This window comes from Trichococcus collinsii (assembly GCF_900107505.1).
GTDB lineage: Bacteria > Bacillota > Bacilli > Lactobacillales > Aerococcaceae > Trichococcus > Trichococcus collinsii.
The window spans coordinates 57672-102021 of sequence record NZ_FNQH01000006.1; the positions used below are offsets into that span (position 1 = coordinate 57672).

The 44350-nt window shown below is 44.6% G+C and carries 45 protein-coding genes, 3 pseudogenes and 2 other annotated features (1 of these 50 running past the window's edge); of the genes and pseudogenes, 6 read left to right on the forward strand and 42 right to left on the reverse strand.

Annotated features, from left to right (window positions below):
• A protein-coding gene (locus BLV66_RS12525) for a 3-deoxy-7-phosphoheptulonate synthase (protein WP_086986426.1) crosses the window boundary here: on the reverse strand, positions 1 to 388 show its start. 641 nt of this gene lie to the left of the window's left edge; only the first 388 of its 1029 coding nucleotides appear in the window; it begins with the start codon at positions 386 to 388; its stop codon lies beyond the left edge, outside the window.
• Between the two features lie 58 nt (positions 389 to 446).
• Positions 447 to 689: a binding site (T-box leader), on the reverse strand.
• Between the two features lie 86 nt (positions 690 to 775).
• Complete coding sequence (locus BLV66_RS12530) at positions 776 to 2152, reverse strand: 6-phospho-beta-glucosidase (RefSeq protein ID WP_086986425.1); 1377 nt, start codon at positions 2150 to 2152, stop codon at positions 776 to 778.
• A gap of 266 nt (positions 2153 to 2418) precedes the next feature.
• On the opposite strand from BLV66_RS12530, the gene BLV66_RS12535 reads away from it, so the two are divergent.
• A complete protein-coding gene (locus tag BLV66_RS12535) occupies positions 2419 to 3309 on the forward strand; it encodes a MurR/RpiR family transcriptional regulator (RefSeq protein ID WP_086986424.1) in 891 nt (296 codons plus the stop codon).
• Between the two features lie 81 nt (positions 3310 to 3390).
• Here BLV66_RS12535 and nadA read toward each other — a convergent pair whose 3' ends face one another.
• From nadA to BLV66_RS12625, 19 genes are all read right to left on the reverse strand, one after another.
• The gene (gene nadA / locus BLV66_RS12540) at positions 3391 to 4341 is read right to left on the reverse strand and encodes a quinolinate synthase NadA (RefSeq protein ID WP_245826692.1); all 951 of its coding nucleotides are present in this window, start codon (positions 4339 to 4341) and stop codon (positions 3391 to 3393) included.
• Between the two features lie 320 nt (positions 4342 to 4661).
• Complete coding sequence (locus tag BLV66_RS15615; protein ID WP_176974263.1) at positions 4662 to 4829, reverse strand: hypothetical protein; 168 nt, start codon at positions 4827 to 4829, stop codon at positions 4662 to 4664.
• A gap of 291 nt (positions 4830 to 5120) precedes the next feature.
• Positions 5121 to 5786, reverse strand: a complete 666-nt coding sequence (locus BLV66_RS12545) for an NAD(P)H-dependent oxidoreductase (protein ID WP_086986423.1) — start codon at positions 5784 to 5786, stop codon at positions 5121 to 5123.
• A gap of 295 nt (positions 5787 to 6081) precedes the next feature.
• A complete protein-coding gene (locus tag BLV66_RS12550; RefSeq protein ID WP_086986422.1) occupies positions 6082 to 6915 on the reverse strand; it encodes a dihydrodipicolinate synthase family protein in 834 nt (277 codons plus the stop codon).
• 152 nt (positions 6916 to 7067) lie between these two features.
• Positions 7068 to 7808, reverse strand: a complete 741-nt coding sequence (locus tag BLV66_RS12555) for a YcjF family protein (RefSeq protein ID WP_086986421.1) — start codon at positions 7806 to 7808, stop codon at positions 7068 to 7070.
• A 356-nt stretch (positions 7809 to 8164) separates the two neighbouring features.
• A complete protein-coding gene (locus tag BLV66_RS12560; protein ID WP_086986420.1) occupies positions 8165 to 9316 on the reverse strand; it encodes an RNA-guided endonuclease InsQ/TnpB family protein in 1152 nt (383 codons plus the stop codon).
• Positions 9306 to 9752, reverse strand: coding sequence for an IS200/IS605 family transposase (gene tnpA, locus BLV66_RS12565; RefSeq protein WP_086986419.1), 447 nt, complete (start codon positions 9750 to 9752; stop codon positions 9306 to 9308). Before tnpA ends, BLV66_RS12560 begins: the two co-directional genes overlap by 11 nt.
• Positions 9753 to 9866: 114 nt before the next feature.
• Positions 9867 to 10832 (reverse strand): aldo/keto reductase, encoded by a 966-nt coding sequence (locus tag BLV66_RS12570; RefSeq protein WP_086986418.1) that lies wholly within the window; start codon positions 10830 to 10832, stop codon positions 9867 to 9869.
• Between the two features lie 93 nt (positions 10833 to 10925).
• Positions 10926 to 11825, reverse strand: coding sequence for a LysR family transcriptional regulator (locus tag BLV66_RS12575; RefSeq protein WP_093114570.1), 900 nt, complete (start codon positions 11823 to 11825; stop codon positions 10926 to 10928).
• A 173-nt stretch (positions 11826 to 11998) separates the two neighbouring features.
• Positions 11999 to 12934, reverse strand: coding sequence for a nitronate monooxygenase (locus BLV66_RS12580; protein ID WP_086986416.1), 936 nt, complete (start codon positions 12932 to 12934; stop codon positions 11999 to 12001).
• A gap of 104 nt (positions 12935 to 13038) precedes the next feature.
• Complete coding sequence (locus BLV66_RS12585) at positions 13039 to 13818, reverse strand: SDR family NAD(P)-dependent oxidoreductase (RefSeq protein WP_176974264.1); 780 nt, start codon at positions 13816 to 13818, stop codon at positions 13039 to 13041.
• Entirely contained in the window at positions 13808 to 14110 is a 303-nt protein-coding gene (locus tag BLV66_RS12590) for a hotdog family protein (protein WP_086986414.1), read from the reverse strand. The genes BLV66_RS12585 and BLV66_RS12590 overlap by 11 nt, the downstream gene beginning before the upstream one ends.
• Positions 14107 to 14454, reverse strand: a complete 348-nt coding sequence (locus tag BLV66_RS12595) for a hypothetical protein (protein WP_086986413.1) — start codon at positions 14452 to 14454, stop codon at positions 14107 to 14109. The genes BLV66_RS12590 and BLV66_RS12595 overlap by 4 nt, the downstream gene beginning before the upstream one ends.
• On the reverse strand, positions 14441 to 15625 hold the full coding sequence (locus BLV66_RS12600) for a thiolase family protein (RefSeq protein WP_218131852.1): 1185 nt from the start codon (positions 15623 to 15625) through the stop codon (positions 14441 to 14443). Before BLV66_RS12600 ends, BLV66_RS12595 begins: the two co-directional genes overlap by 14 nt.
• On the reverse strand, positions 15615 to 17012 hold the full coding sequence (locus BLV66_RS12605) for a class I adenylate-forming enzyme family protein (RefSeq protein WP_086986412.1): 1398 nt from the start codon (positions 17010 to 17012) through the stop codon (positions 15615 to 15617). Before BLV66_RS12605 ends, BLV66_RS12600 begins: the two co-directional genes overlap by 11 nt.
• Before the next feature lie 22 nt (positions 17013 to 17034).
• Positions 17035 to 17580 carry a biotin transporter BioY gene (locus tag BLV66_RS12610; protein ID WP_176974265.1) on the reverse strand — a complete coding sequence of 182 codons (546 nt, stop codon included), beginning with the start codon at positions 17578 to 17580 and terminating at the stop codon, positions 17035 to 17037.
• Between the two features lie 278 nt (positions 17581 to 17858).
• Positions 17859 to 18185 carry a nucleoside triphosphate pyrophosphohydrolase family protein gene (locus tag BLV66_RS12615; protein WP_086986410.1) on the reverse strand — a complete coding sequence of 109 codons (327 nt, stop codon included), beginning with the start codon at positions 18183 to 18185 and terminating at the stop codon, positions 17859 to 17861.
• Between the two features lie 30 nt (positions 18186 to 18215).
• Positions 18216 to 18545 carry a nucleotide pyrophosphohydrolase gene (locus tag BLV66_RS12620; protein ID WP_086986936.1) on the reverse strand — a complete coding sequence of 110 codons (330 nt, stop codon included), beginning with the start codon at positions 18543 to 18545 and terminating at the stop codon, positions 18216 to 18218.
• Between the two features lie 5 nt (positions 18546 to 18550).
• Entirely contained in the window at positions 18551 to 20317 is a 1767-nt protein-coding gene (locus tag BLV66_RS12625; RefSeq protein ID WP_086986409.1) for a DUF2075 domain-containing protein, read from the reverse strand.
• A 509-nt stretch (positions 20318 to 20826) separates the two neighbouring features.
• Between BLV66_RS12625 and BLV66_RS12630 the strand changes: the two genes are divergently transcribed.
• On the forward strand, positions 20827 to 21384 hold the full coding sequence (locus BLV66_RS12630) for a cysteine hydrolase family protein (protein WP_086986408.1): 558 nt from the start codon (positions 20827 to 20829) through the stop codon (positions 21382 to 21384).
• 127 nt (positions 21385 to 21511) lie between these two features.
• Here BLV66_RS12630 and BLV66_RS12635 read toward each other — a convergent pair whose 3' ends face one another.
• From BLV66_RS12635 to BLV66_RS12650, 4 genes are all read right to left on the reverse strand, one after another.
• Positions 21512 to 22324: a Cof-type HAD-IIB family hydrolase gene (locus BLV66_RS12635; protein ID WP_086986407.1), complete on the reverse strand. Its 813-nt coding sequence runs from the start codon at positions 22322 to 22324 to the stop codon at positions 21512 to 21514.
• Positions 22321 to 23082, reverse strand: coding sequence for a DeoR/GlpR family DNA-binding transcription regulator (locus BLV66_RS12640; protein ID WP_086986406.1), 762 nt, complete (start codon positions 23080 to 23082; stop codon positions 22321 to 22323). Before BLV66_RS12640 ends, BLV66_RS12635 begins: the two co-directional genes overlap by 4 nt.
• A gap of 123 nt (positions 23083 to 23205) precedes the next feature.
• Entirely contained in the window at positions 23206 to 23706 is a 501-nt protein-coding gene (locus tag BLV66_RS12645) for a hypothetical protein (protein WP_086986405.1), read from the reverse strand.
• Between the two features lie 116 nt (positions 23707 to 23822).
• A complete protein-coding gene (locus BLV66_RS12650; RefSeq protein ID WP_176974266.1) occupies positions 23823 to 24392 on the reverse strand; it encodes a TetR family transcriptional regulator in 570 nt (189 codons plus the stop codon).
• A 269-nt stretch (positions 24393 to 24661) separates the two neighbouring features.
• On the opposite strand from BLV66_RS12650, the gene BLV66_RS12655 reads away from it, so the two are divergent.
• Positions 24662 to 25465, forward strand: coding sequence for a DsbA family oxidoreductase (locus BLV66_RS12655; RefSeq protein ID WP_218131853.1), 804 nt, complete (start codon positions 24662 to 24664; stop codon positions 25463 to 25465).
• Between the two features lie 379 nt (positions 25466 to 25844).
• On the opposite strand, the gene BLV66_RS12660 is transcribed toward BLV66_RS12655, so the two are convergent.
• Both BLV66_RS12660 and BLV66_RS12665 read right to left on the reverse strand, forming a co-directional pair.
• Positions 25845 to 27167, reverse strand: a complete 1323-nt coding sequence (locus BLV66_RS12660) for a PTS sugar transporter subunit IIC (protein ID WP_086986404.1) — start codon at positions 27165 to 27167, stop codon at positions 25845 to 25847.
• A 144-nt stretch (positions 27168 to 27311) separates the two neighbouring features.
• Entirely contained in the window at positions 27312 to 28025 is a 714-nt protein-coding gene (locus BLV66_RS12665; protein ID WP_086986403.1) for a GntR family transcriptional regulator, read from the reverse strand.
• A gap of 176 nt (positions 28026 to 28201) precedes the next feature.
• On the opposite strand from BLV66_RS12665, the gene BLV66_RS12670 reads away from it, so the two are divergent.
• Together BLV66_RS12670 and BLV66_RS15925 are read left to right on the forward strand one after the other, a co-directional pair.
• The gene (locus BLV66_RS12670) at positions 28202 to 29620 is read left to right on the forward strand and encodes a glycoside hydrolase family 1 protein (protein WP_086986402.1); all 1419 of its coding nucleotides are present in this window, start codon (positions 28202 to 28204) and stop codon (positions 29618 to 29620) included.
• Positions 29621 to 29711: 91 nt separating this feature from the next.
• Positions 29712 to 29906, forward strand: a pseudogene (locus tag BLV66_RS15925) (type II toxin-antitoxin system CcdA family antitoxin); the annotation flags it as partial.
• A gap of 241 nt (positions 29907 to 30147) precedes the next feature.
• Here the strand turns inward: BLV66_RS15925 and mmuM are convergent.
• The 9 genes from mmuM to BLV66_RS12720 all read right to left on the reverse strand — a co-directional run bounded on the left by mmuM (position 30148) and on the right by BLV66_RS12720 (position 40281).
• Positions 30148 to 31068: a homocysteine S-methyltransferase gene (gene mmuM / locus BLV66_RS12680; protein WP_086986400.1), complete on the reverse strand. Its 921-nt coding sequence runs from the start codon at positions 31066 to 31068 to the stop codon at positions 30148 to 30150.
• The gene (locus tag BLV66_RS12685; RefSeq protein ID WP_086986399.1) at positions 31058 to 32467 is read right to left on the reverse strand and encodes an amino acid permease; all 1410 of its coding nucleotides are present in this window, start codon (positions 32465 to 32467) and stop codon (positions 31058 to 31060) included. The genes mmuM and BLV66_RS12685 overlap by 11 nt, the downstream gene beginning before the upstream one ends.
• 56 nt (positions 32468 to 32523) lie before the next feature.
• Positions 32524 to 32751 (reverse strand) — a binding site (T-box leader).
• A 360-nt stretch (positions 32752 to 33111) separates the two neighbouring features.
• Positions 33112 to 33858: an SDR family oxidoreductase gene (locus BLV66_RS12690; protein ID WP_086986398.1), complete on the reverse strand. Its 747-nt coding sequence runs from the start codon at positions 33856 to 33858 to the stop codon at positions 33112 to 33114.
• Between the two features lie 488 nt (positions 33859 to 34346).
• Positions 34347 to 35192 (reverse strand): alpha/beta fold hydrolase, encoded by an 846-nt coding sequence (locus BLV66_RS12695; RefSeq protein WP_086986397.1) that lies wholly within the window; start codon positions 35190 to 35192, stop codon positions 34347 to 34349.
• A gap of 27 nt (positions 35193 to 35219) precedes the next feature.
• Positions 35220 to 36227, reverse strand: coding sequence for an NADP-dependent oxidoreductase (locus BLV66_RS12700; protein ID WP_086986396.1), 1008 nt, complete (start codon positions 36225 to 36227; stop codon positions 35220 to 35222).
• A gap of 91 nt (positions 36228 to 36318) precedes the next feature.
• Complete coding sequence (locus tag BLV66_RS12705) at positions 36319 to 37071, reverse strand: SDR family NAD(P)-dependent oxidoreductase (protein WP_086986395.1); 753 nt, start codon at positions 37069 to 37071, stop codon at positions 36319 to 36321.
• A 28-nt stretch (positions 37072 to 37099) separates the two neighbouring features.
• Positions 37100 to 37690 carry a TetR/AcrR family transcriptional regulator gene (locus tag BLV66_RS12710; RefSeq protein ID WP_086986394.1) on the reverse strand — a complete coding sequence of 197 codons (591 nt, stop codon included), beginning with the start codon at positions 37688 to 37690 and terminating at the stop codon, positions 37100 to 37102.
• Between the two features lie 344 nt (positions 37691 to 38034).
• Positions 38035 to 39540 carry a glucose-6-phosphate dehydrogenase gene (zwf, locus tag BLV66_RS12715; RefSeq protein ID WP_256327911.1) on the reverse strand — a complete coding sequence of 502 codons (1506 nt, stop codon included), beginning with the start codon at positions 39538 to 39540 and terminating at the stop codon, positions 38035 to 38037.
• Positions 39541 to 39642: 102 nt separating this feature from the next.
• Complete coding sequence (locus BLV66_RS12720) at positions 39643 to 40281, reverse strand: NAD(P)H-binding protein (protein ID WP_086986392.1); 639 nt, start codon at positions 40279 to 40281, stop codon at positions 39643 to 39645.
• Positions 40282 to 40540: 259 nt separating this feature from the next.
• Here BLV66_RS12720 and BLV66_RS15970 point away from each other — a divergent pair, with 259 nt between their 5' ends.
• Entirely contained in the window at positions 40541 to 40705 is a 165-nt protein-coding gene (locus BLV66_RS15970) for a hypothetical protein (protein WP_425445310.1), read from the forward strand.
• Positions 40706 to 40770: 65 nt separating this feature from the next.
• On the opposite strand, the gene BLV66_RS15975 is transcribed toward BLV66_RS15970, so the two are convergent.
• From BLV66_RS15975 to BLV66_RS12750, 6 genes and pseudogenes are all read right to left on the reverse strand, one after another.
• The gene (locus BLV66_RS15975; RefSeq protein WP_425445309.1) at positions 40771 to 41025 is read right to left on the reverse strand and encodes a TMEM175 family protein; all 255 of its coding nucleotides are present in this window, start codon (positions 41023 to 41025) and stop codon (positions 40771 to 40773) included.
• Between the two features lie 53 nt (positions 41026 to 41078).
• Positions 41079 to 41420, reverse strand: coding sequence for a nuclear transport factor 2 family protein (locus BLV66_RS12730; RefSeq protein ID WP_342746290.1), 342 nt, complete (start codon positions 41418 to 41420; stop codon positions 41079 to 41081).
• A 135-nt stretch (positions 41421 to 41555) separates the two neighbouring features.
• Positions 41556 to 42080: pseudogene (gene fic, locus BLV66_RS12735) on the reverse strand (protein adenylyltransferase Fic); the annotation flags it as partial.
• Between the two features lie 326 nt (positions 42081 to 42406).
• Positions 42407 to 43210 (reverse strand): gluconate 5-dehydrogenase, encoded by an 804-nt coding sequence (locus BLV66_RS12740; protein WP_086986390.1) that lies wholly within the window; start codon positions 43208 to 43210, stop codon positions 42407 to 42409.
• Positions 43211 to 43234: 24 nt separating this feature from the next.
• Positions 43235 to 44074 (reverse strand): 5-dehydro-4-deoxy-D-glucuronate isomerase, encoded by an 840-nt coding sequence (gene kduI, locus BLV66_RS12745; protein WP_176974267.1) that lies wholly within the window; start codon positions 44072 to 44074, stop codon positions 43235 to 43237.
• Between the two features lie 72 nt (positions 44075 to 44146).
• A pseudogene (locus tag BLV66_RS12750) lies at positions 44147 to 44350 on the reverse strand (bifunctional 2-keto-4-hydroxyglutarate aldolase/2-keto-3-deoxy-6-phosphogluconate aldolase); the annotation flags it as partial.

Here is a 44350-nt window from a genome sequence, read left to right on the forward strand (position 1 = left end):
CCGTGATGACGCGATTGTGCAGGCTACGCACAGCAGCGATACCTTGAATCAGGTTGCTCTTGCCGGTTGGATCTTGTTTATGCAACAAGCCTTTGTAGCCGTCACCGGTCGTACGCGGTTTGTTTGTGTAGATACGGGGAACCATGAATACTTTGTCTTTGACTTGTTCCTGCAATTTCGCCAAACGACGCACGTATTCCATTACCGCTTCTTCATCATGGGCGGAACAAGGTCCGATGACCAAAAGGATGCGATCGTCTTTGCCTTCGATGATGTCGTGCAATTCTTGGTCGCGGGCTGCCTTCATCGCTGTTTGCTCAGGCGTCAGCTTGGATAATTCTTTGACCAATTCGAAATCGATTTTTTCACTCAATGCTTTGAAACTCATATTAATCCCTCCATTTTCTCTTCAACAAAAAAAAGCCTCGTCCATTCCAATTTTCATTGGAAAGGACGAAGCCTGTATAGACTCGTGTTACCACCTTTGTTCATAGACTACTCGCGCAAGTCTACCTCGATAGGTACATTATAATACCCTAGCGAAATAACGAACGCTATCACCCGTCGCAGCCTACTTGATTCAGTGCGAAGTTCAAAGATGAATTCGGCTATCTCGCATGTGTGCCTTGCATCGACCGGCACCTTTCTGGTCAGCTCAATAACTTACTACTTCTTATCATCACTTTTTATGTTGTTTCTCAGAATATACTCATTTTCCAAGCAAATGTCAAATGGTTTTTTGAAAAAAAGTGAATGACAGGGTTTTCTTGTTGAATTAGTCTAAGTCTTTTGCGATTTCGTCTTGAACAGTCACGCCTTCAGCTTCCAAGCGTGCGATTGTTTCAGCGAATTGCGGCAAGTGTTTTTTGTGTGCGATGAACAATTCGTTCATGATTTTGATAGCAGTGTCGCCTGAACGGATCAATGGGTTGATTGTGAAGGCTTGCAATGCCGTACCGTAGTCGCCTGTTACAGCAGCTTCGATAGTCAACAATTCCATAGCTTTCATCACTTGCAACCAGCCTCTTTCAGCAGTCGGCAATTCACCGAAAGCCACGTTACGAGCGCCTTGTGCGCCGACGTAAGCTGTAACTTCGACCACGCAGTCAGCTGGCAGGTCAGGAACAGCGCCATTGTTTTTAGTCGATACAACGATTTGCGTGTCTTTGTTGCCATAGATGGCAGCGATTGTTTCGCAAGCAGCGTCTGAGTAATAAGCTCCCCCACGTTTTTGCAATTGCTCCGGTTTGTGATCCAAGTTAGGATCTTTGTATAATTCAAACAATTCAGCTTCTGTCTCTTTAACTTGTTGTGCACGCGTGCCTATGCCATTGTACTCTTCCAGGCCGTGTGTCAGCATTTCTTCTTCACGGTAGTAGTAACGGTGGTAGCCGCATGGAATCATGCCCATTTGTTCCAGTTGGTCTCTGTAGAACGGAATGTCATGGATATTTTTCGGTAAGCCAGCATCTTTGTCGAACATAGCGTCAATCACTTTATGAGTGATGTCGTTGCCTTTGTCGTCAGCGACTTTATGCCAGTGGAAGTGATTCAAGCCAGCAAATTTGTAGATCAAGTCTTCTTTTTCAACGCCTAATGCTTTTGGTTCAGTCATGGTTGCCATAACCGGTACATTACATAAGCCCATTACTCTGTCCCATTTACCATAGCGGACAACTGCTTCTGTTACCATGCCGCTTGGATTCGTGAAGTTGACCAACCATGCATTCGGGCACAATTCTTTCATGTCTTCAACGATTTGCAAAATGATAGGAATCGTACGGAATGCTTTGAACATACCACCAGCACCGTTAGTTTCTTGGCCCAGCATGCCATAAGAGAAAGGAATACGCTCATCTTTGACGCGGGCATTCAGTAAACCTACACGGAATTGTGTCGTTACGAAGTCTGCATCTTTCAACGCTTCTCTACGGTCCAGAGTCATATGGATTTTCACGTCGTATGGGGATGCATCCCACATACGTTGTGCCATTGTGCCCACGATTTCTAATTTTTCTCTCCCTGCTTCGATATCCACTAACCAGATTTCGCGGATAGGCAATTCATCATAACGCTTGATGAAACCTTCCATTAATTCAGGTGTATAGCTGCTTCCTCCGCCGATTGTTACAATTTTAACGCCTTTTGTCATTTGTATATTCCTCCTCGTTTCGTTTACAAGGTTATTATCTATCATGTAAATATCGATAACAAGGGTTCTTGGTTCACTTAAAATCCTTTTTACAAAATTCGTGCAAAATCCGCCTGATAATTCAAATTCTTTTCGCTTTTTAGCCTTTTTTGAGCATAATATCGTTTACATACCATTTACATTAAATTATAATTCTTGTAAATAGAAGAAACGCGATTCGAGCCTGATATGGATCGCTGGACTTGAGAAAAGGAGATGCGCCACATATGTTGATACGCGAAAAAATGGAAACCATCAAGTTTTCTCCGGCTGAAAAAGAAGTCGTGGATTACCTGTTGCACTATCCGGAAGTGCTGGATGAAAAGACAATGCAGGATATCGCAGCCGAAACCTATACACAGCCTTCTACTCTGATCCGCATCGCCAAAAAATTGGGCTTCGACGGATGGGTGGAATGCAAAAAAGCCTACCAAGAAGAACACGACTATCTGACACGCAACTTCGTAAACATCGATGCCAATCTGCCGTTCGAAGCAAACGACTCAATCATGACAATCAGCAATAAGATGGCCTCGCTCGGACAATCTACAATTGAGGATACGCTCTCCCTCATCCACCACGACTCGCTGCAACAAGCGAAACAGATGCTACTGAGGGCTAAACATATCCAAATCTTCGCCACCAACGCCAATATGCTCATCCCGCAGGACTTTGCCTTGAAGATGAACCGGATCAAGCATCACACCGCTGTCTCCACCATTAAAGGCGAAGACGTCTACACAGCCTATACCTGTCCCGAAGGCACCTGCGCCATCTTGATTTCCTATACCGGCGAAAGCAACCCGATGAAGCAAATCGCGAATATATTGAAAGCTGAAGGCATCCCCACGATCGGAATCACGAGCATCGGTGACAACTATCTTTCACGTGCGGTGGACTGCTACCTGCCGATCACAACGCGCGAGAAACTATATTCAAAGATCGGCAACTTCACGGTCAACCTTTCCATCATCTACCTGCTGGACGTCTTGTATTCGATCGTATTTGCCGAAAAATACGAGGAAAACCTGGCCCATATAATCCGCATCGGCAAAATAGCCGACAAGCGGAAGACAAGTTCGGATATCATGCAGGAGGATACCGATGGAAAGAACTAAATCTAAAGGGAAACTATCGAAAAACAGCCGGATACACGTCAAATGACGTCTCCGGCTGTTTTCATTTCAGTATTCATTTTCTCATCTAACTAAGTTCAATGAAAGTTCCATCATCTTTTCCAATGGGCGGAGCGCCTGCTGCATCAATTCTTCATCCATCTTGACTTCCGGTGTCATCGTGTCCATCGCATCATACAATTTCTGTAATGTATTGCGTTTCATGCTGCGGCATGTCTGGGTACGTGTCGGCACTAGGAACTCTTTACCCGGAGCCGCCTTCTGCATCTGATGCAAGATGCCCACTTCGGTACAAACGATGTATCCAGGCGCATCATTCTTCTTCACCTCATCCAACAACACCTTTGTGCTGCCGACTACATCACCGAGCGCAACAACTTCCGCCTGCGCCTCTGGATGCACCAGTACCTTGTAATCCGGATTGGCTTCGATCATCTCCTGGACAGCCGGGACGCGGATTTTGTGGTGCACGCAGCAAAACCCGTCGTGCAGAATGACGTTTTTCTCCGGCACCTGGCTCTTAATGTACGATCCAAGATTGATATCCGGAATAAAATAGATGTTTTTCTGCGGCAGGCTGCGCACGATCTCCAGGCAATTGGACGACGTCACACAAACATCGCTGTGTGCCTTGGTTTCCGCTGTCGTATTCACATACGCGACAACCGCCAAATCATCGTACTGGGCCTTGACACGCTCAATTTCATCGGTCGTGATCATATCAGCCATCGGACAACCGGCTTTGATATCCGGCATGATGACCCGCTTGCCCGGACTCAAAATCTTCGCGCTCTCCCCCATGAAGTTTACCCCGCAGAAACAGATTGTCTGCTGCGGCGTAGTCTTCGCTAATTTCGCCAACTGGTAGCTATCGCCAATGTAGTCTGCCACATCCTGAATTTCGTCCTGAACGTAGAAATGTGCCAGAACAACGATATCCTTCTCCTGCTTCAACCTCTGTATCCCCGCGACTAATTCCGCGTCGCCCATTTTCGCGTTCATCTTCTCCCTCAATACCATAACCTCCACGGCCTCACGCCCTTATTGTCTTGACACCTGTAAACACATTAAAGATTATCATGCTGAACAAAACCTGTCAATGTTCCCTTTCCATCAACCGAGGCCAACCCTTATGCCAAGCTGCACCAAAAAACAGCCAGAAAACGTCGATGACGTCTCCAGCTGTTTTCAATTAAGTATTTTAAATACGTGAGTGCTCCTCTACAGGAAATCACTCAATTTTTTCTGCATCTCATCAGTGCCAATTGGTCGCTTGGGCTAGTCGCGAGTCGGCAATTGTTTGATCAGCTGCAGAACGCTTCGCTGACCAGTAACTATTGGTTCGATTCAGAGCCACAGATAGTATCCATTTTTTCGGTCATTTCGTCCGTCAGCACATTGCTGACAAATGCTCCGTAATAGTTTTTCTTCATTTCCATTTCAACTTTGAAATGTTCGCATTCTTGTAAAGTCATATCGTTCATATTAAAGTATTTTTTCATATAGGTTCCTCCTTGTTAACAAAACTTATGTAATGGGCCGATAGCCGCTGGGCAACCACAAGGCAGTTGACTGATGAGATGTACTTACTTTATACCGTGATTTGTACTCTGAGTCAAGAATACTGCTCAGCCAATATTGTTCCAAATGTAGCTTTTCAGTCTATATACTGCAAAAAAGCAGGAAGACAGCCTATACCTTATAGGATTGTCTTCCTGCTGTATTCGTTGTTTTTCTTGTGCACTTTGAGGCGATTCACCGTTCATTCAGGAACCGTTATCCCCTTGAAATATTCAGTCGATTACTTCAAGAATCTCATCCAAGGACTGTCTTTTCTTCGGCGTGATTGGTTCATTACGGTAACCCAGACCCAACATATAGGACACGCCGAACGCATCCAGGTCGACCAGCCCTTTTTCCGACAGGTATTTCTCAACATTGGCTTTGTTGAAGCCTTCAATCGGGCAGCTGTCGATCCCCAGTAATGCGGCGGTAGTCATCATATTGGCCATTGCGATGTAGGTCTGCTTGGAGGCCCAATCGTACAAAGTGCGTTCGTCCGTCAATTGCTGGTTGTTCTTTTGGAAATTGTCGAAATACTGGCTGCGCGGTGAGTCAATCGCAAAGTCCGCGCCGAGCACATCCTCGACGATATGCCGGACATGATCGCTTTCGATCGTCACATTTTTTCGGGCCAACGCGATGACGAAATGGCTGGCACCGTTGAGACTGTTTACCGCTCCCGCAGCGATCCCCTTCAAGTCATCCTTGATTGCCTGATTGTTTATCAACAAGAACTTCCATGGTTCATATCCGAAGGAACTCGGCGATAAACGGGCCGATTCAATAATCGTTTTCCAATCTTCCTCGGCAATTTTTTTCGTTGGATCGAAGGATTTGGTCGCATAACGGTTTTGGAAGGCTTCGATGATTTGTGCTCTTAATTCAGGTGTAGACATAAACGGATCTCCTCACTTCACATGATAATTTTCGCAATAAAATCTATATATACAATATACTACTTTTTTATGGCAGAACCGGCAAGGGAGTTGCCTTTTTAGGAATCCAACAATCGGAAGACTGTCCATTCTTCGCCATCTCCGGTGAAGGGCTGCTTGACGGAGATGGCGCCCTTATGTCGTTACTATACTCCTGCGAAAGGTCTCTCATCGGAGATACCGGAATTTGAATGCCTATTCCCTCCGGCGAAGCGCCCCTGACCGGAGTTCATCTCTTTTACCTGTAGCTGAACTGTTACTGGTTACCCAGCGGCGAACGTGCAATGCCCATATCGATCTGAGTTTGCTTTGTGATTTCATTTTTGAGATAAATGATTGGGTTCTGCGCAAAAATGCTGTGAATTGTCTCTTCGATTCCAGCTTTTTTTTCTTCGTCCAAGCGTCCGTGCAACAAATCCGTAAAATACGCTTCGACCTCGGTAGGATAAAGATTGCCCGCCATCGAGGACAAGCGTGTTGCGCCCAACGCTACTTTTTTGTCCAAATCGATTTCCCCGCCGGCGTAGACGTAAATCTTTTTGTCCGCAGCGGAAATCAATTTGGGGATACGCCCACTGTCCCCTGCCTCCTTGATGCCAATGATGTTCGGCAGCTTGATTAATTCAGCAAAAGTATCCAGTTCCAGGTTGAATCCAGTCCGCCGCGGATTGTTGTAGAGGATGATGGGCTTATCGATGACTTTGGCGATGGCTTCCACATATAGCCTCGCTTCCTTTTGGGAAGGCAAGATATAGGGCGGAAAACCCAACAGCACTCCGGTGATTTTCGGGCTCGCGTTGACTTTTACAGCAAGTTGCAGTGCTTCCTTTTGCCTGATGCTGGCGACTCCAAAGAGGATTTCCAAGTCATCCGGCAGGAAACTGGCCTCATCAATGCTTTCCAGCAGTTGCAGTTTCTCTGGCAACGACAGACTGTGCTGCTCCCCGGTTGAGCCGCATACCAGGACGGATTTCACACCCTGCTCGTACAGATGCATGACATGCTGCAGCGACGCCTCCGTATTCAAATCCTCGTTTTCGTGAAATGCGGTCGGGACCGCAATATGGAAATCATTTACTAAATCATACATGTGCAACTCCCCTTCAATAGTGATATGAAAGTTATTATATCACTGTCTTCCCAAATGCTTCATCAATTAATGGCAACTCAATAATACAGTGAATTAAAAAAGAGACAAAGCAACTGCAACTTTGTCCCTAGAGAATTTATCTGTCATCAAATTCATTTTTTATTTGAGGGTTTGCTGGAGTTCTGAAGTGTTTTGAACAACGTATTGAACTGGCCCTTGAAGGACATGGCTTGATCGAAAATATCTTCGCCGTCATTCAACATTTTGACTGTCACCCAACCTAGAGATTCTGTGATGGTGCTGGCAACGACACCGTTGATAGCGGCACCTGCAACAGTGCCTACCGCAGGAACCAATTTCAGGATATTGCCGACTGCGCCTCTGCCTAAACCAACAACGATCAATTCCCTGGATAGGCTTTTTCCAAGGCTTTCGGACCATGATTGACCAAATAGCTTGTGCAGACGAGACATCATTGTTAATTGGACCGGAACCAGCAAGAAAGCATCTGAAAAAGGGATTGGCGAACAGCCGATTATGGCTGCTGTCAAAGACGCGGCATGAACAGTCTTATGACATTTTTTGCGTTGTTCTTCATCAACACCTTCCAAAAACTCGTCGAAGATACCGTCAAATTGATTTTTGCTTTTGTCGAGAATTTTTTCAGCCTGCTCTTTTGACTTGTCATAAGCGTTTAGGACTCGGGTTGATGTCTTTTGCGGTAATTTTTTTAACACTTCAGAGAAGAAGGATTCAAATTCTTTTTCTTCTTGCTTCAGATCACTGGCTGGAAGTTCTGTTTCAACTTGTACTTCCGGTACTTTCGGTAACTCCTCTTTTTCCAGATTTCCTGTTTCGCCGGTAAACGTCTTTTTCCTGAACAATTTTTTCATGATAATCCCACCTTTTTAGTTACTCATCATAGGGCAAGCAAATCTTGCGGATAGATGCGTACTTTCTCTCTATCCTAATCATACACCAGAGGGCAAGAATCCCCAAGGAAAGGAAAACCCCACCCGAAACTGGCACGCGCATTGTTTAGCGGCTCGTTTTTGGGTGGGGTTTTAAATGTAGGCTTCATTTCTTGAAGTACAATCTATCATAATCCGGAAATACGGTAGACTTTAATCGGGGACTGCTCGGCACTCAAGTGCCTGAGCTTCTGGGAACGGAACGGACTTAACCGATTGGAAGCCAACCGGCCAGAGGTTATTCCTATGGACCAAAGCGTGTCCCACACTCTTGCCGTTTAACGTTCGGCCAACGCTTTGTTGAGGAGGTTAATGGCCGCATTCACGTCCCGATCGATGTTTTTGGTGTGACAATGCGGGCAAGCGAACGTGCGGATCCGCAACGGCTTTTTGCCGGTGTTCTCGCCGCAATGCGAACAGACCTGGCTCGTATAGGCAGGGTTGACCAGCACCAATTCCTTGCCGTACCAGTCGCATTTGTACGCCAGCATGGACTTGATTTTCGCCCAGGCTGCGTCCGCGATGGAACGGGAAAGATGGTGGTTTTGCAGAAGATTTTTGGTCTTCAGATCCTCCAGGACGATCAGGTCAAAGTGCCGCACCAAATCGGTCGTGCACTTCTGCAGGTAGTATTCGCGTTGATTAGCAATTTTGCGATTGAGTTTGGCCACCATCTGTTTGGCTTTTTGGACGTTTTTGAATTCCGAAAGATCCAGTTCGACGCCGGCCGCCTCGGCTTCCTTGATTTTGACCAAAGCCTTCGTGCGCCGGCGCGCCAACTTACGTTCCCAGCTGCTGCGTTTTTTAGCCAGGGAACGTTCAAAGTTCTTGTTTTCCAGCTTGAATCCGTCGGACTGGATCGCCAAATGGGTGATGCCTAGGTCGATGCCGACTTGTTTGTTGGTTTTCGGCAACAGAACGGGTTCGTGTTCCACTTGGATCGTCGCGGAATAGGCGCCGGTCGGCTCCTTGCGGATAACAGCGTTCTTGATTTGACCGCGGATCCGTTCAAGGCCGTAGGCCCTGACCAAACCGAGTTTCGGCAGCTTGATGTAATGGTTATCCTCGACTTGGATGTTTTGGTTGATGCACTTGGATTTGTAACTGTTGTGCGGACGTTTACGGCTTTCGAAGTTCGGATGTTTGTTTTGGCCAGTGAAGAAGCGCTGATACGCCTGATCCAAATCGGCGCAGGCATATTCCAGACACGTGCTTTCGGCCTGTTTCAGGAACGGAAATTCGAGTTTCAACACTTTGACGAGGTAGTTCATGCCGAATTTGTTGACGTATTGACCGCCGTTTTTGTAGCGTGCTTGTTGCATATCCAGCATCTTATTTTTGATGAACCGACGAAGTTGGATATTGATGTCGATCTGGTCCTTTTGGGCCTGATTCGGCAGCAACTTCACTTTGATGCCTTTAAGTTTCATTGTCTTTCGCCTCCTTTATCCGCTGGTCGTCAATATACTTGGCTATTGCCTGTTCGTTGCTTGTGCCGATACTTTCAACAAAATAACTCGGCGCCCAAAGATGCCGATTGCCTTCGGCCAGCCAGTAAGAATTTTTCAGTTCTGGGTGCAACTGGAACAGTTTTCTTGCGCTGATCCCTTTCAGCCAACGGACGATGTTTGTAACGGACAATTTCGGCGGCGCAGACACCAGCAAGTTAACATGGTCATCGAGACCAATTTCCATGTGTTTGATTTCAAATCCATATTCGCTCGCTATTTCCGACAGAATCTGTTTGAGGTCAGAATCGACTTTTCCGAACAGGACCGGATTGCGGTATTTGGTTCGCCAAATGATATGGTAGTCCAAACGAAAGACAGAAGTCCGACCATGCGTGAAACGATTTTTGTCAGTCATGTTATCACCTCTGACTACATTATACCTCCACCATATGTAAGCACCAAAAAAAAATATGAACCAAAAAAAGGCTTTCATCTCGGCATTAAAATGCCGGGTTTTTCGCCCAATTAATCAGAAATGTGTTTCATCAACATCCAGGGCATCCAAGGCTGTATTGATATCCCTCAATTCCTCTGGGCTCAACTCGATAGCTGTCCCACCTAAATTTTCTTCCAAACGGTGCATTTTCGTTGTACCAGGAATCGGGACAATCCATGGTTTCTGGGCCAGCTCCCAAGCCAAAACGATTTGAGCGCTCGTTGCGTTCTTGTTGTCAGCGATTTCTTTTAACAAATCCAACAACGATTGATTTTTTTGCATCACTTCAGGGCTGAATCTGCCCATTTTGTTGCGGAAGTCCCCTTCCGGATACACCGTATTCGCATCGTATTTTCCGCTCAAGAAGCCATTACCGAGTGGTGAATACGCGACAAAGCCGATACCCAGTTCTTCGCATACTTTAAAGATTTCATCTTCGGGTTCTCTGAACACCATGGAATATTGATTTTCGATACAGGTTACCGGGCAGACAGAGTGCGCTCTTCTCAGATAATCCAAAGGCGCATTTGATAAGCCCCAATGTTTGATCTTCCCTTCAGCCATTAATTCCTTCATCACCCCGGCAACCACTTCCGGTTCAACCTCCGGGTCCACGCGGTGCTGGTAATACAGATCAATGTAATCAACACCCAATCGGTTCAAAGATCCTTCCAATTGTTCCCTGATGGAATCCGGCTTGCTGTTCAGTTGATTCTCAGGTTTGCCATCAACCATTTTCTGCCCGTAGATGCCGAACTTCGTGGCGATGATAACGTCTTCGCGGTTGTAGATTTCTAAAGCTTTGCCTAACAGCACTTCATTCGCTTCACCGTAGACAACCGCGGTATCAAAGAAATTGCAGCCTAATTCTACTGCGCGTCTGATCAGCTTGATCATTTCTTCCCTGTCGGCCGGCGCACCGTAGGCATGGTCCATCCCCATGCAGCCAAGCCCGATTGACGATACTTCCAAACCTTGTCCCAATACCCTTGTTTTCATTTCCGTTTCCCCCTTCGTTCTATTACAACTTAAGTATAGTAAAAAAGAGACTCTTTAGAAGTCTCTCTTGGCTCACGAGTTGTAACCCAAAACTTAGGACTGGACCGCGTATATCTGACTGATGATTTTCAGGAATTCTTTCACATCATCGGATGGCGTGTTCGAATGCAGGATCCCCATCTGAATTGTATGCTTCCAGGTGATCGGAATGATTTTCAGCAAAGGATGGACATTTCCCCATTCCTTCACTCCGATCAGAACCGCATTGTCATTTTCACATGTATTGAAGACATTCACATCAAAAAATGAAAAATCTTCAATCTGAATCCTCGGATAATTTTCCGTTAGATCCTTCCTGACTTCATCAAATGCACTCATGTAGCCGCGTTTGATGAGCATGACCTTTTCATCGAACAGGTCCTCGATCGCTATTTCATCATTTGATGCCAAGCGATGATGGAGCGGGACCGCCGCACATAGGGGTGTATCATACAATTTCAATGCCGAACAACGCCGCTCGCTCAATAGGTTATCGCTGTATATGCCGGCGACCACATCGATGTTCCTGCCGAAATGATTCATGATTTCCCGCGCATTCTCCGGGGTGTTTTCGAATGAGACCAGTTCAAATTTCAGATTCGGATTGTGTTGGCGGATCTGGGGCCGCAGACTGACCAAAAATTGGACAGGCGTTGTCAATGATGTCCCGATCCTCAGTACGTGTTTGGGTTCAGCCAGCATTTTTTCAGCCCTGGAGATTGAATCTTTTGCATACTGGATGAGATATTTTGCATCACGGTACAAGGATTCGCCTGCCGGGGTCAATTGGACGCCCCGATGCGTTCTGATAAACAAATCAAATCCCAGACTGTTTTCCAGAAGATTGATTTGTTTCATGACAGCATTCGGCGATACATACAGCTCTTCTGATGCTTTATTGAAGCTGCCTGAATCGGCAACTTTAATGAATGTGTCCAATTGATGATTGTACATATGATTTAGCCTCCAAAACATTTCCACTCAGCATAACAGGTGAGAGAAGTCTTCTGGTTATTATCTTACCAAAAAATCATACAAATCAGGAATTTTATTGTTCCAAATGAAATAGAGCTGAAAACCTCTGATGGGAGGCTTTCAGCTCTAATTTTCGTTATCGTCTTCTTATTTCAATATTTGATTCTCAGTTTTGCCAAAACAGCCTCAGCCTCCGCGAACAGCTCTTCGATGATTTGTTTGGCGGGACGGATGTTTTCGATCATCCCCGCGATTTCGCCAGCCATGCAGGAACCCGTTTCGATATCCCCATCATAGACTGCGCGCGCCAATGACCCGACCGTCAGTTTCTGCAACTCTTCATGGGGTGCGTTGGCTTCTTCCAAGGCAGCATATTTCTCCAGCATCGGATTGCGGAGTGAACGCACCGGTTCTTTGGCTTTGCGGCCGGTCACGATGGTCGCTGTGTCATTTGCGTCAAGCAGAAATTGTTTATAACTGTCCGAAATCGGGCATTCTTCCGCGGACAGGAATAAGGTCCCGACTTGTATGCCTTGCGCACCTAAGGCATACATCGCAACTACCGATCGGCCATCCCCGACTCCGCCCGCCCCCAAAACGGGAATGGCGACGGCATCGACAACCTGGGGCAACAGGGATAGAGATGCAGTCTGCCCGATATGCCCGCCGGCTTCCTGTCCTTCGGCAATGACTGCATCTGCCCCTGCCGCTTCCATTTTTATGGCATGTTTGACCGAGGCGATGACGGGGATCACCTTAATGCCCGCTTCTTTGAAAAACGGCATGTATTTCTTTGGGGAACCGGCTCCCGTCGTTACAACCGCGACCCCTTCTTCGATGATGACTTGCACAAGTTCATCACAGTTTGGCATCTGCAGCATCAGATTTACTCCGAACGGTTTGTTTGTGAATGCGCGCGTCAAGCGTATTTCTTCGCGGAGCTGTTCAGCGGACATGCCGCACGAACCAATGATGCCTAAGCCCCCTGCTTCCGAAACGGGGCCGACAAGTTTATGTGTTGAGATTTTTGCCATTGCCCCTTGCAGAATGGGATATTCAATGCCTAATAGTTGCGCCACTTTTGTCATTGTTCATTATCCTCCGTTTTTGTATCATTCCCTGATCCCTTGCTGCCACTGCCAAGAGAACCGAAATGCGCTCCTGCTCCGGTTCCTCATTGTTCCCTCTTGCTTCAAATGACATATTCGGACCTTTCCGGCCGATGATAGTTCCAAACTTGCTCCCCATTGATTCCGAATACAGTTCCCGTGGGCGTCTTTGGCGAATCGATCAATTGGATTACCCGAGTCGCAACCTGCTCGCTCGAACCAATCCGCCAATAATCAGGGAATGGCTCTCCATTTCTGGCACAAGCTTCCTCAACCCGCTTGATGGCCGGAATCGTCATGTCTGTCTTTGCGGCCGGCGAAATGGCATTCACCTGAATGTTGAAGCGTTTGACTTCTTCCGCCAAAGCATAGGTAAATCCGATCACAGCAGCTTTGCTGGCGCTGTAATTCGTTTGCCCAAAGACGCCGTACATGCCTGCGGTTGAAGTCATGGAATAGATAAAACCGGATTCTGGCTGTTTCATCATCTGCTGCACCACCGGTTGGGTGAGGTTGTACAAGCTGTTGATGTTGGTATCCGTAACCTGATCCCAATTGTCCTCGCTCATTTTGTAAAATTGCCCGTCTGAGCAAATACCCGCGTTGTTGATCAAAATATCGATCCTGCCAAATTTCGCAACAATGTCCTGGACCAACTGTTGGCAGTCCTTGCGGTCGCGGACATCACAGCGCTTCGCCCAAAGATGATTTTTGGATTGGAACAAATCCGCCTCCGCTTGTTCGATGCTTTCCGCAGTCATCGAAGTGATGATTACCTGGTCCCCCGCGCTCAGAAAAGCTTTTGCCAAGGCAAAGCCTATGCCTCTCGTCCCGCCCGTTATCAATACGATTCTATCTGCCAATACAAACACCCTTCCCGATGCATTCATTCTCCCGCCAAACCTCAAATTCACCTTCATGAAGAAACTTCACCTGGGCACGTTCGCCCACAAACAAAGGCTTCAGGAACGTGTAGTCATATTTGGTGATAGCTTGGTAATCCCAATGGGCTGACAAAATCGCCTCAACTTTGGCCATGATCAATATGCCAAACACCAAGCCTGTGTCATGAATCGGATTGGCGTCCCTTGAAATTGTTTTGTAAGCCTGCAATTCCGCTAGAGAGAAAAGCAAGCTGTTCGCTCCTGATGTCATATGGGTTCCTCCACCAACAAAGTAGTAGCGCATGCCGCAATCACTGCATTTTCTTCCTTGATGGCCAAAGTATACGTCCAACAAGCTTTTCCGGGTTTAAAAGGCGTTTGATCGGTAAGGCTCAATGAAATCGCATACGTTTGATGAAAGCTTAGTTCGCGGCAACAGCTGAAGGCTTGCTTCATCAATATCGGCGTTTGATCGGCTAATTCAAGCAAGTCAAATTCCTGCCATAAGGTCGCCAGATAGCTGAGACTTATTTTACTGCCCAAAGTTGGATCGACGAGCTGATTGTACGCGCGGATATCCGCTTCGATAAACTGTATGATTTTACTTTTCGACATCAATCGGACCTGCCTTTCTGATGAGCATGGCTGCACCTTGGCCACCGCCTACGCACATCGTGACGATGCCGAATCGATTCTTTTCAGTCCTGTTCAATTCGGTCAGCAGCCTGGTGACCAGGATAGCCCCTGTCGCCCCGTAGGGATGCCCGAATGCTGTCGCACCACCGGAAGGGTTGATTTTATCAATTGGAAAGTTGCCCAGCTTGATGCAAGCCAATGCCTGCACTGCAAAAGCTTCGTTAAGCTCAATCACATCGATGTCTTCAAGCGTCATCCCTTGGCGTGCCAAAAGCTTTTGGACGGCGGGCACGGGACCTATCCCAAAGTCATTGGGATCAACCCCTACCGCAACTGCATCAACCACTTGCGCAATCGGCGTTAAATGGTACAGCCGGCAAGCACGTTCTGATGCCAAAATCGTGAAGCTTGCCCCATCATTGACAGGACAACAATTACCGGCCGTTATGGTGCCGTTTGCCTTAAAGACCGGCTTCAACCGATTCAGACTTTCCATACTACTCCGGCTTCTCGGGCATTCATCCTCACTAAGCAGGAGCTCGTCATTTATCTGAAAAGGTGTGATTTCCGAATAGAACACGCCAGCTTGTTTGGATACTTGATACTTCAGTTGACTCTGAAGCGCGAATTCATCCTGCTGCTGGCGGGTGATGCCATACTTGCCAGCTAGTTCCTCGGCGGCCTCGCCCATATCCGGATCGCCATATTCGCTAGTAGACAAGGGCTGGCGTGTTAATATGCGCGGCGATTGCATACCGTACAGGGATTTCGGACGCTCAATCTGCCATGGTGCGCGGCTGCTGCTTTCCACACCACCGCAAATCATGACTTCGCCAAAGCCGGACATTATTTTCATGTGTCCGATAGCGATGGATTCAAGACCGGATGCGCATTGACGGTCTACCGTAACCGCCGGCGTTTCCACAGGCAAACCCGCTTTTAAGGCAACGCGTCTGGCAACATTGCCACCACCACCGATTACATTCCCGACAATGACCTCATCAACGTGTTCGTTTAAGCTTGGATGCTTGTCCAGCATTGTTTTCATCAAGTATCCGCCTAGCTCTTCCGGACCAACGTCGCTGTACATCCCGCCATACTTTCCGATGGCCAAACGGGCAGCATCCACAATATAAACCTTAGATGACAATTGGCTCGCGCTCCTTTACTAAATCATGCAATAATTGTTTCCTGGATATCTTTCCGTTGTTTTGTTTCGGAATCTCTTCGACAGCGAAAATGTGATCAATCTTGGCAGGTCTAGACATTCGGGCCGATAAATAAGTATCGATTTCGGCCATGCTCATCGTCTGTTTGTGGTCGGACCAAACAATAACAGCTCCGATTTTTTCATTGTAATGTGCATCCGGGATGCCAAGCACGACGATTTCAGCAACAGACGCCAACTTTAACAGATGACGCTCAAATTCCAGCGGATAGAATTTCTCGCCGCCCCGATTGATGCAATCATCCTTTCGGCCATAATATTCCAGCGTATTCCCTTCCACTTTGCCCAAATCACCGGTAGAAACGCACGCGACTGTGGCTACGTGATTTTCGCCTTTGCGGTGGTAACCCGCAAAGTTCAAAGGGCTGCGGACCTGTATTTCACCAACGCCTTCAGCATTTGCTTGATCAATGACTACCTCAACGCCGGGAAACAGTTGTCCGACACTATGATCGGAAGGTATGCCCTGCACGGTTTCCATCGAGATGTAGCTTGTTTCCGATGAACCATAGAATTCATATAACTGCACATTTGGGCAATAGCGGTACAGCTTCCTGCGGATTTCCACATTCAGCTTAGCGCCTGATGAAATGATCGTATAATTTTCTGGTAACACTTCATTTTGAGCTTCCAGCTTGGAAATGAGCGCGTGGATCATGGTCGGCACAAGATAACAGGTCAACGACTCCGTTTGCCTGACAAGGTCAATCAGGCGCTTTGTAGAAAAATGCTGATTCAAGATGAAGGTCTGTCCAAAATACAACGTCTGCATCAGCGTGTACAGACTCAACGAGTAGTGCATCGAGCCAAAAACCGTTGCGCTCTGATTGCAAGACTGGCAGATCAATTCATTCGTCCCCTCAAAACTCTTGACCCATGACTGATGAGTTCTGCGGTACCCCTTCGGCTGTCCGGTCGTCCCTGAGGTAAAGCCGATAAAAGCCAAATCGCTCGGTGCCGCATATTCAGCAGAATCAATGGGAGCGGCAGCTTTTTCGGAAATCGTATGAATATCCGTCAACACCAGCGGATCCTCAAACTGAGCCAATATGTCCTGCAACCCTTGGTCAGAAAGACCGGCATTAACGGGCACTGCCACTTTGTCTGCCCTGATCAATGCCAAAAAATTTATCAGTTGATCAATGCCATTCGACATCGGGGCAAGAATCACTTTTTGAGAAATCCCTGCCAAAATATTTGCACGTTCTTGCACGCGCTGCTCCAATTCCTGGTAGGTCACCGCTTCTTCTCCATCAATTATTGCTGTCTGCATAGCATTTTTTGCATGCCAATCATCTATACGCTTCATCGTCGCACCTGCCTATATATATTTACGCTAACTTCAGGGAAATCAGACTGTAGCGCTTGAGGCGCATAGTGATCCAAGCTGCTAAAATCGCTTTAACCGTATCTAGCGGAACAAAGGCCAACGTCATCTTCAATCCGTTTAACCAAGAATTGCCCATGTAATACGCCATCGAAAAACTGCCGCAGAAATCAATCAGCAAAGTCCCTCCGATAATAAAAATGAGAACAGCTTTGGCAAAAGTAAGTTTCTCCCAATTCTTCTCAAGCAGGTAGCCGATCGCAAGTGGGGCTAATACGTACCCAAGCAAAAACCCACCGCTTGCGCTGGCGAACACTGCAAAACCGCCCCGCCCGCCCGATAAGACCGGAAAACCTACCGCTATCATCAGAAGAAAAACACTTACTGCAAGAGGGCCATATTTCTTGCCAAGCAGCCCGCCCGCTAGCATCATCATCATATTTTGCAGGACGATCGGTACCGGTAAACCCGGCAGGGGAATCGTTAATACCCCCGACACAATCATCAAAGCCACCATCATTGTTACCCTAGTCAAAACTTTTGTCTTCATTATTAAACTCCTCCTGTATTTACCATTTCGATTGTTACCCATAATCTTTATCAGGTTTACAAATAACATGATAACCTAATTCTTTTTTTCCCGCAACGCCCTTTTTAACGATTCTTGCATGCATCAAAAAAAGAACACACCAAAAACAGCAGCGAGGAATCCATCGTCGTGGCTTCCTCGCTGCTGTTTTTGGTTTAGAGATGAGGGAAGTATCGAATACCCTCCCGTTGGTCTTGAATCCCTATTCTTATATTCATGCATCCAGCAAATGATTGCTCCTAGAGATCAAAGCGCTTCTCTGTTGTGCTTAAGAAATTATCCAGTGCTTCCTCGCTGTCGATGCCCATCCGGTCCGCCAGCACCATCAGCCACCAGATGCTTTCGCCGATTTTGTGCTCCAAACCCGCTTCATTCGACTCGCCAACAGGCCAGCGTCCTTGCTGTGCCATCGTCAAACGCCCCACAAGCCCCGCATCGGTCAAAAATGCCAATGCATCCTCTTCAACGGACCATTCACTGCCGTGATGCTTCATTTCCAATGAGCGGTAATGCTCCCGGATTTTTTTCGATCTTTCAGCTGCTTGTTTGATGGTTAAGTTGTCCATGATAAAACTCCTTTTTTAAAATTCAGGGTGTTATGACAACTCCGTATATTTCTCTTTGTTCCCTCGGCTTTTGTCCACCGGATACTTGATGTTGTTCATCTCCAGCTTCGCCTCGATGATCTCATCGATGTCCAGATTCAGGTTGCTGGCCAACATGTGGGAGTAGATCAGCACATCGGCGAGCTCCTCCTTGATCCGATCCAGGTTGTTCGCTGTCGTTTCCTCAGGATTTTTCCATTGGAACAACTCCAGCAGCTCCGCAGCCTCCAGGCAGATTGAGATAGCAAGGTCCTTTTCGTTATGGAATTGGCGCCAGTCGCGGTCATCCCGGAATTTATTGATTTTGTCCATTGTGTTCATGTTTGTCATCCCTTTCTGGCTTCTATTAAAGCTTGTTGCAGTTCTTCATCCACCGCATAGAGGTACAAACCGTTCACACCCCTGGTCAGCAATACGTTCAGTTCGTTCTTCAGCAACGTATCGGAGAAATATTCCTTACTGCCGTCCTTCAGGCTTCTCTTTTGCGTGGCTTTTTTGTTTTTACTCTCCTGACGGTCAAAGATGATTTTGCCGTTCCTGTATTTCACGGATGGACCGATGATGACTCCCACATAATTCAGGTCGAAGCCTTGGACTGTGAAGGTGGAGCCGACTTCGTCAACCGTCTGCGCCTGTTCGGCCCAGGATAGGTGTTTGTTTCTGATTGACTGTGTTTTCGAATCAACAGGCAACTGGAGATTCCACGGCAATTTCCAGTCACCTACCCGGACATACCAATAGTCCTCCCCTTCAGGTTTGCGCTTGTCGACGTAATCCCAATCGAATGTGGCCGTCAGCCTAGAAATGCCCGAATCCTGGCTCTGTGCCTTTGCTTTGATGGCTGCATGCAATTCCTCCGGGCTGTCGAAGACCTGGATATCGTAGTTTTTTGAATCATCAGGGATTTTCCCAACCTCTTGCTCATCGATAAGGGAACGGATCCACTTCACCGTTGCTTTATCGGAATTGATGCGCATCTGGTTCGACAGATACATCAAATTGCCGTTAAGCTGTGCCTCATGCTGAAGGCTCATCAGTTCCTCGTATTCCCAATACTGCTGTGTCGAAAGCACCTGGTTTTGGTCGAACACCGCCACAACCACCTTGGCGCGTTCCAACAAATCGTGCAGTTGGTTCTTTCCTCGATAGGACTGTTTCCCCTGCGTCCAAAGCAGATGCGCTTCGTCAACGATCACGACATCCACCTTATCCTCCGGCCCGTGATTATTGATGAACGGGGTCGGTTTGGAAACGAGGTCCGGCTGCTTTTTGCTGTAGATGCCCAACTTGGTCGCGATTTGTTGATAGACCTTCAGCTGCTGCTCGTGGTTCACCAAGAGGAAATTCTTTGTATTCTTGAAGATCAGATTCTCCGGATCATCCTTGGATAATTGGTTCAATTCATAAAACAGACTGCTCATCAGGACTGTTTTACCTGATCCCGCCTCACCTGTCACAAGGATCAGCTGTCCCGTTTTCTTTCTCGTCAAAGCCTCCATGATGCGCAGAGTGATGAAATCCTTCGTACGGATCTGCTCCTCCGTCAGTTTATGGAACGGAGAAGCCTTAAAAATAGCGGAATCCCTGATGATCTGTTCAACCGGAAAAAGCTCCTTATTTTTCTTTTGCAGCCCTCTCCAGACCTTTGAGAAGATATTATCCAACTCATGGGATGTGAAATAATCATTCTGCTGGTTGGTCCGGCGGTTATAGACCGCATCAACATTTTCAATGCTGGACATGTACAGCATCAGCTTGTTTTCGATATCTAAAGTAAGTGACTTATTGAAATGATCATGCCCGATCACATACATCTTCGATGATTCCGAAATGGCCAGGTTCTCCCAATCGGTCCTCGATTTCGGATCGACCGTCAGATGCTGTATAGTCCTTTTCTTGATGTCGGACGTTTCTCCGATATAAACCGAGAATTGCTTCTCTTTATTCTCGTCATTGACGATGTAGACTGTCGGATAATGCAAAAGGTACTTCGCATCCTTACCTACATGTTCCTGGACTTTTGAATCAAAATCCTTCACACCCTCACTGCTGTAATCCAGTTCATAGATTATCGGGGCGGAAATGTCTCCCATACCAGCACCTCCTTGTATTGTGATGTTACAACAATCATACAGTTTAGCGAGTTTCTTTGCTAGATATATTTATACCGTTGTCTATCAACGTGAATTTAAGCATTCTACTTGATTTGAATGGTCAGCAGATTATTCTTCTCAGAGGAGGAATGCAAATATTTTATCCAATTGATCGATGTAAATGTTTATGAGATACTAAAATAAAATTGAATCAGAATGTGTTTACAATGCAAAATGGTTGATTACAATGGCTCGACTGAATATGCCCCAAAATGGGATTCAACACAAAAATGTGTTTGATTTTCTATTGGAAGAATAAAGTTCCTCATCCTTCCCTTCTTAATAGGCTATCATGTCTATTTCAAATTTTCTATTTACGGGGAGTATATGAACAGTATTCTTTGTGAGCAGGGAACATATCTTCCTGAATGAAGATACTAGCTATGCCAAATTAAATATGCATATAATATGCAGTAAATAATAAATTCGAAAAAATAGGGGGTACTATCTTGGATAAAGAAAATAATGCTTTAATTATAATAGATGTGCAAAAAGCCTTTGATGATACAAAGTGGGGAGAGAGAAATAATCTAAATGCAGAAGAAAACATTAGAAAAATACTAGAATTATGGCGAGAAAAAGACTGGCCCATAATATACATACAACACACTTCTGATAATCCCAATTCTGTATTTTATCCGTTGAATGAAGGGTTTGCTATAAAAGAAACTGTCAAACCTGCTGATGCAGACGTAATTTTCACTAAAAAAGTAAATAGTAGTTTTATTGGTACAAATTTAGAAGGGTATTTAAAAGAAAATAGAATATCGACAGTTGTAATAACAGGTTTAACTACACCTCATTGTGTATCAACTACAACAAGAATGAGTGGTAATTTAGGTTTTGATACATATCTGATTTCAGATGCAACCGCAGCTTTTGGGTTGAAGGATCAAAATGATAACTATTATGATGCAGATACTATACATAATATATCGTTAGCTACCCTAAACGATGAATTCGCTACAATTCTTACAACTAATCAATTATGGAATCATATAAAATAGGTTGACCTTATTCACTTGTATAGCTCCCAACGGATTACTGATGATTCTGGTTGTTCCAATATTTCTTCCTTCTCAGAATAATCCAAATGTCGTTTAACTTTTGATATCCTATCTGAATCCGTTACATTTACCCTAAACCCTTTGCCAATGCCTTATAAAAACCATTCTCATCATTCGTATCCGTTACACAATCAGCTGCTTGTTTTACTTCGTCAGGAGCATTACCCATCGCGACTCCTATACCAGCGTGTATGATCATGGGCATATCATTGAAATTGTCACCGATTGCTAAAGTATTTTTTAATTCAACGCCATATTTTTCGCATAAAAAATCGAGTGCTCCTAATTTTGATACTTGATTATTAACGATTTCCAGATAGGTGTCTTTTGATCGGTAGTAGGAAATATTTGATAGTGTTGACCCTTCCAACTCTTCCTCCAGCTTTCGAATGTCATCCGGATTTCCCATGCACAGTATCTTGTGAACAGAAAAATGCTCGTTCAGGAAATCTTCCATTGAGATGGATTCTGGATCCATTTTGGTGATTGCCGCTTCCTGCTTGACCCACTCATCTTCTTGTTCAACGTACCACCGCTCGCCGGAATAGATATTAAAGCTTATTTCCGGAAACTTTGTGGATACTGCTTGATAGAGTTGTAATGCGTCCAGTCGCTCTAAAGTCAGACTATACAGATCAATAAATGACCCATCTGAATATTGTGTGATCAATGCTCCGTTGAAGCAAACCAGTGGTGAAGACAACCGGACTTCATCGGCAATTGAAACCATTGCTGCTGGCGGTCTGGCGGATGCCAGAATGATTTTCGTGCCTTGCTTCACCAAGTCCTGAATGATTTGGATTGCTTCAGCTGTAACTTCATGCTGCGAATTTAACAACGTGCCATCTATATCGCTGAATACCAACTCAATTTTTGTCATAGCGTTTCCTCCTCAAAGATGATCTCGGTTTGATCTCCGAAATAAGCCTGCTGTTTTGATGTCAGAACTTTATCTGTAATGAAGCAATCGACATCCTGGTAATTTGCGCCTTTATACTGCGCTTCTTTACTGAATTTCTGATTTTCAGCAACCAGTACCACTTGCCGACATTGTTTTACCACTTTTTGCTTGATCAAGGCATTGTTAACTTCTTTAAAAAAGATGCCCTCTTCCTCTAAACTTGCTGCTCCGATAAAACAGATGTCAAATTTTATCGCATCGATTTCTTCCAAACTCCGGACCGAAAAGAAAAACCGATCTTCATGATTGAACTCTCCACCCAAAAGATGAACTTTTATTTTTGGATTCATTCCCAATGCAAAGGCATTGTCCAGAGAATGGGTATAAACCGTACACTTTTTGTTTAATTTCTGCGCTGTTAACAATAACGTAGTCGACACGTCTAAAAATAATGTGCTGTCTTCTGCTATTTCTTCTAAAACTCTCTCAGCCATCTGCTCCTTCTCGGGTTTTAATATACCTGCCCGCTCCCCAAAGTTGAATATCTTGGAGCTGTCTTCAGATAACATAATGCCTCCATGCGTACGGACAGCATTTCCGGTTTTTAAGAATTCCAGGATATCACGGCGAGCAGTGTCAGACGAAATATCGAATGCTTCCATTATTTCTTTCTTGGAAAGTCTTTTTCTCTCCTCCAACAGCTGTTGAATCTGCTGGATACGCTCTTCTTGGTACATCTTGCCACCACCTTTGGTTTAATTATATAAGCATTTGTAAGTATTATCAAGTTTATATAAGCGTTTAAGAATGTAAAAAACCAGCACAAACGTTTTTTGGCGTTTGTACTGGTTTTTATTTTTCTATATATTCAGATTAGGGATTTTATTTTTGAACGAAGCGTTACTTTTCAAAATGACTTTTTCTTCGAGTCCGCGGATGAGTCTGCCTTCACTGTCATAGACATGGGCTCGGGCTTTATTGATGTCGGCCATCGCAAGGATGAGCCTATCGCGAATTGGTTCAGGTAATTCGTCGAACAGGAACGATTCTTTGTTCAGATTGTATTTCCCACGCAGCGATTCCACTTCTCCAGCTTTCTTCAGTCGGTACGTTCGTTTGGGCAAGGCGCCTTCAATTATTCGTTTCTCTATCCGATAGACATAATTTTTGTCGTCGTAAACGATTTCGAGAGCGCCGCTGTTGGTGCGGTTATACTGCACATGCTTGTGATTTTCCTTATGAAGTTCCCACCAGGCTTTAATCCCCGCAATCGCCTCTTCCTCAGTTTTATAGCTGCCGTGTTCCTTCCGAATGTTGCCGATGCGATTCTGCCAATAGTTGGTATACACTGTTTGACTCATACAATCCGCCCTTTCGATATTGGTGTAATCGCTATCATTGTATGACTAATCCGGAAAATTTGCAAGGAAATCCGCTTGATCAAGATCGAATTTCCGCCCACAGCATTTCGCGATTTTTAGATTTCGGGACGGAAAGTGATCCCGGAAAGGATGTACGGAATGGATGGCCTGAAGAATTCTTCCGGTGATGCATTCATCCCACTTTTTCGCCATTCTACCGAAGCCCCATAGATTCCCCAGCTTAGGATGGCAGCCGTGATTTTAAGTGTTTCCGTTTCTTTTCTGTCTGCTTTTCTCAACAACATCTTATATAAGATCACTTCTAATTGGTCCCTTATTATGCGCGCTATGGTGTCTTCGTACCCTCTGTAACAGCGCGTGGACAATGATTTTTGGAATTTGGTAATCGTCGAAAAGATCTGAATCAGAGTCTCTTCATCCAACTCCCTGTCTTTGTAAACCTCGTAATTCAGATTGACCAGTAATACTTCCGATAAGACCTTCTCGAGCAAGTCGTATATATCCTGGAAATGATAATAGAAAGTAGCGCGATTGATCATCGCTTCTTCGGTAATGTTTTTCACAGTGATATCACTGAATTCTTTTGTTTCTGAAAGTTTAATAAAAGCATCCATGATCAATTTGCGCGTGCGCAGTACACGGGGATCTATCTTTGGCTGATCCACTTCTTACCCCTCCTACTTTTTAGACAGATTCATCAATATGTCGTATAACCGACAAAACCAAAGAACTATCGGTGTTTGTGTTTTTCATTATGGCTTATAATTCCCTTGTAAAGCAAATCTTTTGAACCATGAATGAGGGGAAATTAAATTGGAAAACAACAATAATATGGCATGCGACTTAGCAACAGGCGTCTGCGGGACTACTGATAATGATGAACTGGAGCTGATTACTTTTACGCAGCCAAAAAAAAACAATCACTCTTTACTACGTGACGGACCCTATCTGCTCCCATTGCTGGGCGCTCGAGCCTGTCCTGCGCCGTTTTATTGAACAGTATGGAGAATACTTCAATTTCCAGACTGTGATGGGTGGTTTACTGGAAAAATGGCATGATGGACCCATCGACCCAGCAAACGGCATATACAAACCAGCCGATGTCGCAGGCCATTGGCGGGAAGTCGGCGTACATTCAAGAATGCCTATCGACGGTTCTTTGATGATTGATAATCCCGTACAATCCTCCTTTCCGCCTTCGCGCGTATTCAAAATCATTCAGCAAAATTATAATGAAGCAAAGGCCTTTGAGTTTTTGCGTCGTGCAAGGGAAGCATTGTTCGTATTCAATCGAAACATTTCTGATAAATCTGAATTGATCAAAATCGTAAATGAGTTTGGCTTGGATGGGGAGAGCATCGTAAATGCATCTGAACAACAAGCCGGCATGCAGTTATTGAATGAGGATTTCGAACTGACCAGAAATTTAGGTGCTCGCGCGTTCCCTACTATTGTCATGATTAACGAAGAAAACCGAGGCATAAAAATCGTTGGAGGCCGACCATTGGAATCTTATGTCGAAGGCTTGCAACAAGTCCTGAATGCGAACGAACTGCAACCAAAACAAGTACTTCCTCTTTCCGACATACTCGACAAAGAGAAACTGCTGTTTTCAAAAGAAATCGAAGTGCTGTACGATGTTGAACCTTCGACTGTTCGGGCTTTTATTGAAAAAGAGCTTTCCCAGGAAAGTTACCGCCTGAAGGAAATCCTGGGAGAAGTCTACATTATTCGATAATCTGAACCTGAATATTTTTGTTATATGACTAGCAACATGGCGGAGCTAATGATCCGGTATTGGGCAGGCCGTGAAAGAAAGCGGCATTCCCAGAGAAGAAATCTGGATTAACACGAAATCGTGACCAAGCGAGTACGGCTAAGGCACGCGGAACAGGAAGAAGTGCTGAGCCAATTTGTACCAGCTGATTAATGGAACAATGATTTTGATAAAAGTAAAACGAAAACCCTCTCTATGCTGTTGTCAGCATGAGAGGGTTTTCGTTTTTATACCTTGATGAAATTCTCAGCAAATACAAAACTTATCATATTTGTTACTCTTAAAAGATTTGTCCGCACTAGACTGAATTAAAATGTTTCCCGGGAATAAAATTTACAATCTATTTCTTCGACATATTTGCTGTAACTTTTTCATCAATACGCAGGAATGGTAAATAGATAAATACACTTACCACAATGATCAAAATTTGCAATATCGATGCGCGCCAATCCCCACCAGTCGCTAAGAAACCTGAAATAACGGGGGGCGTCGTCCATGGAATCAGAACAACAACACGATTAATGAATCCAGCTGCCGTAGCAAAATAGGCAACCGTTAACGAGAAAATCGGTGCTAATACAAAGGGAATAATCAAACTGATATTAAAAACAATAGGAAGCCCAAAAATTATGGGTTCACTAATATTAAAAATTGCCGGCGCAACGGATAATTTAGCAAAATCTTTATAATCTTTCCGACGACTAAAAATAAATATTGCAATCAATAGCGCAATGGTATTCCCTGATCCTCCCATGACAGCAAACGTATCTTTGAACGCCATATTGATGATATGCGGGATTTCTTCTTTGTTTGCATATGCCGCCATATTCTCTTGCATATTTTGAAGCAAGAATGGATCAAGGAGAGAACCAGAGATAACAGCTTGGTGAATACCAAATCCAAAGAATAAGTTTGCTACAGAGGTAATCAATAAGAAACCTGGTAAGCCTGTCGTAACTTTACTTAAAGGACCAATAATAATCGTTGTGATTAATTCATTTACGTCCATATTAAACATGAGATTGATGGCAAAAGAAACAATGGCAAAGGAAGTAACAGTTATCATGATTGGAATTAAGGCATCGAATGATTTTAAAACTGCTGGTGGAATATTTCCAGATAATTTGATTTTTAGTTTCTCGTTACTTGACAGTTTAATAAACAATTCAGTTGCTAACAATCCTACAAAAATACCGACAAACATACCGGATGCGCCTGTATAAGAAACGGGAATGACACCTGTGACTTCGACAGCTTTACTCGCATTTTCTGGTGTAAACATTGTTCTCATAGGTGTTAATACAACGAAAGTTGAAACAGATACAAGAACCGCAGCAATGTGATTTGTATAATTTCTGCTGATGCACATATGATAAGAAACTGCTGCGACAATCAATAGCGTAGTAATACTTAATGTTCCATTCGCAATGGATACACCGATTTGCTGAATAGTAGTCAAGGTCTCTGCACTGACTATCTTACCCATGAAGCCTGTGGGTTCTAAAATGACGTAATTGATTAGCGTCACAAACCCGGCCAACATCATGAATGGCATAAAAGTCGCAAATGCGTCGCGCAAAGTCCGCAAATGAATTTGATTACCCAGCTTTGTCGCAATCATTCCAAACTTTTCAAATATGATATTCTTTTTTTTCTCATCCATATAAACACTCCTTTTTGTCCTTTGTAAGCGATATCCTTTTGCTACAAACCAATAATACAACTCTTTATTATAAAAGTAAACTTCTTTTTTCAAAGTTATATATTTTTGTATAAAAAAACAACCCAGTAGGTCGTTTTCAGATCATTAATTTTCAACGAATACAGCTTCAAAGATGAAATCCTTATATAGGTGCCTGGACAAGGAATACTCAAAAGGGACACCAGTTGACAGCGAAACGACTTTATCTACTTCAATCATAAAATCCCCTTTTTCAATATGTAAGATTCGGGCGTCAAATTCTGTCGCTACATCCCCTTTTATCCATATATGTGAGTCTTTAATTTTCAAATGAAGTTCCTCAGTGATGTACGAGTAGATAGATTTTTTCAAATGTTTGGGTTCAAGTCCTGGGATGATGGACAACGGCATAAATGTCTGCTCGATTGAATACGGTTGATTATCAATAAAGCGACTTCTGATAATATTGTAAACATAATCTTTTGAGCTGATTTTAAGCAGATCTGCTACCTTTTCAGACGGAAGTTCGATTGAAAAATTATGAATTTCAGACTTAACATGCTCTTCTCCCACTACACTAAATAGTCCTTCGTTTGGTCCAAAAACTTTGGAATTATCAATGGGCGCCCTTATAACTTCAGTTCCAAACCCACTTCTGCTTCTTAATACTCCTTCAGAAACGAGCAAATCAAGACCTTTTTTGACCGTGAGTTTGCTTGTTTTGTACTCTTCTGCAAGTTCTCCCCCTGCTGGCAGCTTTTCTCCGATAGAATAATAACCATTCATAATTTTTTCTTTGATGTCTAAATAGATTTCCATATATTTTGGAATCTTTTTCATTACCTATCACCTGACCTTTTAATAAGTATAGTTCACAGTATACTTTAACACAAAACCGGTATAAATTCCTACATAAAAATATAGCTATCTCCAAAAGATATACACTTTTTAAAATAAGTATTTATTTTTATTGGAGGGAGTGTTATTATGATGTTGTCATACAAGGAGGAATAGAAATGAATACACAAAAATTATCTTTCCCGCAAGATTTTTGGTGGGGCTCTGCATGGTCAGCGGAACAGGCTGAAGGCAGAGGAGAAACAGGAAAAGCTGAAACAGTTTGGGAAAGATGGTATAAAGAACAACCTTATCGTTTTTATCAAGGGATAGGTTCAGAAATAACGACTGATCACATCCACCAATACAAGGAAGATGTACAGTTAATGAAACAAACTGGGCATAATTCGTTCCGTGTTTCCATTTCTTGGGCAAGAATGTTCCCGAATGATGGCACTGGAGAAGTGAATCCTAAAGCAATCGCTTTTTATAGAGATCTGTTTGAGGAAATGAATCAAAATGATATTAAGGTTTTTGCAAATCTTTATCATTTTGATATGCCTGCTAAATTGCAAGATAGAGGCGGTTGGGAATCTCGCCAAGTTGTTGATGCATACGTAAATTATGCTGATACGTGTTTCAAAGAGTTTGGTGACTTAGTTTATCACTGGTTCACCTTTAACGAACCGCTTGGCCCTATATTAGGTTCCTATCTGGAAGATTTTCATTATCCCAATATTGTTGATTTTAAAAGAGGCGCTCAAGCTGCTTTCTTTACCATTTTATCTCACGCTAAAGCGGTTGAGGCTTTCAAAAAATATAATCTAACCAGCAAAATTGGTGTTATTCTCAATTTGAGCCCAACATTTCCGAGAAGCCAGAACCCAGCTGACGTCAAAGCTGCTGAAATCGCTGACCTGTTCTATACAAGAAGTTTTCTTGATCCAATGGTTAAAGGAACGTTCCCTGAAAAACTAGTGGATCTATTAAAGGATCATGATCAAATGCCTGTCGATTTTACAGAATCAGATTTGGCATGTATCGCTGAAAACACTGCACAAATATTAGGATTGAATTACTATGAACCACGTCGTGTAAAAGCTCGGCTAACAGCGGTTAACACAGAAGGTCCTTTTTTCCCAGAGTGGTTCTTTGAAAATCACATTATGCCCGGACGCCGGATGAATGAATACAGAGGCTGGGAGATTTATGAAAAAGGCATCCACGATTTATGTATGGATATTAAAGATAATTACGGTAATATTGAATCGTTCATTTCTGAAAATGGTATGGGTGTTGCAGACGAAGAACGCTTTATGGATGAGAATGGACAAGTCATTGACGCATATCGTATTGCGTTCATCAAAGACCACTTGGCTTATTTATGGAAAGCAATTGATGACGGATGCAACATTAAGGGATACCACTTATGGACATTCATCGATTGCTGGTCTTGGATTAATTCTTACAAAAATCGTTATGGGCTAGTTTCTTTAGATTTAGCAACTCAAAAACGTACAATCAAGAAAAGTGGAGAATTTTATAAAAAACTAAGTGATGAAAATGGTTTTGATTATGACGTGGATTTGTTCGTGTAGACATTCGTGGTCGGTAGTCATCGCAGTCATTGGTGTCATTTCTGGAACTAGAGGATAAACAAGATTCCTCATTGCTACACCCATAGACATCCTGCAAAAACAATATCCCAGTAAAATTGTCGCTCTGATTGGAATTGATCTGGCTGCATACAGCCTGAAATATCATTCCAAAACGATCAGAAAAAATGTGACCATCCCCGAATGGTTGGCTGATTTGGCATCTGAGGAGAACATCAATTTTTCACAGACTCTAACGGATGCTTTGAAGGAAAAATTGCGGGTATGATTCCGCCCTGCTCTTCTCCGGTTAGGCTGTTTTCATCGAAGTTGGGGTTCGTTTTCCTTGCCCACTTCCGATTAGCCAGCTCTAACCGGAGGTGAACAGCATTTGGATCGCCCAATCTCCGGCGAAACGCCCCTCGCCGGAGATCGGAGATAGCAAACGGTAAAACACAAAAACCTATCATCCTCTTGTTTGTGGGATGATAGGTTTATTTTTACTGATTTCGATAAATAACTGATACCTACTAAAGAACTGCAGCGAAGGTTTCCTTCAACAGCTTGATTTCTTTGGCTGATGTGCAGCAACAGCCGCCGATCCATTTGCAGCCCAATCCGTGCCACTTCAAAGCTTCATTTGAGAACACTTCGTCCACCGCATGACTGTGTGTCCATACTTTTGTCGTGGCATCGTATGTCGCTCCCGAATTTGGATAAGCGACCAAAGGCTTTGTCGCAATTTCCTTCAGATATTCCAAAGCCGGCAAGACCAAATCAGGCTGCACGCAATTGACGCCGTAAGCAATGATTTGCTCGGACGACTCTGCCAATAGCTGGAATACACGCAGATCGGTACCGTCACATAAATGGTGCGCGTCGTTCAAGGTTACCGTCAGCCAGGCTGAAGCCTTGGGATGTTGGACCAGCAATTCAATCAGAGCCTGAATTTCCGTTAAATCCGGAATGGTTTCGATGGCCAGCAGATCAGCCCCTGCTTCCAGCAACAGTTCTAGCCTTTCACGGTGGAAATCAACCAATTCGGTTTGCGCCAGACCGTAATTGCCCCGATACTCAGAGCCGTCCGCCAAATAGGCACCGTATGGCCCGACCGAAGCCGCCACCCATTTTTCTTGTGTGCCTTGGCTTTTTGTCTGGGCTTGTTTCGCAAGCTCGACCGTTCTTTTGATCAAAGCTCGGCTTTCCTCGGTTGTGTGGCCCAAACGCTCAAACCCGGCTACCGTCGCTTGATAGCTCGCTGTGATGGCAATGTTTGCCCCTACATCGTAATAGTTCTGATGCACTTTTTCGATTTTATCCGGTTCATTCACTAATGCTTTTGCGGTCCATAACGCGTCATTCAGGTCCAAGCCTTGTTCTTCCAGCCCTAGGGACATGGAGCCATCGATGAGGATTACTTTTTGATTCTTTTGCCACTCTTTAAAATTCATCGGTAAGCTCACCTACCTCTGGATTTCCGACTACTACGGAAGCCTTTTTGCTGAAGAATAATTGGTAATAAAAGAAGCACAAGATTGTGAATGGAATGCCGATGATCAAGGCAATCCGCTGGTTCGGATCAAAAGCGATGCCGATGATCGATACGGAACAAAGGATAATGACGAGCCAAGGAACAATCGGATAGAATGGCGTTTTGTAATCCAATGCCTCAAGCTTATGACCCGATTTCAGGTACTGCTTTCGGAAATTCAATTGTGCCCAAGCGATGCTCAACCAAACCGCCACGACAGCGAATGCCGAGATGGAAACCAAAGCCAAATACACGGTGTCTGCGGAATAAATGCTGGAAAACAGCGAGAGCAGTCCGCCCAAAATGGTCAGCAGCAACCCATAGATCGGCAAGCCGCGCTTGGATAATTTGGCGAAGCGTTTCGGCAACGTTCCTGCATTGGCCAGCGACCAAAGCATTCTTGATGCTGCGTAAACACCTGAGTTTGCGCCGGAAAGAACTACAGTAATCAGGACGAGGTTCATGATGTCTGCGGCGTAGGGGATACCCATCAAATTCAGGATGACGGTCACTGGACTTTCATCCAAGTTAGCCGCAGAATCCGGAAGTAGCACACCGATCACAACAATCGTCCCGATGAAAAGAACCACCAGAATGACGATTGTCTGCAGGATTGCTTTCGGGATATTTTTCTTGGGGTTTGTCGTTTCGCCAGCGGCTACGCCGATCAATTCCGCTCCGGAAAAAGCGAAGTTAGCCGACAGTATCGCCAAGAATACGGATCCTGCGCCTTTCGGGAACCAACCATTTTCCGTCAAATGGCTGAAAAGTGGTGCTGACGAATTTCCTTCAATCGGTATAAATCCAAAAATACCACCCAGACCCAGGATAAGGAAAATTGCCAGTGCCAGCACTTTGATCAATGACATCCAAAATTCGCTGACGGAAAACCAATGCACATCAATAATGTTTGAGAGTAAAATAATGCCTATGAAAAAGATGCACCAGACCCAAGTAGGAATGCCAGAAAACCAACGTTGCGATAAAATCGCCAAAGTGATGAATTGCGATCCCAATGCCACTGTCCACGTTAACCAATAAAGCCAAGCCACCACGAAACCTGCTCCGGGATGGATATATTTTGAAGCGTAGTTGTGGAATGAACTCGTACTAGGCTCGTGAACCGACAATTCGCCCAAGCACATCATGACCAACGTCACCAAAAATGCCCCGATCAAATATGCAATGATTGTTCCGATCGAACCCGTCGTTTGAATCAAATACCCCGAACTCAAAAAGATTCCGGTTCCTATAACTCCACCCAATGAAAGCATAACTAAATGCTTTGATGTCATTTCCCTTACAAATGATTGCTCCATAAAATTTTCCCTCCAAAAATGTATTAAAAATATATAAAAAAAAGCACTCCCCCTATAGAAAGGGCGAATGCTCGCGTTACCACCTTTGTTCATAATCAAAAAGATTATCTCAGCAAGGGACTGTCATCCCTTCACGCGCTATCGGGCGTAACCGTCACCTGCTAAGTTTCCCTCACATGCGATAACTCAAAGACCATTTTCGCTAATTCCGAAACATCTGCTTTCACCATTCGCAGACTCGCTGTGGATTCTTTCTTAACTACTTTTCTCATCAAAGTTTCATATATTTTTAATAAATATACAAGAATCATCGGCGGTTGTCAATTAATTTGTGAAATATTTTGTGCTTACTTTCATTCTTGTTGTTTTGGGATGGTGTTGTGATGGTTTTGTGTGGCGGCGGCCGGAGATGGCGGTCCGTTCTTACGCTGTCATCCGGCCAAGCGGTTGTGGCCGGAGCTACGGTACAGATCACGTCGCTCTGCTCCGGGGGGGAGGCCTTCGTCGGAGGACGGGTTCGCAATCAACTGCTCTCCTCCGTACAGTCATTCCCTCACCGGAGGAGAGCAACCAGGTATTATAAAACAGCAAGCCCGCTGCACCGAAATGAAACGGCGCAGCAGGCTTGCTGTTACTCATCTTTATTACCAAGGCTGAATTGTCGGTCCGATGGTAAACTCGTTTACGTTGGTATCCTCGGGCTGATCGATCGCGAAAGCGACCACATTGGCTACCCGATCTGGGCTGATGCCATACTGTTTATAAATGATCCCCATATCTTTGGCGATCTTATCGTCGCTGATGGTTTCCAGCAATTCCGTGTTGATTGCGGCCGGATAGATTGTGGCCGTTCTGATGTTGGTGCCCTCCATCGCGGATTCCATGCGCAGCACTTCCATCAGATCGCGAACTGCCCATTTTGTGGCGCCATAAACTGCTCCGCCTGGATATGCTTTAAGGCCCGCAACAGATGATGTGGTGATGACATGACCGGATTTCTGTTTCACGAATTCTGGCAGGACCGCTTCGATCCCGTTAAGCACGCCTTTGATGTTGACGTCCACCATCAGATGCCAGTCCTTTGTTTTCAGCTTCGATAAAGGCGAATTCGGCATCACGCCCGCATTCAGGAAAATGACATCCACTCTACCAAATTTTTCTTTTGCCAGATCGACCAGTTTTTTATTGTCTTCGATTTTGGTGACGTCCGTAACGTGGTAAACAGCTTCCCCGCCAGCCTGAACGATTTCATCAACCAATTTCCGCAAATGCTCTTCTCTGCGCGCTCCCAAAACCAACTTGGCTCCTTTACTCGCCAACAGTCGCGCTGTCGCCTCGCCGATCCCTGAAGAAGCTCCCGTGATGATTACTACTTTGTCTTTGATTGCCATTATCTTCATCCTTTCCGTCTTGACCCGGAGTATTCCAATAATAATCGAACAGTCGCACTCTCTTGCCAGCGGTATGTTCATTTCTATTATACCACCGGGTACTTGTTATAGGCTTATTAGAACCTTACTCCTTAACCTCAAGGTGAAGTCAAGGGATAGCAGTTGGAAATTCAGAGCGGTGTCCTCCGATGAATAGGCTCTCGCCGGGAATTCGGCTTCATATTTGAAACCATCATTACCGCAAACCACAAAAAGGAGTGCTCAGCTGGTTGGCGAGCACTCCTCTATTACTTAGTGAAGCTCGTTTGCCTTCGCTGTCCTCCGGTGAAGGGGCTTTGGTCGGAGCTGGGATCTTGTTCGCTGACTGTTCTCCGGTTAACCGGTCCCCACCGGAGTACAGCACCGGTATCTCAGCTCTCCTCCGGCCAGCAGCTCCTCACCGGAAGAGAGCTACTACAAATCCTCTATTGCCAAAATTTAACCATGGACTACTTGTCTAAAAATCCTATCACTTCTTTTATGAATTCTTCATGGTATTGAAAGATTGAGCCATGACCAGCGTCTTTATAAATCACAAGTTTACTGTTTGGGATTCGTTGAACCAAATCATAAGAATTCTCAGTCGGTACCATCCGATCCTCATCACCATTTACGACTAGCGTCGGTTGCGTTATTTTTGACAGATCCGCTGGATTTGCTTTACCCCAATGATTGATTGCTCTAAGTTGTGTGTGGTATCCCTTTAAGCTGATCATTTTGTCTCGATCATGCTTCCGTTCCTTTATCCTTGTAAGGAATTCTTTTGCTTTTCTTTTTCCATTTGAGGTATAAGGAAAGAATAAATATGTTTTCACATCTGTTAATGTGAAAATAGCGCGCACTAAATCCTGGTTAGAAATTTTTGTTACATTTTCAATCCCTTTTCCACCACGAGGACCCGTTCCGGTTAAAATTACTTTCCTAACTAGAGTTGGTTCAAGTTTCAAGAGTTCTTGAGCGATCATTCCCCCCATAGAAAGGGACAGAATATCAATCTGCTTAAACCCAAGTGCTTTGATAAAAGCTATCGCATCTTCGGCCATTTCTTTTATCGTACCCGGCACCTGTCCACTGGATAGGCCTACACCTTTGTTATCGAACGTAATCACCCAATGATGTTTTGCGATGCCGTCGATAATTCTTGGATCCCAGCTATCGAGATTCGCAGATAAATGTGTGAAGAAAACAATGGGAATCCCTGTTTTTCTTCCTAGTTCCCGATACGCATACGTTATTCCATCAGCCGCTCGGATGCTTTTATTCGGCGCGTGAATATATGTCCCACTTTCTTCCATACTTGTACGTCCTCATTTCTGTTTTTATCAATCGGAAATCTTGATGACAACTTTCCCTTTTGGATGTCCACTCGCTACCAGATGCAAGGCTTCATTCACTTGATTTAATGTAAATTCAGTCGGATCGACAGCCGGGATAATATTATTTTCTTCTATAATTTTTGAGATTTCTTCCAATTGTGAACCATCAGAACGAACAAATATAAAACGATACTCGACGCCATGTTTTTTAGCTTTTTTATCAAATTTCGCCCCTGCTAGAGCGAATAGCAGTTGTTTCCACTTTGGAAATCCATGATCTTTTGCAAACTGTTTATTTGGCCCAGTTCGTAGGCTCAGCAATCTTCCTCCGGGTTTGATTACCGACAATTCCAAATCAAATTCAGCAGCACCGAGTGTATCAATGACAAAATCCACTCCCTTTAATATTTCCCAATAGTTTTCTTTCGTGTAATCAATGTATTGGGTCGCACCGGCAGCGAGAATCTGTTCACGAGCAGCGGGATTCCCTGATACGATGACATTCAGTCCCATGGCTTTGGCTATCGGAACAGCCATTTGCCCGAAACTCCCTGATCCACCTGGGATAAAGACTGTTTGTCCAGCTTTAGCATTTAGTTCTTCATGCAAGCCTTGGTACGCTGTCAGGCCAGTTAAAGGAGCAGCTGCCCCTGTAACTAAGTCGAGATTCTTGGGCAAATGCCAAATTGCTTTAGCATCCACCGCGACATATTCAGCAAAAGCACCTATTTTGTCCAACGGAAGTCTTGTATAAATCGCATCATCTTTCTTGAATCCTGAAACAAGTTTTCCGACCTCAGCAATGACTCCAGTCAGCTCATTGCCGATCGTCAAAGGCATATCGTAATCTTGAATGAGTTTGACGCTTCCTGTGATGTTCAATATTTCCAAATGATTGACAGCGGCTACCTTTACTTTCACCAAAACCTCGTGATCACCAATCTCCGGAACAGGAATTTCTACAACTTGCGTTTCAATTATTTTCGAGTATTTTTTGATTTGGACTGCTTTCATATCAACATCTCCTTTGCTTTATGTACTGGTGATGACGCCATTCAAGAACGACCATTCTCAAAAGAGCCAAAAAAAAATGGATGCTCAGTGGTTAAAAATTTTCTAGAATCGGATAAATTTGATCCCTTAATCCAAATTCATAATTACCATCAACGAGGCCAATGACTTTATCGCTGTCGTAAACGTCCATCATAAACCCTGCCATTTCTTTTGCTGTATGAAATTTATCAAAGGTTGATCTGTAGTCAAAGTTTTGAACATTTTTTGCATTGTCCACAAATTCTGTTTCCGTCATGGCTGGCGCCAATATTTTTGCTGTCAATTTTGCATTTTGCAGTCTGAGTTCGCCGGCAAGACCTTCTGTAAAAGCACTGACATAATATTTTGAAGCGGAATAAACAACACTTCCTAGAGAAATAGCATATCCTAAAGCAGATGAGACATTGATCAATTGGGAGCCTTCGACATTAGCATAGTCTCTCGCGTATAAGGTCGACAAAATTGTTAACGAATCAATATTCACCCTTAAAAGCTTCTCTACCTTATCTAAGTTTTCATCGATTATCATTGAGGAATCCCCTAATCCGGCATTATTGATCCATGTCTCAATTTGATAATCCTTTAAAGTTTGATACAAATCATGGGCTTGTTTTGTATCAGACAAGTCACTTATTTGTATAATGACATCCAAGTCAGAATTGATGCTCTTGATCGTTGCCTTAAGTTCTTCCAGTTTAAACCCTCTTCTGGCGACCACAATCAGGTTCTTACCACGTCTAGCGAATGCTAATGCTGTTTCGTACCCAATCCCTGAACTGGCACCGGTGATAACTGTGTATTTCATAGTTGGTTTCTCCTTTGAATTTTTCAGATTATTTTGATGGATTATTTTTCAATATAGATAGCGTCAGATCAATCGTCGAATCGAACTCTTTTGGATCTGCTGTGATTTTCACTAATACTCTGACGCCAATAAGCGCATTATGGATAAAATGTGAGAGTTCACTGATATCAAACGAACGGTCAACTTCCCCTCTTGCTTTTCCTCTAATCAATAGATCCGCTATCAAATTTTCGGTCTGCTTGAAAGCGGACTTTATTCTTTGAGAAACATCATTATCAAGCAAGGACAACTCTACTGCCGTATTCACCATCAAACATCCCTTCGGATAGGTATTATCAGAGTAGACTGCCAGTTCAAATATTTTTCTGATGGATTCAACAGTGGTCATCTCTTCCGTTATCTGTTTCCTAATCTGGGAAGCGACAAGCGATTCATAGCGTTCCAAAGTTTGTACAAAAAGAGAATGCTTATCCCCAAACGTATCGTATAAACTCCTGCGATGGATTCCCATCTGATCCACCAAATCCTGAATCGAGGTTTTTTCAAATCCTTGTCTCCAAAAGATTTCCATCGCTCTATCCAAAGCCTGTTCTTCATTAAATTCTTTACTTCTAGCCAAGTTATTTCCTCCTTTCAAAATCTGATCCTAATTCTAGAATGAACGTTCTCAATACACAATACCACTTCTCGTTTGATCCGTAAAGAAAATCATCATACCGAAAACCACAAAAAGGAGTGCTCAGCTGGTTGCTGAGCACTCCTTTGTTATTATTTGGTGAAGCTCGTTTGCCTTCGCTGTCCTCCGGTGAAGGGACTTTAATCGGAGATGAGTTTTTGCTCGTTTAGCTGTTCTCCGGTTAACCGATCCACACCGGAGCACAACACCGGTATCTCCGCTCTCCTCCGGCCAGCAGTCCCTCCCCGGAGGAGAGTCTGCCCGGTCACAAGGACAAACAAACGGATCTATTCCTTCAGCAACCCGCGCTCGCGGTACCACTCGTCCGGTTTCCAGACCCACTGGTGGTTTTCTTTTTTCAACAGATCAAATGCTTCTTTTGGTCCCATTGTTCTTGCGGCATACTTCGGAATTTCTTCATTGCCGCGGTCCCACGTTTCACGGATCGCATCGATGATTCTCCATGATTGCGCGACTTCTTCCCAACGCGCAAAATTGGTAGCATCTCCCAAAATCACATCATAGATCAGACGCTCATACGCTTCTGGCGTATTCTCCATCATCTCGCTATCATGGCGGTACTCCAATTTGATCGGCTGCGTATTGAATCCTTGCCCGATTTCTTTCCGGTTCATAGTCAAAGCAAAACCTTCTGTTGGCTGGATATAAATGGTCAGATCGTTTGCCGGGACAGCTTTCTCAGCATCAAATGGATTGACGGGAACTTTTTTGAAAACGATATTGACGCGCGTTCCTTTTTCCGTCAGGCGTTTTCCGGTGCGCACATAAAAAGGCACTCCGTTCCAACGCGGATTGTCGACCATGAATTTGCCGGCTACAAACGTTTCCGTCCTCGAATCGCTTGCGACATTCGGCTCTTCTTTATATGCAACAAATCCCTGATCACCCAAACGACCTGCCGCATACTGCGCTCTGACGAAATTTTCGCGGACTTCTTCCGGCGAATAGATACGCACATCATTCAGTGCTTTGATTTTGGCTGTTTGGATATTCGCTTCGGATACGGAGGCTAACGGTTCCATCGCCAACAGAGACAATACTTGCAGAATATGGTTTTGGACCATATCCTTCAAAGCCCCACTGTGGTCATAGTAGCCGCCGCGCTCTTCCACGCCCAATTCCTCGGCAAAAGTGATCTGAATATTTTCGATATAATCACGATTCCACGAGGATTCCAGGAACGGATTCGTCAAACGGACGGCCAAAATATTTTGGATCATCTCTTTGCCCAAATAGTGATCGATCCTGAAAATATCCTCTTCCGGGAACACTTGCGTGATCTGGTCATTCAATTTCTCAGCTGAATCATAATCCATCCCAAATGGCTTTTCGATTACGACGCGGTTGAAGCCGTTTTCCGTCACAATCTGCTGACCTTTCAGATGCGTCACGATTGGCCCAAAAAATTGCGGCGCCATCGCCAGATAATACATACGGTTCTGATCCAAATCATATTTCGCATCTAATCTGTCAGCCAACTCTTTGAGATGAACGTAATGCTCTACATCGGAAACATCATGCGCACGATAATAAAAGTGGCTTAAAAAAGCAGCTTTTTCCGCTTCTGTTGGCTGGAATGATTGAATCGATTCCGAAACCACATCCCGAAAATGCTCGTCGCTCCACTCTCTTCTTGCCGTCCCGATCACCGCGAAACGTTCTGCCAATGCACCGCTTCGAAATAATCGGAAAAATGAAGGATATAACTTTCTTTGGGCTAAATCACCTGTCGCGCCGAATAATACAATCAATACTGGATTTGTTTTTACCACCTTATCGCCTCCTACATTACTTAATATTTCCATAATACCATGATTAGCGGAAAGTTCCTTCACTCTTAGAGAATTTGAGCAACTGAAAAATCAAAAATATTTTTAATAAAACGATGGTTTCGGGAAATCAGTGTTGGGTTCGCTGACGCCCAAGCTTTTGTTTGAATAGACAGCGGGATTTTCGATGATGTCTATGATTAGACGAGCAACTGCTTGGCGAGCCACTTGCGCACCGATGAAAGGTTCACCTTTTTGGCTGACCCTATACTTTTCGTTGCCATCCTGATTGTAAAGCCAAGTCAAGCGCAGCAAAGTATAATCTATCCCGGAATCTTCAATGATCTTCGCTGATTCTTTATGACGGTTCGTGCCCGTGCGGCCGACCATACGGGCATTCCATTTCCCAAACTCGCCGATCACTTCATCATAGATCCCAAGAATTGTTGCACCTATTATTTTCGTAACGCCGGATTTTTCAGCGGTATCCACAATCGTTTGAGTGGCATCCAGCGAATTCATGTCATTCAGATAAACAATCGAGACGTCTTTCATAGCTTCCAGCAACTTTACGGAATCATTGAAATCCCCGTCTAGGATCGTGATTCGGCTTGGGTCACTGTTGGCGATTCGTCTGTTGGCATTACGGGCATACAGTACTAATTCTGCCTCAGTTTCCTGCAACAACTTTCCCGTCACCATTTTCGAAATTTGTCCTGCTGCACCTAAAATCAATATTTTCATGTCAAAATCCCCTTTTCATATATTCGATATCCTCAGTGTAGACCCTGAAGTTCACTCCAAGTCAATCATAAACTTTTCAGTAGAGCTGTTCATTTCAAAGAGGTGCCACTGAATTCGGATTGTAGTACGAAAAAAACACTTCCTGATAATCAGGAAGTGCCTTTCTTATAAATGTTCCACTTCTTTCATATGTGCGGGCAGAGCAAGGAACACTGCAACCAGCAAAACACTGATCATCATTGCAGGCGGGTAAACGGTAATGGCGATGATGAAGCCGATGCCTTTTATGATCAAATCGATGGTCAGCCATCTTTTCCTGAAGGAAATTTTGCTCCTGAGCACCTCATTTTCAGCATTCGCCTTCACCAGCGAATCGCTCAACAAGATATTGCTGAAAGTGGTCAGCACAACGATGACGCCGTAAAACCCCTGGGCAAAGGCATTGTCGAAATGATTGCTGACGATTTTCGTGACATAGGGAAAGAGCGACTAGAAAAAGAGGATGGAAAGGTTGTACCAAATGACCGGTATGGATATTTTTTCAACATTTTGCCATTCATTGTGCAAGCCGATCCACATGGTTCCCAACCAGAAAAAGGAAAGCGTGTAAGCCGAATAGCTGCCCTTAAGCGCCCATAACCCCTGCAAACTGAGGGTCTCCGGCTCCTGTAACTCCAAAACCAAAATAGTCATGATGATAGCCAGAATAGCATCCGTAAAAGCGATCAACCTATCCTTATTCATATAAATTTCCCCTTTGTTTTTGCTGGATGAAATTTGATGAAGTGCAGAAAGCTTTAATAGGTACTGGCCTCTTGTCGAACAATCAGCCATTCCCCATTTCGCTTTTCAAAATAATTTTTAATTTGAAGTCTCCACGTGTGTCTTGATCCGTAGATGCGCGCATCCACTTTGCTTTGACCAATAAAACTGGCTTTATTGCCCTCAATCTTGATGTTCTTGATATTCTCTTCAGTGATTGAATAATAGCGCATCTGTTCGCTTTTAATTTGAGCAAACCATTCATTTTTAGTTTGATCATACCCGGTCATATGGATCAAGTGCATGTCGTCCGCAAGAATATGATCCAGCTTGTCTATGTCTTTGGTAACCATCGCTTGACTCACCGCGCGGTACAATTCAATAATTTGTTGTTAATCCATGTTCATTTCCTCTTCTCTTGTTTCTATAGTCGTCGAATCTTTATGATTAGTGCAAGTATAGAACTTGGAGTTGACTACAAGTCAAGAGTAAATGATATTTCACCTTTACAAATCATCGATGGATGAATTCAAAGCATTGCTGATCAAGAATCTAATTTCCAAGTCATTTACAGGACTGCGTTCCATGGCAGAAAGATAATCGTCCTTATTGATCTGGTTCCAATCTACAACTTTCCTCAGTTCTTTCTTTAAAATCAGATCCAACCAGATGCGTGCACTCCGGCCATTTCCATCTCGAAAAGGATGAGCGATATTCATCTCAACATATTTCGCTACAATTTCCTCGATAGTGGATTGCGGCATACTGCCAATGTGATCCAAAGAAACTTCCAAGTGCATACTGGGTGCAAATCTGAAGTTTTCCTTGGAAATATTCAAGATACGGGTCTTTCCCGCAAAATCATAAATATCATAAAACACATATTTATGAACCGCTGCTAACCCTTTATATGTTCCGAATTCTAAATTTTTGATACCGCCTGAATCATATAAACGTTTAGCGTAAGTTTTACTGATCCGTTCTTCCATTTTCACAAACTCAACTTGGTTTGTGATTCCCAATTTGTTATCTAACATGCTTAGACTCCTTTCATCCGCTTATTTCTCTGTTATCACTGTTCTAGTCTATCGTCTGAATGTCGTCTAAGCCAAGAAGGGATTGCTGTTCTCCGGCTAGGCGCACCTAGTCGGAGATGCGTCAGCATTTCCCCGTCCTTCTCCGTCAAGGCAGTCTTCGTCGGAGGTGAGGTGTGCATTCCATCATCTCCTCCTGCCAGAAGGTCTTTCCCCGGAGATCCGGTCGAAACTGCAGCATCGGCATCAGCAGATCATCAGCCTCTTCATTCAACACCAACCCAAAAAAGCACCCCTGCCGTCCGGTAGGGATGCCCACATATATGCTCTTAAGGTTGTTTTCCGATGTAAGCCAAGATGCCGCCGTCGACGTACAGTACGTGGCCGTTGACAAAGTCCGAAGCGTTGGACGCCAGGAAGATCGATGGGCCAGCCAAGTCGATCGGTTCGCCCCAGCGTTCGGCTGGTGTGCGGCCGACGATGAATTGGTCGAAGGGGTGGCGTTCGCCGTTTTCCTGCAGTTCGCGTAGTGGCGCTGTTTGCGGCGTCGCGATGTAGCCAGGTCCGATGCCATTGCACTGGATGTTGTATTGGCCGTATTCGGATGCGATGTTTCTTGTCAGCATCTTCAATCCACCTTTAGCAGCAGCGTAGGCGCTGACGGTTTCGCGCCCGAGTTCACTCATCATCGAACAGATGTTGATGATTTTACCGCTGCGTCTTGCGATCATGTCCGGAAGCACAGCTTTGGCCATGATGAAGGGTGCAGTCAGGTCGATGTCGATCACTTGGCGGAAGTCCGCCACGGCCATTTCGATCATCGGTGTACGCTTGATGATGCCGGCATTGTTTACCAGGATATCCACGGAGCCGACGTCCTCTTTAATCTGTTTGATCATTGCTTGTACGCCCGGTTCGTCGGTCACGTCGCAGACATAGCCGCGCGCTTCGATGCCGATAGCTTTATAATTGGCGATCCCATCATCCACCGATTTTTGGTCCAAATTATTGAAAACGATCGTTGCACCGGCCGCAGCCAATGATTTCGCGATCTCGAAGCCGATTCCATATACCGCACCCGTGATGAGTGCCACTTTTCCGTCCAAACGGAACATATCCATATTAACGTCCATGCGTATCCCTCTTTCTTGTTTCGTTTATTTTAATTGGTCCATCGGAACCATATCCATGTCAGTGTAAGTGATGTTTTCGCCGCACATCGACCAGATGAACGAGTAGTTGCTGGTTCCTACGCCGGAGTGGATGGACCAGCTTGGAGAGATCGCAGCCTGTTCATTGCCCATGACCAAGTGTTTTGTTTCATCCGGTTTGCCCATCATGTGGAAAATGCGCGTGTCTTTTTCCATATCGAAATAGACGTAGGCTTCCATTCTGCGCTCGTGCGTATGTGTCGGCATCGTGTTCCAAGCGCTGCCTGGCTCCAAAATCGTGTAGCCCATCTGCAATTGGCAGCTTTCGCAAATATTCGGATGGATGTACTGGTAAATTTTGCGCTTATTCAGCGTCAGCGGTTCGCCGGTTTCCATCGGTTTGATGTTGTCGATGCTGATTTTCACGTTCGGATGTTTGTGGTGCGCCGGCACGGAGCTGATGTAGAATTTGGCCGGATTGGCTGCATCTTCGGATGTGAAGACGACTTGGCGCGTCTCTTTGCCGATGTAGTAACCGTCTTGTTTTTTCATCTCTTCTTTTATACCATCGATCTCGATATGGCCCGGTCCGCCGATGTTGATGACGCCCATCTCACGGCGCTCCAGGAAGTAATCGACGCCCAATTCTTTGTCCAGGACGATCTCCAATGCTTTATCTGTTGGAGTGACGCCGCCGAAGATCATGCGGTCATTGTGTGTGTACGTCAGGCTGATTGCGCCCGGTACAAAAACTTTCTCGACCAGAAATTCCTTGCGCAGCTGTTCTGTCGAGTAATGACGGATATCCTCCGGACTATGTGTATAACGTGTTTCCATGTTTTGCATGTGATGATCCCCTTTGTTTTGTATTTCGTGTTGTTTGTTTGATAGAAGCTTGCGCTTCACTCTGAACCTTTTTTACTTCCCTTTAATCTCGGCAAACTTATCCGCGTATTGCCTTGCCACTTCGGTCACTTTATCGAAGTCACCGGTTGAGGCTGGTGCCAACAAGTTGCCGCCGACACCGACCGCGATGACGCCGGCATCGAACCATTCCTGCATGTTCGCAAGGCTGACGCCGCCTGTCGGCATCAAGTTCAGGTGCGGCATCGGCGCTTTGAA

What these genes read in the sequence shown, in the direction of transcription:
- BLV66_RS12530 (WP_086986425.1), bottom strand. Translation starts at nt 2,152, where the DNA reads ATGACAAAAGGCGTTAAAATTGTAACAATCGGCGGAGGAAGCAGCTAT.
- BLV66_RS12535 (WP_086986424.1), top strand. Translation starts at nt 2,419, where the DNA reads ATGTTGATACGCGAAAAAATGGAAACCATCAAGTTTTCTCCGGCTGAA.
- BLV66_RS15615 (WP_176974263.1), bottom strand. Translation starts at nt 4,829, where the DNA reads ATGAAAAAATACTTTAATATGAACGATATGACTTTACAAGAATGCGAA.
- BLV66_RS12545 (WP_086986423.1), bottom strand. Translation starts at nt 5,786, where the DNA reads ATGTCTACACCTGAATTAAGAGCACAAATCATCGAAGCCTTCCAAAAC.
- BLV66_RS12550 (WP_086986422.1), bottom strand. Translation starts at nt 6,915, where the DNA reads ATGTATGATTTAGTAAATGATTTCCATATTGCGGTCCCGACCGCATTT.
- BLV66_RS12555 (WP_086986421.1), bottom strand. Translation starts at nt 7,808, where the DNA reads ATGAAAAAATTGTTCAGGAAAAAGACGTTTACCGGCGAAACAGGAAAT.
- BLV66_RS12560 (WP_086986420.1), bottom strand. Translation starts at nt 9,316, where the DNA reads ATGAAACTTAAAGGCATCAAAGTGAAGTTGCTGCCGAATCAGGCCCAA.
- tnpA (WP_086986419.1), bottom strand. Translation starts at nt 9,752, where the DNA reads ATGACTGACAAAAATCGTTTCACGCATGGTCGGACTTCTGTCTTTCGT.
- BLV66_RS12570 (WP_086986418.1), bottom strand. Translation starts at nt 10,832, where the DNA reads ATGAAAACAAGGGTATTGGGACAAGGTTTGGAAGTATCGTCAATCGGG.
- BLV66_RS12575 (WP_093114570.1), bottom strand. Translation starts at nt 11,825, where the DNA reads ATGTACAATCATCAATTGGACACATTCATTAAAGTTGCCGATTCAGGC.
- BLV66_RS12580 (WP_086986416.1), bottom strand. Translation starts at nt 12,934, where the DNA reads ATGACAAAAGTGGCGCAACTATTAGGCATTGAATATCCCATTCTGCAA.
- BLV66_RS12590 (WP_086986414.1), bottom strand. Translation starts at nt 14,110, where the DNA reads ATGACATCAGGAGCGAACAGCTTGCTTTTCTCTCTAGCGGAATTGCAG.
- BLV66_RS12595 (WP_086986413.1), bottom strand. Translation starts at nt 14,454, where the DNA reads ATGTCGAAAAGTAAAATCATACAGTTTATCGAAGCGGATATCCGCGCG.
- BLV66_RS12605 (WP_086986412.1), bottom strand. Translation starts at nt 17,012, where the DNA reads ATGAAGCGTATAGATGATTGGCATGCAAAAAATGCTATGCAGACAGCA.
- BLV66_RS12610 (WP_176974265.1), bottom strand. Translation starts at nt 17,580, where the DNA reads ATGAAGACAAAAGTTTTGACTAGGGTAACAATGATGGTGGCTTTGATG.
- BLV66_RS12615 (WP_086986410.1), bottom strand. Translation starts at nt 18,185, where the DNA reads ATGGACAACTTAACCATCAAACAAGCAGCTGAAAGATCGAAAAAAATC.
- BLV66_RS12620 (WP_086986936.1), bottom strand. Translation starts at nt 18,545, where the DNA reads ATGAACACAATGGACAAAATCAATAAATTCCGGGATGACCGCGACTGG.
- BLV66_RS12625 (WP_086986409.1), bottom strand. Translation starts at nt 20,317, where the DNA reads ATGGGAGACATTTCCGCCCCGATAATCTATGAACTGGATTACAGCAGT.
- BLV66_RS12635 (WP_086986407.1), bottom strand. Translation starts at nt 22,324, where the DNA reads ATGACAAAAATTGAGTTGGTATTCAGCGATATAGATGGCACGTTGTTA.
- BLV66_RS12640 (WP_086986406.1), bottom strand. Translation starts at nt 23,082, where the DNA reads ATGTACCAAGAAGAGCGTATCCAGCAGATTCAACAGCTGTTGGAGGAG.
- BLV66_RS12645 (WP_086986405.1), bottom strand. Translation starts at nt 23,706, where the DNA reads ATGAGTCAAACAGTGTATACCAACTATTGGCAGAATCGCATCGGCAAC.
- BLV66_RS12660 (WP_086986404.1), bottom strand. Translation starts at nt 27,167, where the DNA reads ATGGATGAGAAAAAAAAGAATATCATATTTGAAAAGTTTGGAATGATT.
- BLV66_RS12665 (WP_086986403.1), bottom strand. Translation starts at nt 28,025, where the DNA reads ATGAAAAAGATTCCAAAATATATGGAAATCTATTTAGACATCAAAGAA.
- BLV66_RS12670 (WP_086986402.1), top strand. Translation starts at nt 28,202, where the DNA reads ATGAATACACAAAAATTATCTTTCCCGCAAGATTTTTGGTGGGGCTCT.
- mmuM (WP_086986400.1), bottom strand. Translation starts at nt 31,068, where the DNA reads ATGAATTTTAAAGAGTGGCAAAAGAATCAAAAAGTAATCCTCATCGAT.
- BLV66_RS12685 (WP_086986399.1), bottom strand. Translation starts at nt 32,467, where the DNA reads ATGGAGCAATCATTTGTAAGGGAAATGACATCAAAGCATTTAGTTATG.
- BLV66_RS12690 (WP_086986398.1), bottom strand. Translation starts at nt 33,858, where the DNA reads ATGGCAATCAAAGACAAAGTAGTAATCATCACGGGAGCTTCTTCAGGG.
- BLV66_RS12695 (WP_086986397.1), bottom strand. Translation starts at nt 35,192, where the DNA reads ATGGAAGAAAGTGGGACATATATTCACGCGCCGAATAAAAGCATCCGA.
- BLV66_RS12700 (WP_086986396.1), bottom strand. Translation starts at nt 36,227, where the DNA reads ATGAAAGCAGTCCAAATCAAAAAATACTCGAAAATAATTGAAACGCAA.
- BLV66_RS12705 (WP_086986395.1), bottom strand. Translation starts at nt 37,071, where the DNA reads ATGAAATACACAGTTATCACCGGTGCCAGTTCAGGGATTGGGTACGAA.
- BLV66_RS12720 (WP_086986392.1), bottom strand. Translation starts at nt 40,281, where the DNA reads ATGAAAATATTGATTTTAGGTGCAGCAGGACAAATTTCGAAAATGGTG.
- BLV66_RS15970 (WP_425445310.1), top strand. Translation starts at nt 40,541, where the DNA reads ATGGCGATGATGAAGCCGATGCCTTTTATGATCAAATCGATGGTCAGC.
- BLV66_RS15975 (WP_425445309.1), bottom strand. Translation starts at nt 41,025, where the DNA reads ATGAATAAGGATAGGTTGATCGCTTTTACGGATGCTATTCTGGCTATC.
- BLV66_RS12740 (WP_086986390.1), bottom strand. Translation starts at nt 43,210, where the DNA reads ATGGACGTTAATATGGATATGTTCCGTTTGGACGGAAAAGTGGCACTC.
- kduI (WP_176974267.1), bottom strand. Translation starts at nt 44,074, where the DNA reads ATGCAAAACATGGAAACACGTTATACACATAGTCCGGAGGATATCCGT.